Origin of the sequence: Aminipila sp. (assembly GCF_032051575.1) — a bacterium.
GTDB lineage: Bacteria > Bacillota > Clostridia > Peptostreptococcales > Anaerovoracaceae > Aminipila.
The window spans coordinates 57,672-108,451 of record NZ_DAMBYD010000014.1 but is presented as its reverse complement, the minus strand read 5'-3'; the positions used below and the strand labels follow the sequence as shown (position 1 = coordinate 108,451).

The window sequence follows — 50,780 nt, the reverse complement described above, 5'->3', positions numbered from 1 at the left end:
GGCCTTCTAAGCCGTGTGTCTGGGGTTCAAATCCCTATGGGCTCACCATTTTTTTTATTTAAGACTCGCCGTAATTCAATATTAAATTGGGTTAAGGCTTTGAGAATGGGGTATAGCCAAGTCGGTAAGGCAACGGACTTTGACTCCGTCATTCGTAGGTTCGAGTCCTGCTACCCCAGCCATGTGACCTATTAGCTCAGTTGGCAGAGCACTTGACTTTTAATCAAGGTGTCCGGAGTTCGAATCTCCGATGGGTCACCAATTTAATTTAAATAAGAAGTAGAACTCATTGATGGAGAGGTGTCCGAGTGGTTTAAGGAGCTGGTCTTGAAAACCAGTGATTCCGAAAGGGACCGTGGGTTCGAATCCCACCCTCTCCGCCACATGAAGTTAAATTTTGCTTTGTATCGGGGTGTAGCGCAGCTTGGTAGCGCAACTGGTTTGGGACCAGTGGGCCGCGGGTTCAAATCCTGCCACCCCGACCATTTTTTATAAAGCATGCCCAGATAGCTCAGTAGGTAGAGCAGAGGACTGAAAATCCTCGTGTCCTTGGTTCGATTCCGAGTCTGGGCACCAAAAAAAACCGTTTCAAACGAAACGGTTTTTTTTTACCATTTTTCATATCTAATTAATTCATTTAAGGGCCTTCTTGGACGTTGTTTAGGCAATTCATCATTATATCCTAATGTAAGGACACAACATACGTATTTATCTTCAGGAATACCTAAAATCGGTCTAAGATCCTTTTGATTGAACCAGGCTGTCCAGCAAGTTGATAAGCCTAGATGCTCTGCTTGAAGACACATATGTTCTATGGCTATTGATGTATCTCTGATGATTTGTTTTAATTCTGGCTCAGGACTGTTTTCATCTAACCATATGGTGACATTACTGTCAATTCGGCAACGAATATCAGCAACACAAACAATGAATACTGGTGCTGTCATCATCCAACTTTGACTGTGATCAGCATAGGTTATTTTTTCTTTCATAGTTTCTGACGTAATAACAATAAAGTTCCATGGCTGAGTGTTACTTCCAGAAGGGGATAAGCGAGCACTGTCTATAATTTGTAAAATCTTTTCTTTTTCAACATCTTTATTTTTATATTTTCTAATACTTCTTCGATTTTGTATTTCTGATAGCATATTAATTTTAGTCCTCCTATAATTATCATTACTAAAAATCATTTCTAATATATTATAGAATATGTACACTGTTAAAAAATAAAATGGTAACTAGATAGGATAGGCCAGCTATAATGCAGGAAAAAGCAATAACTTTAGATTTGACCTTAGATTCCTTTTCGAAAACAGCCATGGAGGTAATAAAGGATATGACAAGGGCAACCAGGGCAATAAGCGTCATAGTATTTATGAGCGCATTATAACTCTTAAAAAAGAAACATAGGGCAGCTATAATACATACGGTAAGAACATATTTAATGGCTCCTCCATGATTAAATATAACTGGTATGAGCAACGCAGCCCATATGACTCCAACCAAAACGCATTTTGCAATTAACCAAAATAATTCCATTTTTAAATTTATCCTTCCTATAAAACAATTTGTCCTTAATAATTATATTTGATTTTAGGGAAAATTTCAATTACAATGATATATGTATTCGAACAGACAAAAGGTATATATAGGAGGAAAAAGAGTGGCACAGCTATATTATAGATACAGTACAATGAATGCAGGTAAGTCTATTGAACTTATTAAAGTTGCATATAATTATGAAGAAAGAGGAAAACGAGTTTTGACTTTAGTTCCAAGTGTTGATGACCGATATGGAGCAGGGGTAGTGACTTCAAGAATAGGTATACAGAGAGAAGCTGTAATGGTTGCAGATGATACAAATATTTTAGAATTATTTTTATCGGAAAATGCAAAGGAAAAAGTGGATTGTGTGCTGGTTGATGAGTGTCAATTCTTAAAGAAACACCATGTTCAGGAATTAGTGGAAGTAGTAGATAGCTGTGATGTTCCAGTACTGGCCTATGGATTAAAGAACGATTTTAGAAATGAATTATTTGAAGGTTCATACTATATGTTAGTTTACGCTGATAAAATTGAAGAGATTAAAACTATATGCTGGTGTGGAAGAAAAGCTACCATGGTGGCTAGAGTTGTAGATGGAAAGTTTGTAAAACAGGGAGAACAAGTTGTTGTAGGTGGAAATGATATGTATGTTTCACTTTGCAGAAAACATTATAATGATGGCAGATTAGAGCCTTAGAGTATAATAAAAAAGGGGAATGGTGATTTCACACCATTCCCCTTTTACAATGGAATCATTCTAAATATTTCTTTCCCTGCCAGCTGTTTCTATTTTTTAGCTCCTTGTGTATTCCATTAAGGATTGTTCGTTTTTGATAACTCCATTCAGGGGATATCAGTATTGGCCTTGGTGCATCTGCACTCATACGATGGATAGTAATTCTAGGGGGAATTATTTCTAGTGCATCAACTACTAAATCTACGTATTGTTCAATGCTGTTAAAGGATATATAGTCAGGATAAAGTTTTTCCATCTGAGAGCCCTTGACAACATTTAACATATGCATTTTTAATCCAAATATGTTATCTTTACAAACATACTTTACTGAATCAAGCATGTTTTGCTTTGACTCTCCAGGGAGCCCGAAAATAAGATGCACTACTGTACGTATATTTAGTTGATTAAGTCTTTTTATGGCTTCATCATACGCTTCCAAAGCATAACAACGGTTAATTAATTCGGCAGTGTTTTCATGGATTGTTTGAAGGCCTAATTCTATCCACAGGAATGTTTTTTTATTAATTTCATCAAGTAACTCATATATTTCATCAGAAAGGCAATCAGGGCGTGTGGCAATAGCAATACCTGAAATATCAGAATTATTTATTACAGAATAGTATTTTTCTCTCAGTTCAGAAACTGGGGCGTAGGTATTTGTATGATTTTGAAAATAAGCCAAGTGATTACTGTTTGGCCATTTGTCTGATAGAAGTTTTATCTGTCCAGAAATATCACTGGCAAAATCACCTGAACCATCTGCAGAGCAGAATATACATCCATTTATGCCTTTACTGCCATCTCTATTTGGACAGGTAAAACCGCCGTCTAGGGATAGCTTAACTGTTTTTTTCCCAAAGTAATCTTTTAAATATGACCCGATGCTGTTTATTGGGTTTACAGCATCGCATAGAACTGCTTTCATGAAAACTCCTTCTAAATTTTATTTGAACATTTGTATGGTAATATCCGTATTCATTGAATTTTTATTATATCATAAATTTAAAGTATTATTTTATGATATAATAATTACATTATATTTTTTAAGATATGATTTGGGGGAAAAAATGAACGATAACAGACAGATTAAGCCTACTGGTGAAATTATAGAAAAATTCTTTAACGAGAAAGAAATTGTTCTATTTGATGATATAAAAGATCGGGTGAAGGAAAAGCCTAAATTATTACTTCATAGTTGTTGTGGACCTTGTAGTACTGCAGTTATAGAAAGACTAATGGGAAGCTATGATGTAACAATCTTTTTTTACAACCCAAATATTACAGAAAAAGAAGAATATGAAAAAAGGAAGGCAGCCCAGCTGGAATTTCTTGAGGCCTACAATCAAAAGGTAGAGGAAGAAGACAAGGTTACTTTTGTAGAGGGTGAATTTTTCCCTGATGAATTTTTTCGTATGGTGAAAGGACTTGAGGAGGAACCAGAAGGGGGAAAACGCTGTACAGAATGTTTTAGATTAAGGCTGGAAAGAACAGCAGCAGAGGCTAAACTAAATGGGTATGAACTGTTTGGAACGACATTAACTGTAAGCCCACATAAAAATTATTTGCTTATATCTAAAATAGGAAAAGATTTTGCTCTAAATTATGGACTTTCATTTTTGGATATGGATTTTAAGAAAAAAGCAGGATATCAGAGAAGTGTAGAATTGTCTAAAGAATATGGATTGTATAGGCAGAATTATTGTGGCTGCTGCTTTTCGAAATGGGAATAAATATTGAATTGGAGATTTATGAAATACGTAAACGTAGCTATTGATAATAATAATGATAATACAGATAATTTATATACTTATGCTTCAAGTTTAGATGAAATTATAGTAGGCAGCAAAGTTCTAGTGCCTTTTGCACGTGGGAACAAATTTAAAACAGGATATATTTTTGATGTGATGGATTCTATTGACAATGAAATAAAAGGATTAAAATATGTAGAAAGCATTGATGAAGAAATTTGTCTTTCTGCTGAGATGATAGATACTTGCAAATGGATGAGAAAAAGATATTTATGTAGATATATAGATGCAATAAGCTGTTTTACGCCAGCAGGTAGTGTCTCTAAACGGGGCAAAAAAAGAATTCCATACAAAGATATGGCTGGAGAAAAAAATTCAATTAAAGAGCTTACTGCAGAACAAGAATCGGCTATTAGCCAGATTAACCCATATATAAAAAAACAGCAGCATGAAATATTTTTGATACATGGTGTCACAGGGAGTGGGAAAACAGAAATTTATATCAGACTGATAAATGCTGTATTGGAAAGTGGCAGAAACGCCATTGTTATGGTACCGGAAATTTCCTTAACGACCCAGGTCATTGAAAGATTTATAGGCAGGTTTGGGCAGGATAAAATAGCGGTACTTCATAGTAAGCTTTCGTTAGGTGAAAGATATGATGAATGGGTTAGAATAAGAAGTGGACAAGTAAGAATTGTTATAGGTGCAAGGTCTGCGGTGTTTGCTCCTTTAGAGAATATCGGCATTATTATAATGGATGAAGAGCATGAATCAACTTACAAGTCCGATATGTCGCCTAAATATGACACCCTTGAAGTCGCCATTAAAAGGACAAAAGTTTTTGATGGACTGGTGATATTAGGTAGTGCAACACCTTCTGTGGTGTCTACATATAGGGCAGAACAAGGGATATATAACAAAATAGAATTAAAAGAGCGATATAATAAAATGTCTCTGCCAAAAGTGGAAATAGTAGATATGAGGGAAGAATTAAAACTAGGGAATAAGTCTATTTTTAGCAGATTATTATATAATGAGATGCAAGAATGCTTAGAAGAAGGACAACAAGTGATTTTATTCCTCAACAGAAGAGGCTATTCTACCTTTGTAACCTGCAGGGAATGTGGATATGTTATGAAATGCCCTGAATGTGGAATTTCTCTTACCTACCACAAGGCTAAGAATGCCGCAGTCTGCCACTATTGTGGAAAAATGGAACCATTACCTAAAACATGTCCGGAATGTGGCAGTAAATATATAAGGCACTTTGGAACTGGAACTGAGAAAGTGGAGGAACTTACTTCTAACATCTTCCCTGATTACCCTATTGCAAGACTGGACTTAGATACTATAAAGCTTAAGGGAAGCGTTGATAAAATAATAAATGATTTTAGAAAAGGGAAAACCAAGATACTAATAGGTACTCAGCTTGTAGCCAAGGGGCTTGATTTTAAAAATGTTGGACTTGTAGGTATTATTTCTGCGGATGTCATATTAAATATCCCAGATTACCGTGCTGCGGAACGAACTTTTCAGCTGATAACTCAGGCAGCTGGAAGAGCCGGAAGGGGCGAAAAAGAAGGAAAGGTTGTTATTCAGACTTACACTTCAGAGCATTACAGTATTGAGGCGGCAGCCCAGCAAAATTACAACATGTTTTACAAGACAGAAATTTTATTGAGAACAAGCATGCAATACCCACCTTTTAGTGATATTATTCAGGTTATAGTAATTGCCAAAAATGAACAGGTTTGTATAGAAGGAGCCCAAAAGACAATGGCTGCGGTTAAATCTGAATTGAGTGAAGAACTTAGAAACAATGTATTTGAACCACAACCTTTAATGCTTAATAATCAAAAGGAACATTATAGATATTATATTTTAATAAAGTGTCCTAAGGGCAAACGGGGAGAATGCTTAAATGCAGTTGAAAAGGTGAAAAGAAATGTAAATACAGGAAAAAAACAGCAGTATACTATTTCAGTAGATATAAATCCATACTAAAATAATGAAAGAAAGCAGAAAATATTGGCGAAACTGTTTATGTAGCCTAATTTTTATGGTATAATTTAATGCTATTGATTGAAATAATGGAGGTTGAAAATGGCTTTAAGAAATATTGTAGTTGAAGGTGATGAAATTTTAAGAAAAAAGTGCCGAGAGGTTACAGAAATAGATAATAGAATCCGAACAATCTTAGATGATATGCTTGAAACAATGAGAGCGCATAATGGTGTAGGTATTGCAGCCCCTCAGGTAGGTATTATGAGAAGGATGTTTATCATAGAGGTGGAAGAAGACGATGTAATAGAATTGATAAATCCTGAAATACTAGAAACAAGAGGATCTGCCTGGGCGGATGAAGGATGTTTAAGCGTTCCAGGGGTAATTGGAACCGTTGAACGACCTGAATATATTAAAATTAAGGGTTTGGATAGATTTGGAAATCAAGTAGTTCATGAGGCTGAAGGATTTAAGGCTGTTGCTTTTTGTCATGAAAATGACCACTTAGATGGTATTTTATATATTGATAAGGCTAAGGATATTAGGGATGCAGATGAAGAATAAATTAAAAACTATTTATATGGGAACACCGGAATTCGCGGTACCTGGTTTAGAAGCACTTTATAAAAGCGGCCATGAAATAGGTTATGTGGTTACCCAGCCGGATAAAGCCAGAGATAGAGGTAAAAAAATACAATTTACGGCGGTAAAAGAAAAAGCAATAGAATTTGGTATTCAAGTTTTGCAGCCAGAAAAAATTAAAGGTAATGAAGAATTCCTGGAAATATTGGAGGAATATGCTCCTGATTTAATTGTTGTTGCCGCATATGGAAAGCTATTACCTCCTGAGATTATTCATTTACCTAGGCTTGGGTGCGTTAATATTCATGCATCAATTTTACCTAGATGGAGAGGTGCAGCACCAATGCAGAGAGCCATTATGGCAGGAGATAAGGATATTGGCGTTACGCTTATGTATATGGAAGAAGGTCTTGATACTGGGGATATGATTGCTAAATTATCGACTCCAATTCTCAGAAAGACTGCGGCTGAACTTCACGATGAAGTGGCGGAGTTAGGTGGAAAATTGCTATTAGAGAAGCTTCCAGATCTGGAATCAGGTAACATTACAAGGGAAAAGCAAGAAGATAGTCTGGCAACTTATGCGGCTATGATTTTTAAAAAAGATGGTGAAATTGATTTTTCTAAAACACCTGCGGAAATAGAAAGACTTATTAGAGGTTTAGATTCATGGCCTGGTGCATATAGCTATTATAATGGCCAGCCTATAAAAATTTGGGGGGCAGAAGTTATAGAAAAGGCTTGCGATGTGCCCTATGGAACTATTGTGAATGTCTCAAATGAAGGGATAGAAGTATCGGCAGGGGGGAGTATACTTCTCATAACAGTTATTCAGGTACCAGGAAAGAAGAGAGTGTCAGTTGCAGACTATTTAAAAGGAAATCAAATTAAAATTGGGGAAGTATTTAATAAAATTGATTAGGGGTGTAAAATATGTGGTATTTTAATTCAACTATCATTTTACTTATACCAGCTATATTATTTGCAGTTTATGCACAGAGCAGGGTAAGTGCTGCTTATAGGAAATATGCAGATATTAGAAATAGAAGAGGTATAACAGGTGCACAGGCAGCACGAATGATATTAGACAATAATGGCCTTAGAGATGTAAAAATTGAGATGGTAAGCGGAACTCTTTCTGATCATTATGATCCAAGAACAAGAGTTATGAGATTATCTCCTCGGGTTTTTAATGAACCATCAATCGCTTCAGTAAGCATTGCGGCACATGAGTCTGGCCATGCTATTCAGCACGCTGAATTTTACTTACCACTTAAACTCCGCAATACAATTGTTCCTGTAGTTAATTTTGCTTCTATGTTATCATGGCCCTTGATGCTTATTGGTGTTGTCATGGCTAGAGGGGGGAATTCTGTAAGAGGCAATTTTATAATGGATATAGGTATATTGTTTTTTGCCTCCGTTGTTTTATTTCATGCGGTTACATTACCAGTGGAGTTTAATGCCAGCAACAGGGCTGTGAAACAAATGGAAAATTTAGGTATCGTATATCAAGAAGAAAAATCTAGTGCCAAGAAAGTTTTGTCTGCGGCTGCAATGACTTACGTTGCTGCACTTGCTACAGCAGTTGCAAACCTATTAAGATTACTTGTTTTAAGAGAAAGGAATCAATAAGATGGACGCAAACAGAAAAACTGCTTACTACACATTATTGGATGTGGAGTCAAAAAAATCGTATTCCAATATTGCGCTTAACCACCAGATTATCTGTGGAAAGCCAAGCTCTCCTTCCTTTGTGAGAGAACTCGTCTATGGGGTTTTAGAAAATAAGAAGTACCTTGATTACACCATAGGGCATTTTGTTGCAAGTGGCATTGATAAAATAAAGGTGAGTGATTTAGTAGTGCTCAGAATGGGGATTTATCAGCTTGGATATATGAATTCTGTTCCAGAGTATGCAGCTGTTAATGAAAGTGTATTGTTAGCTAAGAAATTTTGCAGGGGCAGAGAGGGCTTTATTAATGGAGTATTACGTTCGTATATAAGAGAAAAAGCTTCAGTCAACTTGCCTGATCGAAACCTTGATGAAGTAAAACACTTATCCATTAAATATTCTTGTGCAGAATGGATTGTTGAACTTTGGATGGAACAATATGGTGCAGAAACAACGGAAGAATTATTAAAGAATTCACAAGGCAATCCGGGATTAAGTATCAGAGTAAATACTTTAAAAACAGGTAAAGAGGATTTAACAAGAAGACTAACAGAAAAAAATTTTGAAGTTAAGGAGAGTCACATTTGTGACAGTGCCCTTCGAGTTACTAAAGGTAATGGAATATTAGAAAGCCAGTTATACAAAAATGGACTTTTTTCTGTTCAAGATGAAAGTTCAATGAAAACCGTTGAAATTCTTGATCCACAGCCTGGAGAGACGATTGTTGATGTTTGTGCAGCACCAGGAGGAAAGACTTTAGCAAGTGCAGAAAGAATGAGTAATCGTGGTCGCATTATTGCAAGAGATATATATTTAAGAAAATTAAATATTATAAATAAGGAAGCCGAAAGACTTGGTATTTCTATTGTAAACACCTCCACATGGGATGCTACAAAAGTAGACTCAGAACTTTTAGAAAAAGCAGACAGAGTTATTGTTGATGCACCATGTTCTGGGCTTGGAGTGATTCGAAGAAAACCAGAAATAAAAGATAAGAAGAAAGTTAATGGTTTTGACAGTTTACCTGCAAAGCAATTAGAAATTCTTACAGTTTCTTCTAAATATGTTAAAAAAGGCGGAGTACTTCAATATAGCACTTGCACGATTAACAAACAGGAAAATCAAAGAGTTATAAAAGAATTTTTAAGAAAGAATAAGGATTTTAGTATAGTTCATGAACGTCAGTTTATGCCGCATATTGATATGACAGATGGTTTTTATGTGTGCAAAATGGTAAGAAGTAAGAACTTAATTTAGTTAATATTGGAGAAGTCATGGTTCAAGTAGGTTTTAAAAGTGATCGAGGCCTAAAAAGAAAAAATAATGAGGATTCATGTTTTGTAATACCTGAGGATAAAATCTATATTGTTGCTGACGGTGTTGGCGGTAGTAATTCAGGTGAAGTTGCAAGTCGTAGTGCAGTAAGTTTTGTTGCTGATTATGTAAAAAAGAATCCTATTAAATTGGTAAAAGGCCGAGAAGAAATAAAAAATTATTTTGTGAATTGCATAGGAGAGGCTAATTCCCTAATTTGCGGGCTATCTAGTGAGAGTACTGACAATAAGGGAATGGCCACTACTTTAGTTTTGGCGTATGTAATAAGGCGGAAGGCTTATATAGTAAATATAGGCGATAGCAGGGCATATTTAATGCGGGATGGTAATCTAATACAGATTACCGAGGACCATACATACGTTAATACCTTAATAAAGTCTGGAGCCCTTACAGAGGACGCAGCGAGGAATCATTCCAAAAGGCATATTATTACAAGAGCCCTTGGTGGAGATGATACAGTAGAACCGGATATATTTGAAGTAAAGCTTATGAAAGACGATATTCTGCTATTATGTACTGATGGCCTACATGGAGAGGTTGAGGATAGTAAAATTTGTGAAATCCTATCATCAGGACAGCAAATGTCAGAATTATGTAATCAACTCATAACAAGAGCAAACCGCTCAGGCGGGAATGATAATATCACAGTAGTCTGTGTAAAGATGTAGAGGGGAGAATTCATATGAGCAGAGTATTAGCAGGCAGATATGAATTGCTGGAGCAAATTGGTGAAGGCGGTATGGCCGTTGTATATAAAGCAAGATGCAAACTTTTAAATAGGTATGTGGCAATTAAAATCTTAAAGCCTGAATTTACTAAGGATTTAAAGCTAGTTGAAAGTTTTAAGAAGGAATCACAGGCAGCAGCAAGTTTAGTCCATCCAAATATCGTGGGCGTTTATGATGTAGGTAAAGAAGGCAATATTAACTATATTGTAATGGAACTTGTAGAAGGAAAGATTCTAAGCGATATTATTAAGGAGCAAGGACCTTTTGACTATAAAAGAGCAATAGATATAGGACAGCAGATTGCTGCTGGTCTTTCTTGTGCTCATAAAAACCATATAATACATAAAGATGTTAAACCTCATAATGTATTAGTAACAAATGACGGAGTAGCAAAGATTACTGATTTTGGAATAGCAAAATTTGTTGATAATGCAACTATTGTAGGTAACGCAGATACAGTAATGGGGTCAGTGCACTATTTTTCCCCAGAGCAGGCAAGAGGCGGATATGTAGATGAAAAATCTGATATCTATTCACTCGGTATTGTAATGTATGAAATGATTACAGGAAAAGTACCTTTTGATGGTGAAAACCCTGTAACAGTGGCGCTTATGCATATGAATAATGAAATCGTTCCTCCTTCAAAAATAGTAAGTGGTGTACCACCTATTCTAGAACAAATTATCATGAAAGCGACCAATAAGATCCAGGTAAATCGATTTAAATCTGCTGACGAAATGATGGAAGCATTGAAGAACGTTGATTTAATATCAAGCATAGTAGGAGATGCTGTTTATTTACACGCGGGAACCGTTGGAAATGGTATGGTAGAACTGTCTTCCGAACCTATAGAAAACGATGACAATATTTCTACTGAGGGGGATATAGAAAATATGGGGAAAAAAGCAAAGAATAAGAACGGAAAAAATAAGAATGGAAAGAAGAAGGTTCGATTAAACAAGATAAAGGTTACAGCCATAGTAATAGCCCTTATATGCGCAATCCCAGTAAGCGGATTAATTTATCACTTAATTTCAACTTTGGGCGAGGGCAGCGAAATAGCAGTTCCAGATTTATCAGGAAAGACAGTGGAAGAGGCTACCCAAACACTAGAAAAACTAGGACTGACCCTTGAAGAGGGTGATAAGGTATATGACGGTGAGTATGAGGAAGGCCAGATTGTATCCCAAGACCCAACAGCGGAGTCTAAGGTCAAAAAGGGAAAAATAGTCACCGTTAGTATCAGCAAAGGTTCCAAAGAAGGTACAGTCCCTAACATAGTTGGGAGATCTTATGATGATGCAGTATATCTTATAAAAAAGTATGGATATGATGTGGGAGAGGCAACGATTGGTAAAAGCGATATGCCAAAGGATACGGTAATCAGTCAGAATCCTAAGGACGGTGAAGAAGCTAAACCAGGAAGCTCTATAGATTTTGTAGTCAGCCAGGGTACAGATGATGGAACGGTTATTATGCCAAAATTATTAGGAATGACAATTGAAAAAGCAAAAGAAGCCCTTAAAGCAGAAGGGCTTAAAATAGGAGATGTGGGAGAAGATATGAGTGATGCCTACAGCAAGGGACAGGTAATGTGGCAGCAGGTTGGTGCAGGAGAATCGGTTGATAAAGGGGCTACAGTTAATGTAAAGGTAAGTACAGGAACAGAGCCATCTGGGCCAAAGACGATTGCGCTTGATATTGATTTTAGTCAGGCTAAAAATGTAGTATTCTTCTTAACAGTTACCGTGTCAGATGAGTCAGGAACAAGAAATATTTACACAAGAGAACAGATGCTAAAAGAAGATGGTAGTGAAATGGCTTCTATAACTGGAACTGGACAGGGAACCGTTACCGTTTTATTTGATAATGAAGTTGTAATGAAGAAGGACGTAAATTTCGACACTGGAGAAATTAATTAATGGTAGGAATAGTAGTTAAGGGAATCGCTGGTTTTTATTATGTAAAAGCTGAAGATGTTGTTTATCAATGTAAGGCACGGGGTATCTTTAAAAAAGACGGAATAAAGGTTGCAGTAGGAGATATTGTAGAAATCCAATTAAATGAGGGCAGTGATGCCCTCATTACTGAAATAAAGGAAAGAAGAAATTCCTTTGTAAGACCTCCTATTGTGAATGTTGATTGTTTTGCAGTAGTTTTTGCGGCGGCAAATCCCGAACCTAATTTCGCAATAATTGACAGATTTCTAGTCATGGCAGAAAAGAGTAATACCGATATTATAATTTGTGTAAACAAAATAGATTTAGGCAAAAATGACATAATTGACAAGCTTAAGAGTATATATCAAGGCGTTTATCCAATGGTATTTCTAAGTGGCAAAACTGGAGAGGGAATTGATGACTTAAAGGAATTGCTGACTGGCAAAAAATGTGCTTTAGCAGGTCCATCTGGTGTGGGAAAGTCTACAATTCTCAATGATCTTGAGCCTATGGCTGCTGTGGAAACAGGAGAAATCAGTGAAAAGACCAAAAGAGGTAAACACACGACCAGACATGTGGAAATCTTTGATACAGCTTTTGGAGCAATGATTTTTGATACCCCAGGATTTACTTCCTTTGAAGTTCTTGAGGCAGATGAGCAAGAACTTGCTCATTTATACCCAGAAATGCAAGAATACTTAGGACAGTGCAAATATGATAACTGTAGACATATAAAAGAACCCGACTGCAGTGTACGAGAGGCGGTAGCAGAGGGCAAAATCAGTAAAAGCAGGTATCACTCATATGTTGAACAGATTAAAGAAATAAGGGAGAAAAGTAGAAAATGGTAAGATTAGCACCATCAATATTGTCAGCAGATTTTTCAAAACTAGGAGAGCAGGTAAGCCTTATTGAAAAGGCAGGAGCTCAGGTAATACATGTAGATGTTATGGATGGCCACTTTGTACCCAATATCAGCTATGGAGCAACTGTGATGAAAAGTCTTTGCGGCAAAACAAAGCTGCCATTTGATGTTCATCTTATGATTGAAAATCCAGATAAATATGTTGCAGAATTTGTGACAGATCAGACTGAGTTTATAGTGGTTCATCAGGAGGCATGTCCGCATCTTCATAGAACCATTCAAAATATAAAATCATTTGGAGTAAAAGCAGGGGTTGCTATAAACCCTGCAACTTCCTTAAGTACGTTAGATTTTATATTGGAGGAAGTGGATTTAGTGCTGATAATGTCTGTAAATCCAGGATTTGGAGGTCAAAAGTTTATACAGTCATCTTTGGCTAAAGTTGAGGCTTTGAAACAGATTAAGGAAATACATGGGCTGAATTATGAAATTGAAATAGATGGTGGAATTGGCCTGGACAATGTAAAAGAAGTAATTGATGCAGGTGTTGAACTTGTAGTAGCAGGTTCTGCTGTGTTCGGAGCGCCGGATATAGATGCTAGAGTGAAAGAGTTTTTGACTATTTTTAATAGATAATAGAGTAATAGATATAGATGATGGAGGGAAATTTTGTGGCATTAGAAAACTGTGGATTAACAGAATTTGTAGGAGCTGGAATAGGCGACACAGTAGGTCTTGTCATTGCAAATCTTGATGCTAGTATACGGGGGAAAATTAATCTGGATTCAAGATTCCGTTCTATCGGAATTGTAAGTGCCAGAATAGGCGGTGGAACACATGTTATGGCAGCTGATACAGCAGTGAAAGAAACCAATACAGAAATTGTTTCCATTGAGTTTTCCAGAGATACTAAAGGTGGCGCAGGTCATGGAATTACTGTTATTTTTGGCTCGAAGGATGTATCTGATTCAAGAAGAGCGGTAGAAATCATGCTTACTGAATTAGATGAACATTTTGGTAATGTATATGTATGTGATGCAGGACATGTACAATTGCACTATACGGCAAGAGCTAGTTATGCTCTTAATACAGCTTTTTCTGCCCCTATGGATAAGGCGTTTGGCATTACCATTGGTGCGCCTGCAGCAGTAGGAATGTTAATGGCTGATGCAGCAATGAAAGCTGGCAATGTGGAATTGAGTAAATATGCAAGTCCTTCGGTAGGTACAAGCTATACCAATGAAATCATTATCACGTTTTCTGGAGATGCAGATGCAGTAAAACAGGCACTTTTAGCGGCCAGAGAGGTAGGTCTTGCTGTTCTTAGAGGTATGGGACAGAACCCAGTCTCTATGACAGAACCTACATGGTAGCTACAAAGGATTCCACTATAAGGCGGTCATTCGGCTGTATTTTAGGAAAAATAAAAAAGCTTTCTATATATTTAACATAGAAAGCTTTTTATTTTTATACGATTTAGAATGCAGTTTCCTGACCGTTTTTAGCTGCTTCTGGAATTTCAATTTTATCTACCTTATTGAAATTAGATAGCGTCATGGAAATAAACATTTTGTCAACTTTAAAGGTTACGCCTTGAGTTTGTTGAGCCTTAGCTTCTAACATTTTAGTCATCATTTGCTGCATTATTTGAGTCATATCCATCTCATATTTTACAGGAAGTGAGCTTTCTTTGTCGATCCATACTGCTACAGGAAGCTGACCTAAATCTTTATACATTGCATCAATTTCTTCTTCAGTCATACCTAATTGAGTCAACTGTTTTCCTGCACCTGAAGCTGCCATTACATCGCCCATAGCTTCCTTAGAAATAACACCTTCGTATTTTACTGCATCGCTGCCATTTATTTTCTCAGTAGCTGTTTCTTTAAAATCTTCCATTCCTTCAAGATATAGTTTCATGGAATTTTGTGCATTGTATTGTTCTAATTCAGCAGCATCACCTAAAGTCTGCTTCATCCAGTTTGTACCATCTGGACTCATATACATGATGTATTTGTCATCCGCTTTTTCTGCATACATAGTAACTTTTGCAGAGCCCTGAGCGCCCATATTCATATTCATATCCATTTTCATAGTTAATGGATCAGAGATGCAATCAATCTTACCAGTAGTGGAAGTTTCCATTTTTTGATCACCAATGGTCATATTCATATCCATATCCATGTCATAGCTCAAGCTTTTTACATTTTCAATGGCCTTTTCTGCATTTTTCATTACGTCAGTGGAGCCGCCACAGGCAGTTAAACCTGTAATCAGTGTAAGTGACATTCCTATTGCTATTAATTTTTTTGAGATTTTCATTTTCTCGTCCTCCTTAAATTAGATAAATTCCCACCTTTTGCTTTGGTAAATTTTTACACCCTAAACCACACCATTATACTACTTTTTATCACTTATTGCAATATATTATGTTTTTATTTTTGATTTTAGCATAAAAATAGACCGGTATTTTACCGGTCATGTATATTATTTACACTATTTTTAATGTCCAATCTTCAACATTCCAGATATCGGTTACCCAATCTTCATAGAACGTTGGTTCATGGCATACCAGCAGTATGGAGCCTTTGTATTCCATCAATGCTCTTTTTAGTTCGTCTTTGGCTTCCACATCCAAATGATTAGTAGGTTCGTCTAAAATCAGCCAGTTAGCTTCTTTCTGCATAAGTTCACAAAGGCGAACTTTAGCATTTTCACCACCACTTAGTACTCTCATCTGGCTTGTGATATGTTCATTTGTCAAGCCACACTTGGCAAGTGCAGAGCGAACTTCTCCGTTTGTATAGGAAGGAAATCTCTCCCAGATATAATCCAGAGCAGTGATTTCACTGTCTCTTCCAGCTTCTTGTTCAAAATAACCTGGAGCAAGGTAATCACCAAGCTCAATCATTCCTCCTAAAGACTTAATCTTGCCCAGAATAGTTTTTAGAAGTGTGGTCTTACCTAATCCGTTGGTTCCAGTAATTGCAAGCTTCATACCACGCTCGATTTCAAAGTTTAGTGGTTTAGTTAAAGGATCGCCATATCCAATAATCAAATCATTAGCTTGCACTAAATACCTGCTAGGGGTTCGGGCTTCTTTAAATTGGAAAGATGGCTTTGGTTTTTCTCTAGGCTTCTCGATAACGTCAATTCGATCCAGCATTTTCTGTCTGCTGTTTGCCATACCTCTTGTAGCGACTCTAGCCTTGTTTCTAGCAATAAAGTCTTCCATTTTTTCGATTTCAGCCTGTTGGCGTTCGTAGGCGCGTTCTTGTTGTTTCATTTTTATTTCATGCATATTTAAGAAATTGTTATAATCTCCAGTATACCTTGAAAGTTCACCATTATTTACGTGATAAATAACATTTACTACAGAATTCAAGAATTCTACATCATGTGAAATTAGGATAAATGCATTTTCATATTCCAAAAGATATCTTTTTAGCCATTCTATATGCTCAAAATCTAAATAGTTAGTAGGCTCGTCTAGAAGAAGAATGGATGGGTCCTCTAATAGAAGTTTAGTTAAAAGTACTTTTGTTCTTTGACCACCAGATAGTTCAGAAACATCTTTATCCAGACCTATTGAAGCAAGTCCCAAACCATTGGCAACTTCATTGATTTTAGCATCAATAGTATAAAAGCCACTGTGATCTAAGATTTGCTGAATTTCACCAGCTTCCTCCATTAGTGAATCCACGTCAGCACCATCTTCTGCCATTTGGTCATACATACCCAGCATCTTTTTTTCAAGCTCAAACATATTTTTGAAAGCATCACGGAGAACGTCACGAATACTCATACCAGATTTTAGGGAAGAATGTTGGTCCAGATAACCGACTGTAACATTTTTGGACCATTCAACTTTGCCTTCGTCAGGCTGTATATTTCCTATAATAATATTTAAGAAAGTTGATTTTCCTTCTCCATTAGCACCAATTAAGCCTACATGTTCACCTTTTAGCAAGCGGAAGGAGGCATCTTCTAAAATTGTTCTGCCGCCAAAACCGTGAGATACATTTTCTACTATTAACAAACTCATAATTAACTCCATTCTATTTTTGATTCAGCTATAAAAGCTAAATTAAATTCATAGCGAACTTATATTATTTTATTGGTAAAACGGCTAAAAGTCAATGTTAATAATACTGGTTAAAATTTTTTCAATTACATTAACTCAGGCATCAAGTATTAAAATGTATAATATGTCAAAAAATGGTTGACAAAAACATAATCCGTTATATAATAGAAATACGAAAATGGTAAAAAATGTAAACATTGGGAGGGCGATTAATGAGAATGAGGATACTTAGACCACTGCTTGGAATTATATTGATAGTATTATCCGTACTAGCCTTGTTGTGGTGGGAAAATACAGGACGTGAACAGCTGCTTATGAGCAGTGTAATGGTTGCAAAGGAAAATATTCAAAGGGGAACTATAATAGGGGAGCAAAATTTCGTAGAAATAAATAATATTTCGGAGAGTACCATACCTGGGTCCATAACTCCAAAAAGCTTTTATAAAATAAAAGGTCTTGTAGCAAAGCAATATATACCTAAACTTTCTCAAGTAATTCCTAAGATGTTTATGAAAAAAGATAAAATATTGCTTGAGGGTAATTCTATTTTCCCAATTAAAGATGTTTGGATTGATAGTAGAAGTAGTTCGCTGCGAAAAGGGGATACCATTGATATATTTGATGAAAGCGGCCAGTGTTATGTAGGGACTTTCCCAATTGCGTATGTAAAGGATTCAAATGAACAAGAGGTGGTAGGAACAGAGGGGAATCATAGTGAGGAAGTTTTGCAAAGGGATTTTAGCAGTTCCATTATATCTCGCGTAGAAATAATTACCTCACTTGAAGAGTATAAAAAAATTTGGGAACTTGCTGAGAAACAGAGCATGAAACTCTTGCTTATTCAAAAGGGGGAGAACATATATGAATAATTTATTTTCATTTCATGGTATAGACCATAAGGTGGGGGTTACTATGACAGCACAATCTGTAGCTGAATTAATTGCTTCTCAAAATAGTAATATAAAGGTTCTATTTATATCTTTGAATGGAAGGAAAAACTGTGAGTTTGTAAAAGAAGAAGTAAAAACGATTGATGAATTTAAACTGCAATTGGACAGCCAGATGCTTATAAGTAAAGATTTTGTAAGGGACTGCAGGCATAAAAAAAATTTACATATTCTAGCTGGTCTGTCGAATGAATTAGAAGAAAGATATTACTTTCCAGATGCAGCTAAATATCTATTAGAATCTGTATCAGGCAGTTTTGAAATAATTATTGCAGACACAGGAAGTGATCTTAATAACGGATTGGCATTAGGAGGACTGTCAATTGCCGCAAAAAAATATTTGATATTAACCCAATTGGAATCAAATTTATTCAGGTATGAGGAGATGTTGCCATGGTTTGAAAAAGCACTAGTAAAATTTGATGGATTTATTATTAACAAATTCTGTGAGGAAGATCCTCATACCTTGAAATACATAGTGGAAAGACTATGTATTAATAAAGAGAAATCCTTTAAAATTCAGGCTGCTGGTTATGACCGTCAAGCAGAGCTGGAACATAAAACACTTATGGAATTTAAAACAGATAGTTATTTAGAAGATATTGCTACGATAGCAAATAATGTGTTAAAGGCATCGGGGTTACCTCAAATACAATTACAAAGGAAAAATAAATTATGGAGAAATTTTATTTAGACAGTTTCTTATCAAAAGAAGTAAAGAAAAACAGAAGCTTATTTAATTTTAAAACGCTCTGCACATTAATAAATTTAGAATTTCAACAAGAATGGGAAGAGGAAAACAAAGATATTCAAAGGATGCTTTCCATACAGAAAAATGCAATAATAGGCTTTGATAAAGAGGTGGGGTTTTTTAAAAATAAAATAAAATATTTTGTTAAAAAACATAATGCTGGTGAGACAGAATTTCCAGCTTGGTACAAAAGTCTTGATGAAGCCATATACCACGAAAACTGGGGATTATCAGGAATTGCTGAGTGGTTTTCAGAGGAGTATGCACAGAGCAGTTCTTGTAAAGTTATAGGCAATAGAATTTATTTTCAGGAGCATGGAAAAATGGTTTTAAAACCTCAAGAAATTTGTCAGGAAAGGAGGGAACAGTTAATTAGGGCTTTTCTACTCATGACTCCAGAAGAACGTTTAGATAAGGATTTTCATGAAATATACACTTTAGACGGAACAAGAATAACTGTATTTCGAGGAGAGTCCGTAAAGGCAGGGCAAGATGTAATTATTTTCAGACGGTATATTATTCCTAATTATACATTTGAAGAGCAGGCTAAAAGAGGCACTATTCCATGGGATAGTATTCCTTTATTAGAAGAGATGGTTAAGTTAGGTTATTCTGTGGCTACTACTGGAGCAATGAAAAGTGGAAAAACATCTTTTTTAGCTACATTACAGAGTTATGAAGATGAAAGTCTTGAAGGCGTAATGTTGGAGACAGACCCAGAGATAAGTTTACATAAGTTAATGCCAAAGGCACCTATTGTCCAAATATTAGCAAAAGAAGATAAGCTAAAAACTGTAACAAAGCACTTACTAAGAAGTGATGCTGATTACTTAATTATGGCGGAAGCAAGAGATGGAGTTGCACTAGATACAGTGCTAAGGATAGCCAGTAAAGGCACGAGACGGCTTAAAATCACTTTTCATGAAAGAAATCCCATGAATTTTCCTTATGATGTAGCCGCAGAAGTTATGCTTAGTTTAGGAGGTGACATGGAACTTATAGCGAGAAGGGCAGCAGATAGTTTTGATTACATTTTTCATTTTATTCAATTGAAGGATAAAGGAAAAAAGCGATTAAAAGGAATATATGAAATGTATTTTGATAAGATAACAAACAAAATTATTATAACTCAAATTTGTGCCTACAATTATCAGAGAGACAGTTGGGGATGGCGATATGCAATAAGCAAAGATAAAAGGATTGCAGGAATCGAAGAAGATCAAGAGAGCTTTAAGATTTTTTCAAAAATACTAGAAGAATTGGAGGTGCACAATCCGATGGAAATTGAGGGGGCAGGTAATGAAGCACATAATGGAAGTCTTAATTGAGATGTGTATATATTTACTATTTTTAATCGGAACAGCTTTTGTTTATAGTAGAGATATCGCAAATTATTATGCGAAGATAAAATCAAAACACAGACTTAGAGAAAGAAGACGGCAGCTAAAAAATTCTTCTAAGATAGAAAAACATTTTGATTGTATAACAAGGGCTACATTAAATATAAAAGGAACATATTTAATCATATTTATGGGTGGGGTGTATTTTGTTGTAATGCTTCTAGCTAATCGGAATTTACCTATTATGAGCTCACTAGTTTTAGCCACATGTATAGCATCCGCACCATATATACTTCTTCGAATTAAATTTGAAGGAATAAGGAGGAAAAGCAGTTTTGAGGGGGAAATGATAGTCAGTAATTTCTTAAACCAGTATAGAATTGTAAATTTTAATGTTTATGAGGCATTAGAAAAACTACTTGAAGAAAGTAAAAACACAAAAGCCAGCAATCCATTTGTTTTAAAAATGCTTTTAGAACTTAGAAGTACAGGAAATCCCAAAGAAATAAAAAATGCAGTTAATAAGTTTGCAAGTATAATCAATACAAATTGGAGCAGGATGTTTGCTTATAATATACAGCTTGCTGCAGAGAAAGGTATAAACATATCTCTAGCCATTGAGGATATACTCATGCAGTTACGGGATGCAAGAACTATTTTTGAAGAGAGGAAGAGGCTTAATTCAGAAGCAGTAAGAATTGTAGTTTATATGATTCCCTTCTTATATGTATTCACAGTGGTAATATCTTTAAGATATATAGGCATGAGTTTTATTAAGTTTATAGAAAATCAACTGTTCACGAAAGAAGGTTTTTTATTCTTTACAGTAAGCAGTGTGATGTTTTTAATAAATATTGCAATAATGGAGATTGTTAGCAGACAAAAGTTTGATTATTAATGGGATTTTATACTTAGGTAAGATTAGGGGAGGGCAATGTTTATTAATATATTTTATGCTATAACATTATCTTTATTTAGCATGGGAATCTACTTCATTTTATATAAAGAAAAAACTTATTTTAAGAGGGGACTAATAAGGGATTTAGAAGCTAAAGCTCAAAAATCAAAAATAAGATACAATTTGAATTGCAAGATGGGAGCATGGCAAAATAAAAGACGAAATCAAATGGCAGATAAAGAGATTTATGAGGGAATATCCTTTTTAAGAAATATCATTTCAATAGACAGGGGGAAACAAGTTAGTACGGATTTTATAATAGAGCAGCTTTCACAAAGAGAAGGGGCTTTGCAAAGCATATATATTAAGATGTTAAGTCTTCTTCGGGTGAATAAAAAGAAAGAAGCACAGCAAACCATGGCAGATAGTTTAGAAACACCTATAGGAAAAGAGTTTGCAGGATTATTACTACGATGGGATGAGATTAATCCACTTGAGCTTTCAGAAATTTTACTGTCACATCAAAAAAGTATAAAAGAAATAAGAATGACAGAGCAGAGGCGAAAAGATGAAATCATTAGTGATTTCTTATATTTTCCAGTAGTTTTTAATGTGATTTTAATTTTTATTAATTTTATTTACGTTGGATATTTTATTAATCAGAAAGAAGTACTACAACTACTTTTTTAGAAGATAGTATTCAATTTGCTAGGGAGGGTAAATAAATGAAACAGATAATAGTTTTAGCTGCTTTTATTGCATTAGGCATTTTTATTGCAGGAGTAGTTATGGGATTTAAAGAGGATGTGAATGGTATTGGTCAAAAAACCACTAAAGCAATAACTAATATATCCAATAGTATGATGAACTAGGACTTGAAGGTAAGTGGTTATGAAGCAGTATGTAGTTTTGGTAAGCATGATTATGCTGGGAATATACATTTTTAATATTATAGCGGGAAACGGTGAGGGGACTATTAATTCTTCTTTGCAACATATTTGGCAACAGGGAGTTCTCATTAGGACTTATACTCCTTAGGCAGTTTGCCAGGAAAGTGGTGTGAAATGAAACAATTTATAGTGCTGATGGGGGTATTGCCGATTTTAATAATTTTTATGTTACAAATGGGCTTAGATCAAAAGAACAGCCAAATTACTTCGATTATTCAGGCTTCTGTATACGCCGCAAAGGAGGATGCTAAACAAGAAGGCTGTTTTACAAACGAGATTAAAGAGAAATTGAAAAATGAGATAACTAGGCTTACAGGTATTACTTCAGAAAAGATAAATATTGAAACGGACAGCAAGGTGAAATATAGGTATAGCAATGGCGAAGAAAGATTAATTTATTACAAAATTACTGTAAAAATTGATGAATTAATGGCGGCTAACAATATCTATGGGATTTCCGATGAGGACAATAGGTATAACTATGTTATAGACAGTTATACGGCTAGTGAAAAAATTTAATTATCAGTACTAGCATAGAAGTTTTTTAGGTGGGCAAAATATGAAAGTGTTTATTGTTTTTATAGGAATATTTATGGTAAGCGTTTCTGCAATTGTATATCAGGGTGATTTAGGAACTTATGGACATGAGCAGTTATTAATAAAAGAAGCAGCAGAGGAATGCGCAGCAGGGTCTTCATTATTTTTAGATGATGAGGAGTTTTCAAAAGGAAACATAGTATTTGATTATGAAAAAGGGATAAATTATACAGAAAATTATCTGGCATACATAACAAGAAATTCAAAAGCTTTGTCAAATGGAGTGGTACAGTATAAAATGGAATTTGAAGATGAGAAAAGGGGATATTCCCTCTCAAATGCAGAAAAAATACCAGCAATAACTGTAAAAATATCGGTAGTGACAGATGATTTATTCCGAGTACCTTTCATAGAAGTGACAAGTTTGGAAAGAAGCGCCCGATATGAATTGCCAGAGGAAAAATCGCAATAAATTTTTTATAAGGGCGACAATTAGTGCAGTTGTCGCTTTTTCAATTCTTTGGATTGCCATAGATGAGTCAGAGCAACATCCTGTTTATAAACCAGATTACAATAGAGATTCTTTGGATTATATATTTGAAGATATAAGGACAGCTGGAGAATTTGGGAAAAAAGAAAATCAAAAATTACAATTAACGGAGGAGGAATATGAATCTATTTTTAGACAAACTGGGTTAGGAAAACCAGCAGTAGACTATATCATTGAAAACAAAAAAGACTATGAGAGAGAAATCAAAAATTTCCAGAAAATATTTTTTGACGGTTATCCATATACTTGTGCTAAAATAGGAGTGTTAACATACAACGAAAGAATGAGAGATAAAAATGGTGAAAAGGTAAAAGGATATGAAATTGTTGATTTGCGGCCTGGAGATGTACTTGTAAATCTGTCCACACATACCATGGGATATCGGCATGGCCACTGCGGAATTGTTGTTAGTAAACCTGCTAAAGGCAAGGAAGCTAAAACGATAGAAGCAATTTACCTGGGTGAACCTACTGAGTATGAGACTACAGCAAAATGGCGTTCTTGTCCAACCCTTGTGCATTTAAGAATTTCTGAAGAAGCAGCAAAATCGAAAGGGTATACACAGGCAGAATTGGGGGAATTACTGGCGGAATATGTACAAGAGAAATGCTTAGATATAAAGTATGGGATTCTTCCTGAATTATCTAACATTAAAAGTGATGACCTTCGTAGTACGAACTGCTCTCATTTGGTTTGGTATGTTTATAAACAGTTTGGTTATGACGTTGATAGTGACGGAGGTCTAATTGTCACTCCAGCAGATATAGCCTCAAGTGATTTGTTTGAAATTGTACAGATATATGGAATTAATCCAGACTTTTAGGAGGAAAGCAGATGAAAACATTAGATGAAGTTTTAAAAGGGATAAAGGGAGCAGATGAAAAAGCTGTAGATGAAGCGCAGAAACACATGGATAGTTTAATTAAGCCTCTTGGTAGTTTGGGGAAACTTGAAACAATGGCCGTTAAAATGGCTGGTATTACAGGAAAGGTTAATAATAGCGTAGAAAAAAAGTGCTCCATCGTAATGGTAGCAGATAATGGTATATGTGCCGAAGGAGTTGCAGGAACTCCACAGGATATAACTTTAATTCAGGGAATGAATATGACAAAAGGCATCTGCGGTATGGGCGTATTATCAGCACATGCAGGAGCAGATATAAAGGTTGTTGACATAGGTATTATGTCTGATTATAACAATGATAAAGTATACAACAAAAAAATCAAATATGGTACAGACAATTTTGCTAAGGGTCCTGCTATGAGTCGTGAAGAAGCTGTGAAAGCTATAGAGGTTGGTATAGAAATGGTTGAGCTGGCTGTTTCAGAAGGATACCAGCTTATCGGTACAGGGGAAATGGGGATTGGAAACACTAGTTCAACAAGTGCCGTATTTATGACGATGACAGGAGAATCATCTGAAAATGCCGTTGGTAAAGGTGGAGGACTTACAGATGAAGCTTTAATACATAAAAAACAGGTTATAAGTGATGCCATTAAACTGAATAATCCGGATCCAAAGGATCCTATTGATGTGATTGCAAAGGTGGGAGGACTTGATATAGCCGGTATGGTGGGATGTTTCTTAGGTGCAGCATATTTTAGAGTTCCAATTGTTATTGATGGTGTAATATCAGCGCTTTCCGCTTATGTAGCAGCACAGATGAATCCCTCAGTAAAGGACTTTATTTTCTCAAGCCATAAATCAAAAGAGCCAGTTTATGATTTGATTTTTAAAGAACTTGAAATGGAGCCAATTTTGGAAATGGATATGAGATTGGGTGAGGGCACAGGATGTGCGTTAGCCTTTCATATCATATCAGCATCATGTGCTGTTATGAATAACATGGCTACATTTGATGATATAAAATATGATCAATCCTATAGAATAGACATTAGAAAATAAATAAATTTAGGGGTTGAAAAAAAGTATTCAAGTGATATAATTAAGTTTAGTTTAATATTTTTAATGCGTTGATGAGAAGAGTAGAGTGGGAGATATTTACAGAGAGAAGCCGGAGGCTGGAAAGGCTTTAATAAAAACCATTTGAAAACTACCTCGGAGTGGCCCCAATCAGGTCCGGTGATTCCGTTATAATCAAGAAGAGTGGTTTTGTAAAATCTTAGAACATATATCACAAAATAAAGGATATATTGAATAGGAGATTACTAAGCAATTAGGGTGGAACCGCGAGAACAGATAACTCGTCCCTTTCTGCAGTTTATGCAGGAGGGGATTTTTTATTGCAGAATAATCTCACCTGCTGAATCAAAAAATAATTTTTAACAGGAGGAATTAGTTAAATGAAGATTACATTAAAAGATGGCTCTTTTAAAGAGTACAGTGAATCAAAAGCTGTTATAGATATAGCAGCAGATATTAGCGAAGGACTTGCTAGAATGGCATGTGCAGGTGAAGTTAATGGTAAAGTAGTAGATTTAAGAACTGTTATTGATAAGGATTGTGAGTTAAATATTTTAACAGCAAATGACCCAAAAGGACTTGCAGCATACCGTCATACTTGCTCACATGTTCTTGCTGAAGCAGTAAAGCGACTATATCCTGAAGCAAAGCTTGCAATTGGACCTTCAATTGATACTGGATACTACTATGATTTTGAGTATGCACCGTTTTCCAGAGAAGATTTAGATAAAATTGAAGCAGAAATGAAGAAAATCATAAAAGAAGGTAATAAACTTGAAATGTTTACCATGCCAAGGACAGAAGCTATCAAATTTATGGAAGAAAAGGGAGAGCCTTACAAGGTTGAATTGATTCAGGATTTACCTGAAGATGCTGTTATTTCTTTCTATAGTCAGGGTGAATTTGTAGATTTATGTGCAGGTCCTCATCTGATGACAACAAAGCCAATTAAGGCATTTAAGCTTATTTCATCTTCTGGTGCTTACTGGAGAGGCAGCGAAAAAAACAAGATGCTTACTAGAATTTATGGTACAGCATTTACAAAGAAGGAAGAACTAAACGAATACTTGGTTTATCTTGAAGACATCAAAAAGCGTGATCACAATAAGTTAGGCCGCGAAATGGAACTATTTGCAACTGTTGACGTTATTGGACAGGGACTTCCTCTATTAATGCCAAAGGGTGCAAAGATGATTCAGACATTACAGAGATGGATTGAAGATGAAGAAGAAAGAAGAGGGTATGTTAGAACAAAGACTCCTCTTATGGCTAAGAGAGAATTATATATCATTTCGGATCACTGGGCACATTACAAAGAAGGTATGTTTGTATTAGGTGATGATGAAGATGAAAATGCAGAAGTGTTTGCACTAAGGCCTATGACATGTCCATTCCAGTACTATGTATATAAGCAGAGTCAAAAATCTTATAGAGATCTGCCTTTACGTTACGGCGAAACTTCAACTTTATTTAGAAATGAAGATTCGGGTGAAATGCACGGACTAACTCGTGTTCGTCAATTTACTATTTCAGAGGGTCATTTAATCGTTAGACCTGATCAGATAGAAGAGGAATTTAAAGCATGTGTAGACCTTGCTAAATACTGCCTGACTACTTTAGGTTTGGAAGGCGATGTAACCTACCAGATGTCAAAGTGGGATCCTAAGAATACTGAAAAGTATATGGGCACACCAGAGATGTGGGATGAAGTTCAGGATATGATGAGAAATATATTAAATCATATTGGTATAGAATTTACTGAAGCAGAAGGCGAAGCAGCCTTTTATGGTCCTAAGCTTGACATTCAGGCTAAGAATGTTTATGGCAAGGAAGATACTATGATTACTATTCAGCTTGACATGTTTCTTGCAGAACGTTTTGATATGTCTTATGTGGATAAGGATGGAGAAAAGAAAAGACCTTACATCATTCATAGAACTTCTATGGGATGTTATGAAAGAACCCTTGCATGGCTTATTGAAAAATATGCAGGTAAATTCCCAACTTGGCTTTGCCCTGAACAGGTTCGTATTCTTCCTATTTCAGAAAAATATCATGATTATGCAAAGCAGGTTAAGGAAGAACTTCAGAAGAGTGGTGTACTTGTAACTATTGATGAAAGAAGTGAAAAAATAGGTTACAAGATCCGTGAAACTAGACTTGCGAGAGTACCTTATATGCTGGTTGTAGGTCAGAAAGAGGCGGAAGAGGGCGTTGTTTCTGTAAGAAGCCGCTTCAATGGAGATGAAGGTCAGAAGCCGCTTCAACAGTTTATTAGTGAGATTTGTGAAGAAATCAGAACAAAAGAAATCAAGAAGATTAATGTAGAAGAAGAAGAAAAATAGACTTTTTATAACGCAGTATTCTAAAGGTAATTTAAAACCGTTGGTATTCAATAATTTGGATTCCAACGGTTTATTTTTTTTGATAGCGTGTCTAGAATGGATCTTATATTTTTTTCATCAACCTGAATAGTATGTATAGGCTCACTGATATCTTGAAGGTAATGTGCGTCTGAAGAAGTAATAATGCTGCAAGATGATAGAATGGGGTTAGATTCTGTTAACTCTTTTAATTTTTTTGTATCTTTAAATTCAGCACATTTAAATTTACTATCTAAGGGAATAAAACCCAGATTAGAAATAATACTGGTGGAATCCTTATCTAAATGTGCAGGAATGATAATACCATTATATTCAGTGACTAATTCCCACAGAGAGTCCAGAGAAATATCTGTACTGTTAATAAGTAGATTTTCTACATTTCCAATTACCTTATCCTGAGAATTACAAAGAAGCTGCTCACCAAATATTTTCGCATTGTTTTTTATGGGAAGTAAATGTTTATATACATAATCATCAAAATTTAATGCTGAAGTTAAATCGTAAAATAAGCATAGTACATGAACTTCTTCAGAAGTTGTAAGTTCCATTCCAGGAATCACGAGCAAATCATAGACTTGTGCAGCGTCTATAACAGAGGCACAATTTTTACAGGAATTATGGTCTGTTATAGCAATAACATCCAATCGTTTAAGTGCTGACATAGCAGCTATGTTTTGAGGTGTCATATCATTATCTCCACAAGGAGAAAGACAGGAATGAATATGGAAGTCATAAGACAAATTTATCATATTACATACTCCTGAATTAATTGATGTACTTTAAGAGCTGCATCAAAAATTGGCAACTCCGTATACATGACAGTTATGTTATGCTCTTTTGCTTTATTTAAAGCAGCATCATCTAATGTAATACCTTCAGCAAATATGATGCAGGCAGCTTCAGCCAGAGAAGCTACAGCCAAAGTGTTAGAATTTCCCATAACCGTCACCCATACACAGCCTGCGGGAGCTTTACCCATGGCTATGCTTAAAAGGTCACAGCAGAAAGGTTTTGCTATGGAAAAATTACCATTCCCACCATCGTTCGCTAATGTAAATATGTTCTTGGAAATTAATTGATTTATGTTCATATCATCACAACCTTTTTTCTTATTTTTCACGATTAAGGTCATTATCCAGTGTTGCAATTTGATTTATATACTTCTTTAATTTTGTTACATAGTCAGGGGTATTGGCAGCATTTAAAGTGGTATCATTTGCAAAGGCAGTAGCATCTTTGGAAATTTCATGGATTTGCTGCTTTAAAATATGAATGCATTGATTTTCAGTTGCATTACCCTTAACAATGTCTTCTGCAAGGGCTTTACAAGTGGGAGCCCCACAAATGCCGCAATCTAATTTAGGAAATTTTTCATAGATAGTGTTCACTTGATTCATAAGTGCCACACTTTCAATAAAGTTGCCGCTTAATTGAAATACGGGTTCGTAAACTACATCCACATTCCAGAATAATTCTTCATAAGACATATGTTTATGTTCTTCGGTATGTCTCTCCGGTAATGATTCTTTTATTTTCTTTAATTTGGTTTTAGCAATAAAAGGATTTTCTACGGTTAAAATTCCACCTACACATCCTCCATTGCATGCATCAAGTTCTATAAATCTTAGGCCACTCAATTTTTCATCCTCTAGGTCTTCCAGAACCTGCAGGACATTTTCAATTCCATCAGCAGACAAATATTCATCTGTCTCAAGAGCAAGAGCTTCACCACTACTTCGGCCCCAGCCAATTCCGATTCTGCCAGCAGTGGCAAGATTTAAAGGAGATTGGGAGGCTTCTTGCAAGTGAGCTAGGATTAATGGATAAATATCAGTTATTCCAATGGCTCTGTCTATAGAACTCTTTTCCATACCAAGAGGTTCTTTAATGTAAGCTACCTTTGATGAACAAGGTGAGATAAAGATAATACCTATTTTTTCGGATGGCAGACCAGTTTTTTCGATGGCTTTTTTTCTGGCTGCTGCTGCTGCTATTTCTACAGGAGGGTGCAATGGAAGTAAGTGATCAATTAAGTTGGGAAAACGTACCCGAATGAGCCGGACCACAGAAGGGCATGCAGTACTTACTAAAGGCCACTGCTCTCTATGGGTATTGACATAATCTTTAGTAGCCTCTGTAACTACTTCAGCACTGGCTGCCACCTCATATACGTCATCAAAACCTAACATTAAAATGGCCGTTAATATAGCATTTATATCGGTAATATTATTAAATTGACTGTATAATGAAGGTGCAGGCAGAGCTACCGTATATTCAAAATCATTTAAGCATTTAATAAAATCACGGTTAATCACTTTTGCGTGATTTTGACAAGTTCGAACACATTCTCCACAGTCAATACAAAATTCTTTTGTTATGCAGGCTTTGCCGTGCCTGACACGAATAGCCTGAGTTGGGCAACGTTTAATACAGTTTATACATCCGCTACATAATTCTTCTATTAGAGATACGGAATGAAAAAATTTGTCCATTTTTCCCCCTTCCTTTCAATACTATTTTCTTATGACGTTATAGGGATAATATATAAGTTAAGCTAAATTAACAAATATTGTTAAAGTTGTACCAATTCCAATTGTAGTATCTATTTTCATTTGGTCAGAATATTTTTTAATATTGGGAAGACCCATACCAGCGCCAAAACCTAAGGCTCTAGCACTTTCAGAAGCAGTAGAATATCCTGCCTCCATTGCTTTTTCAATATCAGTTATACCGGGACCAGAATCAGTAAGAACCATAATAATTTGTGTTGGTGTTACTTTTATATCAATGGTTCCTCCATTAGCATGAATAACCATATTGATTTCACCTTCATATAAGGCTATAGATACTTTTCGGATTATATCAGGTGAAACTCCTAGTTGTTTAAGCGTATTTTTTACATCACTGCTAGCTTCCCCCGCACGCGAAAAATCATTAGGTACAACAGTGTAGCGCAGAGAAAGGATAGTGTTATCGTTCATTAATGTTTCCTCCATGAAGCCCATTTGAATAAAGAAGGCCGCAAGATTTAAACATAGTTTCCTTTGTAGCCAGTAAACATATATTTTTTTCTGCCGCCATTTTAATAAATTCTTCAGTAGGGACTTTGCCTCTAACTAAGATGACACAGTTCATATCAAGCATTTCAGCGGTTCGAAGAACCTGAGTGTTACAAAGACCAGTAAGAAGAATATTCTGCTCTTTTACTAAAGCTAAAACATCACTCATTAAATCAGATGCAAAAGCACCCTGTGCAAAAGTATCCTGCAGATTTTCACCACTGAATATGGTTGCATCTAACAGCAAGATAATATCTTTAATTTGCATATTTACCTCCAATAAATAATCAAATAAAATTAGAAGCCGTTAAAAGTTAGACAATATTATACAAGTCTTAACTTTATATTTTTTTGTAGATTTTTGTGCAATAAAGTGATATAACTAATTTTGTACTATTATCGCATGTTGTATTATATTTGTAAATAGTAAGGAGGAATTAAATTTGGCTTGCATTAAAAATGAGATCCCTTTCCAAGGGACAAAAGAGCAAGAAGAACAATTACTAAAAGTAATTAATCAGTTTAGAGATGATAAAGGCTGCTTAATGCCAATTATGCAGGAGGCCCAAAATATTTATGGCTATTTACCCATTGAAGTTCAGACAATGATATCCGATGCTTTAGGGGTGCCACTTGAAAAGGTTTATGGTGTAAGTACATTTTACTCACAATTTTCATTAACTCCAAAGGGGAAACATACAGTATCTGTCTGCCTAGGCACAGCATGCTATGTGAAGGGCTCGGGAGATATTTATAATAAACTTATGGAAGTGCTAGGAATTGTAGGCGGCGAATGTACACCCGATGGGATGTTTTCTTTAGAAGCATGCCGCTGTGTAGGAGCTTGCGGATTAGCGCCAGTCATGATTGTTGATGATGATGTTCATGGACGTGTAACAGTAGATGATGTTGAGAAAATTATAGATAACTATAGAGAAGTGTAAAAATATATGATGACGGAAATTTCATTGAATATTTTAGATATTGCAGAAAATTCCATAAGAGCTGAAGCTTCGCTGATTTCGATAGAGGTAATCATTGATAATCATAAGGATGCTTTGACAGCAATAATCAAGGACAATGGAAAAGGAATGAGTGAAGAGCAGCTTCATAAAGCGGTTGATCCATTTTTCACAACTAGAACCACTAGGAAAGTTGGGATGGGAATACCATTTTTTAAATTGGCAGCTGAAAGTTCCGGTGGGGATTTTACTATAGGTTCGGAAATTGGTAAAGGCACTGAAATAAAAGCTTCTTTTAGGCTTTCTCATATAGACAGAATGCCGCTAGGAGACATAAGCAACACAATTTATACATTAATAGCATTTAACATAAATATTGATTTTGTGTTTATATATTCATACGATTGTAATAAATTTAGGCTTGATACTCGTGAGTTTAAAGAAATTTTAAATGGAGTTCCTTTAAATACACCAGAAATACTAACATATCTACAAGAATATTTAGATGAAAATAAAAAAGAAGTTGATGGCGGGTTACCGCTGTGACATATAGTGGAAAGGCAAGGTGAAGTATGAAGTCACTTGAGGAATTAAAAGCGATAAGAGATAGAGTGCAGAACCAAATGGGAGTAAGAAATGAAACTGGTTCTCAAATGCGTGTAGTAGTTGGAATGGCAACTTGTGGTATTGCAAGTGGTGCTAGGCCTGTTTTAAATACCTTGGCAGATGCAGTAAATGAAAAAGGATTAAAAGATATAGTTGTTACGCAGACTGGTTGTATTGGATTGTGTCAATATGAACCTATAGTAGAGATTTATGAGCCAGGTCGCGAAAAGGTTACTTATATAAAAATGGATCCGGAAAAGGCTAGAGAAGTATTTGAACAGCATATTGTAAGAGGCCTTATTGTAAGTAAATATACATTAGATTCAACAGAATTGTAAGGAGGGAATTATAATGGTTCGTTCACATGTATTGGTTTGTGGTGGTACAGGATGTACTTCCTCCGGAAGCATGAAAATAATAGAGGCTCTTGAAGATAACATCAAAAAGGTAGGTCTTGAAAGTGAAGTTGCGGTAGTAAAGACTGGATGTTTTGGCCTTTGCGCTTTGGGTCCGGTAGTACTTATATATCCTGATCAGGTGTTTTACTCAATGGTCAAAACTGAGGATGTAGAAGAGATTGTAAAAGAACACCTTGTGAAGGGGCGGATAGTAAAACGTTTAGTATATGATGAAACGTTAACTTCAGAAGGAGTAAAAGGATTAAATGACACTAATTTTTATAAAAAACAAAAACGTATTGCACTAAGGAATTGTGGATATATTAATCCTGAAAGTATTGATGAATACATTGGTACAAGGGGTTATGAAGCTTTAGGTAAAGTTCTTACTGAAATGACTCCAGATGAAGTAGTACAAACAATTTTAGACAGTGGACTTAGAGGCAGAGGTGGTGCTGGATTTCCAACAGGAATGAAATGGAAGTTTGCTTCAGGAAATAGAGGCCAAGTTCAAAAATATGTTTGCTGTAATGCAGATGAAGGCGATCCGGGAGCATTTATGGATCGATCTGTATTAGAGGGTGATCCTCATGTTGTGCTTGAGGCGATGGCAATAGCTGGTTATGCTATTGGTGCAGATCAGGGGTATATTTATGTTCGTGCTGAATACCCAATTGCAGTTGAAAGATTAAAGATTGCTATAAATCAGGCAAGGGAATATGGGCTATTAGGTAGAAATATTTTTGGGACAGATTTCAACTTTGATATTGAATTACGACTTGGGGCAGGAGCATTTGTATGTGGCGAAGAAACTGCGTTAATGACTTCGATTGAAGGCAACCGTGGAGAACCAAGACCAAGACCGCCATTTCCAGCAGTAAAGGGTTTATTTGATAGCCCTACTATCCTTAACAATGTTGAAACTTCAGCAAATATTCCTCAGATTATTCTAAATGGACCGGAATGGTTTGCTTCAATGGGTACTGAAAAATCAAAGGGAACAAAAGTATTTGCGTTAGGAGGAAAAGTTAAGAACACAGGACTTGTGGAAGTACCTATGGGAACAACTTTAAGAACTGTCATTGAAGAAATTGGCGGTGGAATTCCTAATGGAAAGAAGTTTAAGGCAGCTCAGACAGGCGGCCCTTCAGGTGGATGTATTCCTGCGGAGCATTATGACATTGCAATTGATTATGATAATCTGATTTCCATAGGCTCCATGATGGGTTCTGGTGGACTTATTGTTATGGATGAAGACAATTGTATGGTTGATATTGCTAAATTTTTCTTAGATTTCACTGTAGATGAGTCTTGTGGAAAATGTACACCATGCAGAGTTGGAACAAAAAGAATGCATGAAATCCTAGAAAATATTACAGAAGGTAAAGGTACTCTTGAGGATTTAGATAAATTAGAGGAATTGGCATATTATATTAAAGATAACGCATTATGCGGGCTTGGTCAGACTGCTCCAAATCCAGTATTATCAACACTTAGATTCTTTAAAGATGAGTATATTGCTCATGTTACAGATAAGGTCTGTCCAGCAAAAGTATGTAAAGCATTGCTAACTTTCAAAATTGATCCAGATAAGTGCAAAGGGTGCACGTTATGTTTAAAGATTTGTTCAGAAGGTGCAATTAGCGGAGAAACAAAAAAGGCTCATGTTATTGATACGAAGAAGTGTATTAAGTGTGGAGCTTGTTTAAATAATTGTCATTTTGGTGCAATAACTAAAGAGTAGGAGGGAAGGTCAGAATGGAGAATATCGCGGTTAAAATAAATGGGATGGAAATTTCTGCTCCGGCTGGATCCACTATACTTGAGGCGGCCCAGCTGGCACATATTGAAATACCAACATTATGCTATTTAAAAGATATAAATGAAATTGGTGCATGCCGTATGTGCGTAGTTGAAGTTAAAGGAGCGAGGACTCTGGTTGCTGCTTGTGTACATCCTATTACACCTAATATGGAGATTATAACCAACAGTAAAAGAGTTTTAGATTCCAGAAAGAAAACATTACAATTGCTTATGTCTAACCATACTATTGATTGCTTTTCATGTGGAAGTTCAGGTAACTGTGAGCTAATCAAGCTTTGTCATAAGCTACATGTAGACGATTCGGCAAAATATGCAGGCTCTATGCCGGAAAGAATGTTCGACGATACTGCTATACATATGGTTAGAGACAGCCATAAATGTATTCTATGCAGAAGATGTGTTGCTATGTGTGAAAAAGTACAGGGAATCGGTATCTTAGGAGCTAATGGAAGAGGCTTTGATACTATTATTGATACTGCATTCTTTTTGGATTTAGGTGTTACTAGTTGTGTTAACTGTGGACAGTGTCTAATGGCTTGCCCAACTGGTGCTATATCAGAGAAGGATCAGACCGATGAGGTGTTTGAGGCGATTAATGATCCTGATAAATATGTAATCGTGCAAACAGCGCCATCAGTGAGAGCAGCACTTGGTGAAGTGTATAAACTTCATATTGGTAGTGAAGTAGAGGGTAAAATGGTAACAGCTCTTCGTATGCTTGGATTTGATAAAGTATTTGATACTGATTTTGCTGCCGACTTAACGATTATGGAAGAAGCAAATGAGTTTTTAAATAGAGTTAAAAATGGAGGTACATTACCGCTTATAACTTCGTGTTCCCCTGGATGGGTTAAGTTTTGTGAGCATTTCTATCCGGATATGATTGAACATTTGTCTTCTTGTAAATCACCTCAACAAATGTTTGGAGCAATTACCAAGACTTACTTTGCTGAAAAAATGGGAATTGATCCTGCTAAAATCGTGAGTGTCAGTGTGATGCCTTGTACAGCTAAGAAGTTTGAGCGAACAAGAGAAAATCAGGATGCATCTGGATATCCTGATGTTGATATTGCCATTACAACAAGAGAACTTGCAAGAATGATTGACCAAGTAGGTCTTGATTTCACTAACCTTCCAAACGGTGAGTTTGATAATCCTCTGGGAGAATCAACTGGTGCAGGAGTAATCTTTGGAGCTACTGGAGGTGTAATGGAAGCTGCACTTAGAACTGCAGTAGAAACATTAACAGGCGACGAACTTAAGAAACTAGATTTCTCAGAAGTAAGAGGTACAGAGGGAATCAAAGAAGCTACTTATAATGTGGCTGGTATGGACATTCATGTTGCCGTTGCTTCAGGTCTTGCGAATGCAAGGAAAGTAATGGACCAAATTAAATCTGGTGAAGCAAATTATCATTTTGTAGAAATGATGGCTTGCCCTGGAGGATGCGTAAATGGCGGGGGGCAGCCTAGACATAGTGCAAGAACTAAAAATAAATTTGATATTAAGGCAATGCGTGCAAGTGCACTTTATGGAATTGATGCTTCAAAACCAATAAGAAAATCCCATGAAAATCCTGCAATCAAGAAACTTTATGCAGAATATCTGGGAGAACCAGGAAGCCACAAGGCACATGAAATTCTTCATACGACTTATGTGAAGAGAAAGATTAATAAATAGCACTTTAAGACTGGTATCAGATTTCTGATACCAGTCTGTATTTTTGCAATACTGATTTTTTACATAGTCTGAAGCTGTTCTAATTGCTCACGGAGGATTTTTTGATTTTCTTCAGAGGTTTTAGTTGGGTCGCTACGATTATAGCGTTGGCAAGGCAGGCTTTTACATTGGCCACAGTGAGAAAAGAATTTTTTATTGATGCAGCAATCATAAATGTCACATATGGAATCATCAGTGTATTCTATCCAGTAGGGTTTACCTTTGATTGAAGGACAGCCTGTACATTCATCGGGATAATAGTTACAATTCGAGCATTCCACACCACAGCAACTAATAATTCTTTCCATCTTTATAGCCTCCTGATTTAAATAACGAATGGTCTTATTTTGTTTAATCATATCATAAGTATAACATTAAAGCTTCATAGTTTGTATACAGTGATTTTTTTTCTATGTTATGATATACTTTTTATAAACTATTTCAATTTCCTAAATAAAATTGAAGGAAAGAGGAATTCTAAGAAAATAAATTGTATAGTAAGGAGCGGGGGGAGATATATGTTTGGTAAGAAAGAAAAAGAGAAATGGCGCAGTGGAGTTTATTTATGTACTGCAAAAGATAGTTTTGAAGCAGATTTGCTAGAATCAAAATTACGAAGTGAAAATATTCCTTGTGAGAAACGTTATCAGGGAGCCAGCAACTTTCTGGAAATAGCCATGGGCGCCAATAGCGCGTTTCCTATAGATATATATGTACCGGAAGAAACAATTGAAGATGCAAAGAATGTTATAGTGGCTGTGCCGCTGGAGGAAGACATATAGAAGGTATTGATTTTAAGTAATATTTGGTATATGATATAAGTGTATAAAAAAGTAAGTTCATATTGGTTAGTTTGATATATGTAGAAGGGACGTGAGAGCATGGATGGAATTTTATCTTCATATATGGGAATGCAGGCACTAGAACTTCAACAATCCGTATCAATGTCGGTGCTTAACATGGCTATGAGTTCTCAAACACAGGTTATGGAAGAGATGATAACCGATATGCCAGATGTGGCACAGAGTATGCCGGTTGCTGAAGGTGAACTTGGTTTTAATTTAGACGTTTATGCATAGGTTAGAGTTAAATTTGTAATGCAGCGGCTACATATAAAGAATTTTGGATTCTGATATGTGGTCGTTTTTTGATTATATAGGAAATATTGATTACCATATTAGTGTAATTTGAAAGGAAGACTCATGAAAGCAATTATTCCTGAATTTGATGAGAAATCAACTAGGCCCCTTTATTTACAATTATATGATTATATAAAAAAAGAAATATTATCAAATGAAATGAACCCAAATGAAAAACTTCCTTCGCTAAGAAGTTTGGCAGAAAGGCTGAATCTTAGCATAACTACAGTAAATTTAGCATACAGCCAGTTGAATGTGGAGGGCTATATATATAGTAAACCACAATCTGGATATTACGTAAGTAATATCTTACACAGAGTTGAAGAGGCTTCTTTTAATGAAAAGGATGAAGTTGAGAAAAATAGAGAAACTGAATATTCACTATTCCCTGTAGATGTGGAAAAAAGAGATGAATCTTCAGTCTTTCAGTATGATTTGTCATGCTTTGACTTTAATAAATGGAAAAAATGCATGAACAAAGTATTTACTGAATATCCACATCTGCTTATGTTTGAAAGTGATCCACAAGGTGAATTAGCTTTGAGATATGAGATTTCGAAATATATATATAGATCCAGAGGTGTAATTTGTAATCCTGAACAAATTGTAATTGGTGCAGGAACACAACAGATTACTAGTCATTTATGTTTAATACTGTCAAAGCTTGGGATTAATCATGTAGCGGTGGAGGAACCAGGATATTTACCTGTTAAAAACATGTTTAGGGATAGGGGGTTTGTTATCACTCCCGTTGATGTGGACAAGGAAGGCATTGAAATTGACAGGCTTCCGTCAAACATAAGATCTGCAGTGTATGTAAGTCCTTCAAACCAATTTCCTACGGGTGCAGTGATGCCTATAGGAAAAAGATACCAATTGTTAGATTGGGCAAACCACAACAATAGTATAATAATTGAAGATGATTATGATAGTGAGCTTCGATACTTTGGAAAGCCAGTACCCGCATTGCAGGGTTTGGACAACCGCCAGAGGGTGGTATATTTAGGCTCTTTTTCATCAACTTTATTTTCCTCCATAAAAATCAGCTATATGGTGCTGCCAGAGAGAATGGCTGATATTTTTAAAGATATAAGTCATGGTTATACTCAAACTTGTTCTAAGACAGAACAACTTACATTAGCTTTATTTATGGAACACGGACTTTACCAGACAAATATTAAGAAGTTAAGAAATTTATATTCCCAGAAGTTACAAAAGGTTTTAGGCTCTATTAATAAATATGGAAGGGGAATAATAAAACCTACCAATACTTCATCAGGAATTAACATGATAATAAATGTAGATAGTAAAAAGAGTGTAGAGCAGCTATGCAATGAGGCTAAAGTATTAGGTGTATCAGCTACACCGGTTTCTATATATGCAGATGACCCTACGGGCCAGCAATTGGCAGCCTTAGTATTTTATTATAATCAAATTCCTATTAACGAAATTCAAGACACAATAAAGTCATTAATAGAAAAATGGACATCCGTTTAATCATGAAAAGAAGGAAAGGATTTTAATTTGGAAGACACGAATATTTATGATGTGATAATAATTGGCGGAGGGGCTTCTGGCCTTTTTTGTGCAGCTGCCTATGGAAAAAAAATAAAAGGTTTAATTTTAGAAAAATCAAATTTTACAGGTAAAAAACTGCTTATGTCAGGTGGCGGACAGTGCAATATTACTCACAGCGGTGACATTAAGGAATTTGTAAAACATTATGGGCAAAGTGGCAAAAAAATTCGTAGTTGTTTATATAAATTTAATAATCAAGCTGTGGTTGATTTTTTTGAGGCCAAGGGAGTGCCTATGCTTGAAAGGGAAGATGGTAAGATTTTTCCTAAATCTTTAGATGCACGAGACGTTTTAGATGTACTTAGATCCTGTGGCGGTGCCAATGGATTTACTGTAAAGTATAAACACTCTGCTTGTAAATTGCACTACTTAAATGATAAATATGTAATTATTTGTGATGATTTAGAAGAAAATGAGCAAGTAAAATTTGAAGCTTACAAAGTGGTTTTTGCTTCAGGTGGATGTTCTTATCCTTCAACGGGCTCAGATGGCAGTGCGTTTAGAGTTTTAGAGGATTTAGGTATTGAAATTATGAAGCCAAAGCCTTCGCTTGTTCCTATTTTTGTGCAGGAGTATCCTTATAGTGAGTTGTCTGGAATTTCTTTCTCTCCCGCATTAATTAAAGTGAGGGGCATAGAAAACTGTGATGATTTATTACTTACTCATACAAACTTTTCAGGTCCTGCTGCAATTAATATTTCCCGTTATGTAAACACGGGAGATCAGTTAATTATTAATTATTTCCCGGGAAAAAGTTTTGAGGAAATATTTACCGATTTTAAGCAGAAAGTTCCAAAAAATAGTAAACAGACGATTAATTTTCTGTTAGAATATTTAGGTACGGCAATACCGAAGCGTTTTGTTGAAAAAATTTGTGAACGTATAGGGATTGAAAGCAGCCAGAAAGCCTCCAGCTTAACTGGCAAACAACTTAAAAGGCTGGCAGAACTATTTACTAAGGATACCTTTTCTGTCAGTGGTACAGGTGGCTTTAATATGGCAATGGCAACAGCAGGCGGAGTCTCATTAGCAGAAGTTAATTTAAAGACGATGGAATGCAAAAAATATCCTGGACTTTTTATAATTGGAGAGGTTTTAGATGTAGATGGAGATACGGGTGGATATAATTTGCAGTTTGCATGTTCCAGTGGATATTTAGCGGGAAATATAACTTAATTAAATTTTTTATATCATATTTTGGGGGGAGAAAAAATGAAACGCATTTTAGAAAGATTTATTGATTACGTACAGATTGACACAGAATCTGCTGAAGATGCAGGTGTTGTGCCTAGCACAAAGGGCCAGTTTGACTTAGCTCATAAACTGGCAGAAGAATTAAAAGGTTTGGGTGCAGTTAATATTAAAGTTGACGAACACGCTTGTGTTACAGCTAAGGTTACAAGTAACCTAGGGAGTGGTAAAAAAGCACCAAGTATTGGATTTATTGCTCATTTAGATACAGCACCTGACTGTTCAGGTAAAAATGTAAAGCCGCAAGTCTTTGAAAATTATGACGGCGGTGAAATTATTATTAATAAAGAAAAGGATATCGTTTTAAATCCTAAAAATACACCAGAACTTTTGGATTATGTTGGAAACACTATTGTTACCTCAGATGGTACAACACTTTTAGGCGCTGATAATAAGGCTGGAATCGCAATAATTATAGATGCTCTAGAGAATATCAAAAATAACCCAGATATAAAACATGGAGATATTTGTATAGCATTTACTCCAGACGAGGAAGTACAGGGTGGAGCAGAATTGTTTGACATTGAAGGCTTTGGAGCTGATTTTGCATTTACAATTGATGGAGATGGCATTGGTGAATTTAATCATGAAACTTTTAATGCTGCTGATGCACATGTTGAATGTAAAGGAGTATGCATACACCCAGGAGCAGCTAAAAACAAAATGATTAATCCAATCGTCCTTGCCAACGAGTTTTTATCTGCATTACCAAGAACGGAAGCTCCAGAAACTACAGAAGGAAGAGAAGGCTTTTATTATGTATATGAAATCTCTGGCGACACAGATGTTGCGAAGATAGATCTTCTTTTAAGAGATTTTGACAGAGATAGCATGGAAAATAGAATGACTTTCCTTAGAGCAATTGTGGCAAAGATTAATGAAAAGTGGGGAAAGGATTATGTAACTATTGATATAAAGACACAATATTACAATATGAATGATTTCCTGGAAGGTCAGGAGCATATTATTGAGACAGCTATAGAGGCATATAGACAATGTAATCTTGAACCGAGAATAGTGGCAGTCAGAGGAGGTACAGATGGTTCGACATTATCCAGAAGAGGTCTTCCTACTCCAAACTTATTTGTAGGTGGCCATAATTATCATAGCGTATCTGAATTTGCATCAGTGGAGGCTATGGAAAAAGCTAAAGATGTTGTAATTAAAATATTAGAATTATATGCGGAAAAAGCTTAACTTAAGTGATTTAATATATAGGGGGCATATTTGATGCGCAGCATGAATCAAAATGGTATAACCAGTTATTTACTTCAGCATAATGAATGTAACCCTATATCTTTTCATATGCCAGGCCATAAAGGCTCTGATTTATATAAAAGGTATGGGTATGAGTATTTTCTTAATCATATCATGGATTGTGACATTACAGAGATTGATGGAGCAGATAATTTATTTCAGGCAGAAAGTATTATCATGAATACTATGAATATGTATAAAGAACTTTATCAAGTTAAGAAGTCCTATTTACTTGTAAATGGAACCAGCTGCGGCTTGATAGCTGCTATTATGTCCTCTGTGAAGTCAGAAGGTAAGTTAATTATGGCGAGAAACTGCCATAAATCTGTATTTAACGCTCTCACACTGGGAAATATTTCTCCTGTATATGCCTATCCAGAGCTTATTGGAGAATTTGAAATTAGTGGAGAAATATTACCTACAGAAATAGAAAAGTTACTGGAAGAAAATCCTGACGCTGAAGCAGTAATCATTCCAAGCCCTAATTACTATGGAATCTGCAGTGATATAGAAGGAATTGCAGAGATTGTTCATAAAGCAGGGAAGCTATTGATCGTGGATCAGGCTCATGGTGCTCATTTAAAGTTCTTTAGCAGATTTATGGAGTGTGAAACTGGTTTGGATAAAGAGTGGCATTCATTGCCCAGACCGGCTGAAGAGTGTGGTGCGGATATTGTTGTGAACAGCATTCATAAAACATTAGCCTCTTTTACGCAAAGTGCAGTTATGAATGTAGTTACAGATAAAGTTGATTTAGGTGTACTTGAGGATAAACTACAGACAGTTGAAAGTACAAGTCCTTCCTATTTGCTCATGGGATCGTTAGATATTAATGCTGATTTGATTAAAACGAATGGCGACCATTTAATAAAAAAGTGGAGAGAGAATCTAATGGATTTTTATAGGGAAGCAGACAAGATTAAAGGCTTAAGGATTATTAATACAGGAGCCAATATGGACTGGACGAAAATAAACCTGAATATGAGCCAGTGTGGTATATCAGGGCATGAATTAGAAAAGCTGTTGATGGAAAAGAACATTTTTGTAGAACTTGTAACTGGGAGTATTGTCATGTGTATGACGGGCATTGGCAATGTTAAATCGGATTATGAAAATTTACTCGAAGCTTTAAGACATATAAGCAGTGTAAATTTAAAATCTCAGAAACTAGAATACAAAAACGAGAAAGATAACTTTTCTGAGTTAATAAAAGCTATACCAAAGCAGGAAATATTGCATAAATTACCAAATGAAAAACAGTATGTAGCTTTAGAGAACGCACAGGGATATGTTTGTGCCAGTTCCATTATTCCATATCCACCAGGAATTCCTCTGATTTGCCCAGGGGAAATAATTAGTAAAGAAGCAATAGAATATGTAAAGGCACTTAGAACTGCTGGTGAAAAAGTGATGGGAATTAATGAAAATAACCAAGTAGTTGTCGGAAAGTAAAGAAGCTTGTAAAAAAGGCAGCTGGATAGAGAATATCCAGCTGCCCTTTTTTATGAAAGATGTTATTTAAAATATTTTGAGATAAAGCCTGGTGCATTGTCAAAATCATAGAAAATACTATCAGAATGAGTTTCTGTAACTCCATTCATTTGTTTGAAAACAATATAGCCCTCATAATATTTATCAAAATTGTTTTGCGAACTATAATACGTATTTAAAACTTCTTGAATTTGTTTTTTATCCGTAATTATAAGTTGCTTCGTATTTTCTTCCCCTATTTTTTGAGATTCTTCTGTATAGTACTCCTTGTCATCTATAGAGTTGCTTTCTTTAGCTTTATCAACATTTATTTCAGAAAATACAATTTTTTGTATCATATCTGCATTATATTCTAAGTATTTAGAATAACCATTGTCTTTTAACCATTTTACTGTATTAACATCCGTTAATAAAACATTTAGATCTAAAGTGCTTTTCTGAATTTTATCTTTTTCATCTAAGGACTTATAATCAAGATACATATTGCAATAAGAATGTTTTTTACTTAAGTAGTCCTCATATGTTCTATGTTGGAAGTCCTTCTCCATTGCATTTAGTAAACCAGAAATTTTAGTAGTATCGGTTATTATAAGGTTAGCAGCAGCAGTATCATCATAAAAATAAATATTACTTAAAGTCATTCGGGTCATTTCTTCATTGTTTAAATTATTAAATGAAAAATAATTTTTAAATTCTGTTGATTCATAAAGCTGTTTAAGTTGTTTATTATTAATCATTTCTTTATAGGATAAAGTATATAATCTTTGTAAACCTAAAGGATTAGATATATCATAATATAAGCTAATGGGATAGGTTTGTATGTTTAAGCTTTGTTCCTTTTCTATTTTACTTTTTTTATTAACGATATCCTGATGCAATGCTATTAATGCTTTAACATTTTTAGGGTCACTGTAATAAAAACCACTAGTATTGGATTCAGAACGTAGAGGCCTAAATGAATTTATGGTGTATCGCCCGCCATTATTTATAAAATCGAAACTTGTTGATACTATGCCGCTAACCTTGCTTATATTTGGAACTCTGTTTTCAAAACCCATTAAATCTAAGGTTATTGAGCAAATAAAAAGGGAGGCAATCAAGGCAAATAATCCAAAACTTTTTATAGATTGTTTATTAAATACACGAGGAGTTTTAAGTACAATCATTCGGCCAATAATAAAGGCTATTATTGCACCGGCTATAAGTCCTGCATAAAAGTATGCATCACCTGTCTGTGTGTCATTATTACTATTGCTTAAAGACTTAAAGTAATAACCCATCAAAGACATACCGAAATATGCAATTAAGTAACATATAATGGGTATCATGAAATTAAATATAATTGAGTCACCAGATTTCTCCATTTGACGTTTTTGGTATAAGAAACCTGAAACGATTAAAATAAAAAGAGTTAATACTATGTAATATATCTGAAACGGGAGGGTAAAGCTTTTGTCACTGGCAAATACTTGTGTAAAAGGGGATAAACCAATAAGTATTTTTTCATGTATACCCGTTGAAGTAAATCCAAATAGGTAATTTGAACAATAGGTTATAAATGTTAAGTATAATGCTGGAGCAAGGAAGTTAAATCCAAAGGCTAACACCAGGTGCATAACAGTATTACCTGTTATCATACCAGCAAATACGGATATAGCATAAATAACTAATACGATTAAGAGCGATTGCCAAAACCACTGAAGTACATTGCTTCTAGTGAAAATATTTATAGCACTGTCTGTTAAGGCTGATGTTTTTTCATAATCAACATACATATAATAATCATAAGTAGGCTTTGCTATAGCTTGAAGTATAAGTTCATTTGCTATAAGTGGAAGCAAAATTAGGATTAAACCAGAAATCAGACTGCTATTAAAAAGCTGAGCTCTTGTAAACGGCATAGAATGCATTGTTGTTACTGAACTTGAGCTTTGAAGATATCTGAATACTATTACCGCAGCAATAATAGGCAGAGTTAAATGTATAGCCATAAAAAAAGGCTGCTTGTTTGTCAGGCACATTTCAATATAACTGTACATATTAGTTATATCCCCATAACTCATTAAAATAGGAAATACACTTGACAAAAAATATGCTAAAAAAGCTATAGCAGGTATTGCCCAAAATCTTCTAAGATTCTCTTTTATTAAAGGCATAGAAACGCTAAAATATAATGCTCTGGATTTCATTGTCAGCACCTCCTAATTCATATATAAATATTTCTTCAAGAGTAAGAGGGAGTATGTCAAAAACAACAGGTTTACTTTCAAGGATAATTTCTTCTACAAGCTCTTTTTTATCTCGTATAATAAGTAAATCTACGGTTCCTCTTATTTCATGGTGAAGAACGTTCAAATTTTTATAAGGGTTTTCGGGCTTATCTTTATAGGCTACTTGAATTTTGTGTATGTCAGATTTTAACTCATCTAAATCACGTTCCATAACCATGTGGCCTTTTGAGATAATACCTATTGAATCACATATTCCCTCTAGTTCTTTTAAATTGTGCGAAGATACAAAAACAGTCATTTCTCTTTCAGCCACATCTTCTACAATATATTTCCAGACAATCTTTCTTACTATTGGGTCAAGACCATCGATAGGCTCATCTAAAATTAGATAATCAGGCATTGTTGACATAGTTAATATAAATGCCGCCTGCTTTTGCATTCCCTTAGAGAATCTTGCCAGCTTATTTCTCTCATTTAGATTAAACTGAGTTACCATATGATTATATCTTTCCTGACTCCAGCAAGGGTAAAGTGACTTGTAAAATTTAGACATTTCCTTTAGGTTGTAAGTAGAAAAGAAAAATAAGTCATCCGGGATAAATCCCATTTTTTGTTTCACATCTTTATTGTCAAAAACCTCCTCACCATCAATAAATATTTGACCTGAGTCGGGTTTTATTATACCAGTAATATGTTTTATAATAGTAGTTTTTCCCGCACCATTGGTGCCTATCAGACCATAAATAGATCCTTTGTTTACGTTAATGTTTAAATCAACTAAGGCTTTAAACTGGTCAAAGTTTTTATTTACATCTATCACTTTAATCATTTATTGTCACCTCTTTCTTCAAGTAATTGAAGAACCATCTCTTTTATTTCTCCAAAGTTTAAACCAAGGAAATATAATTCTCTAAGATCATTTTTTATTCGATTCCTAATTTCCTCTAGTTGGGCGGGACTTATGGTTGTTTTTTTAGGAACAGCAACAAAAGTACCTAGACCAGTAACTGTATAGACATAACCTTGAGATTCAAGCTCACGGTATGCCTTCTGAATTGTATTTGGGTTTACTGTAAGAGTTTTAGATAATTCTCTGACAGAAGGCAATTTATCTTCAGGCTTTAAAATTTCTGCTATAATTAATTCTTTGAGGTTATCAACAACTTGTTCGTATATCGTTTTTCTGCTCTTTAAATCTAGCTGGAACATACAAAGCACCTCCTTTTATAATATTACAAGTGTACTACGTGAAATAGTACAGTGTCAATTGTAATTACAAATAGTAAGCTTAAATGCTTGATTTTATTTGCATAACGTAATACAATATATAGTGAGTTTTTGTTCAGAAGAGCAAATAAAATATAAAATTATTGTATTAAAAAATATATTTCACATAAAAGGAGAAGAAGTTTATGTCAAAGTTGATAATTCCTGAGGGTTATACCCCAGTTATTGATTACATGGAGAGCCAGAGAGCTATTAAAAAAATTAAGGATTTTTTTCAGCAGGAGCTAGCTTATGGATTGAGTCTGCGAAGAGTTTCCGCACCACTTTTTGTTTCACCTGAAAGTGGGCTTAATGATAACCTGAATGGTGTTGAAAGAACTGTAAGTTTTACCCTTATGGATATGGATGAAGCAAAAGTCGAAGTGGTCCAATCTTTAGCTAAGTGGAAGAGGATGGCCCTTGGGAAATATAACATTGCACCAGGTCAGGGTATCTATACAGATATGAATGCTATCAGAAGAGATGAAGAACTAGATAATTTACATTCCATATATGTGGATCAGTGGGATTGGGAAAAAACAATTACTAAAGAGCAGAGAACTGAGGAATATCTGGAAGAAACAGTAGTAATTATCTACAATGCTTTGAAGAACCTTGGGGACTATGTAAACAGACTATATAGGGGACTTCAGACCGAATTACCAAATGAAATAACATTTATTACTACTCAGGAACTAGAAGACAGATGGCCAGATAAAACTCCGAAGGAAAGAGAAAACCTAATCGCAGAAGAAAAGCGAGCAGTTTTTATTAAAAAAATCGGTGATAAGCTTAAATCAGGAGAAAAACATGATGGAAGAGCTCCTGACTATGATGATTGGCAGTTAAATGGAGACATTATTCTTTGGGATGAAGTTCTTAATATGGCGTTTGAAATTTCCTCCATGGGTATCAGAGTAGATGAAGAGGCTATGGAAAGACAGTTAAAATTGGCAAATGCTGAAGATAGAAAAAATTTGGATTTTCATAAGGCTATATTAAATAAGAAAATGCCTTATTCAATCGGAGGAGGCATTGGTCAGAGTAGATTATGTATGTTCTTTTTAAGAAAAGCTCATATCGGAGAGGTACAAGTATCAGTATGGCCTGAAGATATGATTAAGGAATGTCAGGAAAACAATATATTTTTATTATAATATCTTATAACATTAATAATAAAAATTAAAATGATAATTCTGCAACTGTGATTTTAAGGGCTATGGCAGCTTTTTGAGTCACAGTTGTATATTTTTGCAGCAAAATTAGTATATTAGGAGGAGCAGCAGGCTAGTGGATGGTTAAATCAGAAATCGTGTTGAGTTTTATTTAAACGTATGATATAGTATATTATATTGCCCAAAATTTGCTAAAAATAAGTTAAGATAGGGAATAGAAATTGAAAGGGGAATTTAGTTAATGGATGAAGAGAAAAATGGAACAATGTTTAGCGAACAAAATCAGAGTGGTGTAAGGTTTTATTCAATGGACGCAAAAAAAACGCCTAGTAAAAAATCAAGAATTAGAAAGAGCCTAATAATTTTTGCAATTATTCTGGCAGTGTTTGCTATAATAGGGGTTGCAGCTAGTAGATTTGATATAAATGATACGAGTAGTAGTAGCAGTGGAAATGCCTACCCTGATGATGCATATATTGCAAAATTAAGTGTTGAAGGAACTATTTCATCGGCCAATGGCAGTGATTATTTTGGAACACCTACAGGATATCAGCATCAGTGGACTTTAGATACGATTGATGATTTAATGAATGATAATAATAATAAAGGTATTATTTTATTTGTAAATAGCCCAGGTGGTGGAGTTTATGAAAGTGATGAGCTATATTTTAAGATAAAAGAATATCAGAAAAACACTGGAAGACCAGTTTATTCGGCTATGGGAACTATGGCTGCATCAGGTGGTTACTATATATCAGTTCCATGTGATAAAATAATTGCTAATAGAAATTGCTGGACTGGTTCAATTGGTGTTACTATTGGTACTATTTTTGATTTTTCAGGGCTTCTTGAAAAGTATGGAGTAAAAACGAATACCATTACATCAGGAGCAAATAAAGCCATGGGAAGTTCCGTACAGCCAATGACAGAGGAACAAAAGCAAATTTTTCAATCTCTTGTTGATGAAGCCTATGATCAGTTTGTTGGTTTAGTTGCTGATGGACGTCATATGGATATAGAAAAAGTAAGAAAAATAGCGGATGGAAGAATTTATACTGCAAAGCAGGCCTTATCATTAGGTTTGATTGATGAAATTGGAACCTTTGATGAAGCAGTAGCGGATATGGAGAAAACTTACAAGCTGGGTGATTGTGAAGTAACAGAACTAAATAATAATGATACTTCACTATTGGGAACATTATTTGGAAAAATAAACATTCCAGCAATGAACTCTAAAGGTGATGTGTCAGCTATTGTGGAATTAGTGAAAGATGAAAATGAATTCCCGGTAAGTTACATGTGTGAAGCGTTAAAAAATAAAAAATAAAAAATCTAAAATAAAAGAGCAGTGTCAAGAAAAAATACTTGACACTGCTCTTTACTTATGTTAAATTTGAAAAGGTGTCAAGTAAGATAACTTGGCAGGGTAAAAAGGAAAGAGGAATTTGTAATGTTTGATAAAATTGCAGAAGTAAGCTTATTATATGATTTTTATGGTCAGTTGCTTACCGCAAGACAAAGAGATGCTATGCAGCTTTATCATGAAGAAAATCTTTCACTTTCGGAAATTGCACATGAGTTTTCTATTAGCAGACAGGGTGTTCACGATGCCTTGAAAAATGCAGAAAAAGCATTATTTGAATATGAACAAAAGCTTGGACTGGTTGGCAAATTTGCAAAAACCCGATCGGCGGTATTACAGATTGATAACAAGCTAAACGTGCTCATAAAAGAAAATAACGAGAACCAAGATTTAATAAATAAATTAGAGGACATCAAAGGAATCATTGACAGGCTTGAGGAATAATGAAATTGGAGGTCCAGATGGCATTTGAAAGTTTATCAGATAAGCTGCAGGGCGTATTTAAAAAATTAAAAGGAAAAGGTGTACTTACAGAAGCAGATATAAATGAGGCTATGCGTGAAGTAAAACTAGCACTTCTAGAAGCCGATGTGAATTTTAAGGTGGTTAAGGATTTTGTATCAGCAGTAAAAGAAAAGTCACTGGGAAGTGATGTACTTGAAAGTTTGACCCCTGGACAGCAGGTAATAAAAATTGTAAATGATGAATTAGTTACACTTATGGGTGGGGCTAACAGCAAACTGACTTATTCACCCAGAGGCTTCACAGTACTTTTGATGGTAGGGCTGCAGGGTACTGGTAAAACTACTACCTGCGGAAAGCTTGCTAATTATCTTAAGAAAAATGGCAAAAAGCCTATGCTTTGTGCATGCGATATATATAGACCAGCAGCTATTGATCAGTTGGAAGTAGTTGGAAGGAACGTTGACGTTCCTGTATTTACAATGCGAGAGTGCAGAGAACCGGAAGTTATAGCGGAAAAGGCGATGAAAGAAGCTGAACTGAAGGGGTATGATGTATTAATTGTGGATACAGCCGGAAGACTTCAGATTGATGAAGCTCTTATGGAAGAACTGGTTAGAGTAAAAAAAGCTATAAAGCCACATGAAATACTATTGGTAGTAGATGCGATGACAGGTCAGGATGCTGTAAATGCAGCAACTGGTTTTGATGAAAAGCTTGGAATTGACGGAGTTATTATGACTAAGCTTGATGGTGATGCCAGAGGTGGTGCTGCACTATCAGTTAAGCAGGTAACAGGAAAGCCAATAAAGTTTATTGGTATGGGAGAAAAGTTTGATGCATTAGAACCTTTCCATCCAGAGAGAATGGCTAGCAGAATTTTAGGCATGGGTGATATGCTCAGCTTAATTGAAAAGGCTCAGGAAACTTTTGATGAATCGAAAGCAGAAGAACTGGAAAGAAAGATTAAGAAAAATGAATTTACTTTAGATGACTTTTTGGAACAGATGGCACAAATTAAGAAAATGGGTGGAATTGGAAAGATTTTAGACATGATCCCAGGAGTCAGTTCAAAGGCAATGAAGGACGTTAATCTTGATGAAAGTCAAAAAGAGTTTGCACAAATGGAGGCAATCATCTTGTCTATGACAAGGTCAGAGAGAAAAGATCCATCTATTTTAAATGCAAGCAGAAGGAAGAGAATTGCAGCAGGTTGTGGACAGCCTGTTAGTAAAATAAATAATCTTATAAAGAAATATGACGAAGCAAGAAAAATGATGAAACAGTTTGTTAATGCTTCGGGAAATAAAAAGAAAAGAATGTTTAGAGGTTTTTAAATTCAGCAAATCGAACTGGGTTTAGATATATATTTTTTAACTGATAATTTAGGAGGAATAATAAAATGGTAAAGATTAGATTAAAGAGAATGGGAGCTAATAAAAAGCCTTTCTACAGAGTAATAGTTGCAGATTCA

The 50,780-nt window shown here is 35.3% G+C and carries 53 protein-coding genes, 5 tRNA genes and 1 other annotated feature (1 of these 59 only partly in view); of the genes, 44 read left to right on the top strand and 14 right to left on the bottom strand.

Features of this window, described 5'->3' with window-relative positions:
* The first annotated feature begins 106 nt into the window (after positions 1–106).
* From RTW14_RS17080 to RTW14_RS17060, 5 genes are all read left to right on the top strand, one after another.
* A tRNA-Gln gene (locus RTW14_RS17080) sits at positions 107–182 on the top strand.
* Between the two features lie 3 nt (positions 183–185).
* Positions 186–261: transfer RNA gene (locus RTW14_RS17075), tRNA-Lys, on the top strand.
* Positions 262–294: 33 nt separating this feature from the next.
* A tRNA-Ser gene (locus RTW14_RS17070) sits at positions 295–383 on the top strand.
* A gap of 25 nt (positions 384–408) precedes the next feature.
* A tRNA-Pro gene (locus RTW14_RS17065) sits at positions 409–485 on the top strand.
* A 15-nt stretch (positions 486–500) separates the two neighbouring features.
* Positions 501–576: transfer RNA gene (locus tag RTW14_RS17060), tRNA-Phe, on the top strand.
* 32 nt (positions 577–608) lie between these two features.
* On the opposite strand, the gene RTW14_RS17055 is transcribed toward RTW14_RS17060, so the two are convergent.
* Complete coding sequence (locus RTW14_RS17055) at positions 609–1,148, bottom strand: nitroreductase family protein (RefSeq protein WP_312653697.1); 540 nt, start codon at positions 1,146–1,148, stop codon at positions 609–611.
* 52 nt (positions 1,149–1,200) lie between these two features.
* Positions 1,201–1,539 carry a hypothetical protein gene (locus RTW14_RS17050; protein ID WP_312653695.1) on the bottom strand — a complete coding sequence of 113 codons (339 nt, stop codon included), beginning with the start codon at positions 1,537–1,539 and terminating at the stop codon, positions 1,201–1,203.
* A 124-nt stretch (positions 1,540–1,663) separates the two neighbouring features.
* Between RTW14_RS17050 and RTW14_RS17045 the strand changes: the two genes are divergently transcribed.
* On the top strand, positions 1,664–2,242 hold the full coding sequence (locus RTW14_RS17045; protein WP_312653693.1) for a thymidine kinase: 579 nt from the start codon (positions 1,664–1,666) through the stop codon (positions 2,240–2,242).
* Between the two features lie 55 nt (positions 2,243–2,297).
* Here the strand turns inward: RTW14_RS17045 and RTW14_RS17040 are convergent, their stop codons facing one another.
* Positions 2,298–3,206, bottom strand: a complete 909-nt coding sequence (locus RTW14_RS17040; RefSeq protein WP_312653691.1) for a TIGR01212 family radical SAM protein — start codon at positions 3,204–3,206, stop codon at positions 2,298–2,300.
* 142 nt (positions 3,207–3,348) lie between these two features.
* On the opposite strand from RTW14_RS17040, the gene RTW14_RS17035 reads away from it, so the two are divergent.
* The 11 genes from RTW14_RS17035 (at position 3,349) to pduB (ending at position 14,534) form a co-directional block, all read left to right on the top strand.
* Positions 3,349–4,011, top strand: a complete 663-nt coding sequence (locus RTW14_RS17035) for an epoxyqueuosine reductase QueH (RefSeq protein ID WP_312653689.1) — start codon at positions 3,349–3,351, stop codon at positions 4,009–4,011.
* 18 nt (positions 4,012–4,029) lie between these two features.
* Positions 4,030–6,036, top strand: coding sequence for a replication restart helicase PriA (priA, locus tag RTW14_RS17030; protein ID WP_312653687.1), 2,007 nt, complete (start codon positions 4,030–4,032; stop codon positions 6,034–6,036).
* 99 nt (positions 6,037–6,135) lie between these two features.
* Entirely contained in the window at positions 6,136–6,600 is a 465-nt protein-coding gene (def, locus tag RTW14_RS17025; protein WP_312653685.1) for a peptide deformylase, read from the top strand.
* Positions 6,590–7,540: a methionyl-tRNA formyltransferase gene (gene fmt, locus RTW14_RS17020; RefSeq protein ID WP_312653683.1), complete on the top strand. Its 951-nt coding sequence runs from the start codon at positions 6,590–6,592 to the stop codon at positions 7,538–7,540. Before def ends, fmt begins: the two co-directional genes overlap by 11 nt.
* Positions 7,541–7,551: 11 nt before the next feature.
* Positions 7,552–8,253 carry a zinc metallopeptidase gene (locus tag RTW14_RS17015; protein ID WP_312653681.1) on the top strand — a complete coding sequence of 234 codons (702 nt, stop codon included), beginning with the start codon at positions 7,552–7,554 and terminating at the stop codon, positions 8,251–8,253.
* 1 nt (position 8,254) lies between these two features.
* Positions 8,255–9,550, top strand: coding sequence for a 16S rRNA (cytosine(967)-C(5))-methyltransferase RsmB (gene rsmB, locus RTW14_RS17010; protein ID WP_312653679.1), 1,296 nt, complete (start codon positions 8,255–8,257; stop codon positions 9,548–9,550).
* Between the two features lie 17 nt (positions 9,551–9,567).
* Entirely contained in the window at positions 9,568–10,296 is a 729-nt protein-coding gene (locus RTW14_RS17005) for a Stp1/IreP family PP2C-type Ser/Thr phosphatase (protein WP_312653677.1), read from the top strand.
* Positions 10,297–10,310: 14 nt separating this feature from the next.
* Positions 10,311–12,278 (top strand): Stk1 family PASTA domain-containing Ser/Thr kinase, encoded by a 1,968-nt coding sequence (gene pknB, locus RTW14_RS17000; protein WP_312653675.1) that lies wholly within the window; start codon positions 10,311–10,313, stop codon positions 12,276–12,278.
* Complete coding sequence (gene rsgA, locus RTW14_RS16995) at positions 12,278–13,147, top strand: ribosome small subunit-dependent GTPase A (RefSeq protein WP_312653673.1); 870 nt, start codon at positions 12,278–12,280, stop codon at positions 13,145–13,147. The genes pknB and rsgA overlap by 1 nt, the downstream gene beginning before the upstream one ends.
* Complete coding sequence (gene rpe / locus RTW14_RS16990; RefSeq protein ID WP_312653671.1) at positions 13,141–13,797, top strand: ribulose-phosphate 3-epimerase; 657 nt, start codon at positions 13,141–13,143, stop codon at positions 13,795–13,797. Before rsgA ends, rpe begins: the two co-directional genes overlap by 7 nt.
* A gap of 35 nt (positions 13,798–13,832) precedes the next feature.
* A complete protein-coding gene (gene pduB / locus RTW14_RS16985; protein ID WP_312653668.1) occupies positions 13,833–14,534 on the top strand; it encodes a propanediol utilization microcompartment protein PduB in 702 nt (233 codons plus the stop codon).
* A gap of 103 nt (positions 14,535–14,637) precedes the next feature.
* On the opposite strand, the gene RTW14_RS16980 is transcribed toward pduB, so the two are convergent.
* Positions 14,638–15,483, bottom strand: a complete 846-nt coding sequence (locus RTW14_RS16980; RefSeq protein WP_312653666.1) for a DUF6612 family protein — start codon at positions 15,481–15,483, stop codon at positions 14,638–14,640.
* 169 nt (positions 15,484–15,652) lie between these two features.
* On the bottom strand, positions 15,653–17,206 hold the full coding sequence (locus RTW14_RS16975) for an ABC-F family ATP-binding cassette domain-containing protein (RefSeq protein WP_312653664.1): 1,554 nt from the start codon (positions 17,204–17,206) through the stop codon (positions 15,653–15,655).
* 251 nt (positions 17,207–17,457) lie between these two features.
* Here RTW14_RS16975 and RTW14_RS16970 point away from each other — a divergent pair, with 251 nt between their 5' ends.
* The 11 genes from RTW14_RS16970 to thrS all read left to right on the top strand — a co-directional run bounded on the left by RTW14_RS16970 (position 17,458) and on the right by thrS (position 27,486).
* Positions 17,458–18,114, top strand: a complete 657-nt coding sequence (locus RTW14_RS16970) for a hypothetical protein (RefSeq protein WP_312653662.1) — start codon at positions 17,458–17,460, stop codon at positions 18,112–18,114.
* Complete coding sequence (locus RTW14_RS16965) at positions 18,107–18,886, top strand: hypothetical protein (protein ID WP_312653660.1); 780 nt, start codon at positions 18,107–18,109, stop codon at positions 18,884–18,886. Before RTW14_RS16970 ends, RTW14_RS16965 begins: the two co-directional genes overlap by 8 nt.
* Positions 18,868–20,271 (top strand): ATPase, encoded by a 1,404-nt coding sequence (locus RTW14_RS16960; protein ID WP_312653658.1) that lies wholly within the window; start codon positions 18,868–18,870, stop codon positions 20,269–20,271. Before RTW14_RS16965 ends, RTW14_RS16960 begins: the two co-directional genes overlap by 19 nt.
* Entirely contained in the window at positions 20,243–21,181 is a 939-nt protein-coding gene (locus RTW14_RS16955) for a hypothetical protein (RefSeq protein WP_312653656.1), read from the top strand. The genes RTW14_RS16960 and RTW14_RS16955 overlap by 29 nt, the downstream gene beginning before the upstream one ends.
* Before the next feature lie 36 nt (positions 21,182–21,217).
* Complete coding sequence (locus RTW14_RS16950; protein ID WP_312653654.1) at positions 21,218–21,871, top strand: hypothetical protein; 654 nt, start codon at positions 21,218–21,220, stop codon at positions 21,869–21,871.
* A gap of 35 nt (positions 21,872–21,906) precedes the next feature.
* On the top strand, positions 21,907–22,053 hold the full coding sequence (locus RTW14_RS16945) for a hypothetical protein (RefSeq protein WP_312653650.1): 147 nt from the start codon (positions 21,907–21,909) through the stop codon (positions 22,051–22,053).
* 192 nt (positions 22,054–22,245) lie between these two features.
* Positions 22,246–22,650, top strand: a complete 405-nt coding sequence (locus RTW14_RS16940; RefSeq protein ID WP_312653647.1) for a hypothetical protein — start codon at positions 22,246–22,248, stop codon at positions 22,648–22,650.
* 40 nt (positions 22,651–22,690) lie between these two features.
* Entirely contained in the window at positions 22,691–23,140 is a 450-nt protein-coding gene (locus RTW14_RS16935; RefSeq protein ID WP_312653645.1) for a hypothetical protein, read from the top strand.
* Positions 23,112–24,041, top strand: a complete 930-nt coding sequence (locus RTW14_RS16930) for a hypothetical protein (protein WP_312653643.1) — start codon at positions 23,112–23,114, stop codon at positions 24,039–24,041. Before RTW14_RS16935 ends, RTW14_RS16930 begins: the two co-directional genes overlap by 29 nt.
* An 11-nt stretch (positions 24,042–24,052) precedes the next feature.
* Entirely contained in the window at positions 24,053–25,123 is a 1,071-nt protein-coding gene (cobT, locus tag RTW14_RS16925; RefSeq protein ID WP_312653641.1) for a nicotinate-nucleotide--dimethylbenzimidazole phosphoribosyltransferase, read from the top strand.
* 59 nt (positions 25,124–25,182) lie between these two features.
* Positions 25,183–25,433 (top strand) — a binding site (T-box leader).
* Positions 25,434–25,521: 88 nt separating this feature from the next.
* Complete coding sequence (gene thrS / locus RTW14_RS16920) at positions 25,522–27,486, top strand: threonine--tRNA ligase (RefSeq protein ID WP_312653639.1); 1,965 nt, start codon at positions 25,522–25,524, stop codon at positions 27,484–27,486.
* A gap of 47 nt (positions 27,487–27,533) precedes the next feature.
* On the opposite strand, the gene RTW14_RS16915 is transcribed toward thrS, so the two are convergent.
* Genes RTW14_RS16915 through RTW14_RS16895 form a run of 5 tightly spaced genes read right to left on the bottom strand, consistent with a single transcriptional unit; the run spans position 27,534 to position 30,852 of the window.
* The gene (locus RTW14_RS16915) at positions 27,534–28,274 is read right to left on the bottom strand and encodes a PHP domain-containing protein (protein ID WP_312653637.1); all 741 of its coding nucleotides are present in this window, start codon (positions 28,272–28,274) and stop codon (positions 27,534–27,536) included.
* On the bottom strand, positions 28,271–28,615 hold the full coding sequence (locus RTW14_RS16910; RefSeq protein ID WP_312653634.1) for a hypothetical protein: 345 nt from the start codon (positions 28,613–28,615) through the stop codon (positions 28,271–28,273). Before RTW14_RS16910 ends, RTW14_RS16915 begins: the two co-directional genes overlap by 4 nt.
* Positions 28,616–28,634: 19 nt before the next feature.
* Positions 28,635–30,017, bottom strand: coding sequence for a [Fe-Fe] hydrogenase large subunit C-terminal domain-containing protein (locus tag RTW14_RS16905; RefSeq protein WP_312653632.1), 1,383 nt, complete (start codon positions 30,015–30,017; stop codon positions 28,635–28,637).
* 57 nt (positions 30,018–30,074) lie between these two features.
* Entirely contained in the window at positions 30,075–30,506 is a 432-nt protein-coding gene (locus tag RTW14_RS16900) for an ATP-binding protein (protein WP_312653630.1), read from the bottom strand.
* Complete coding sequence (locus tag RTW14_RS16895; RefSeq protein WP_312653628.1) at positions 30,496–30,852, bottom strand: DRTGG domain-containing protein; 357 nt, start codon at positions 30,850–30,852, stop codon at positions 30,496–30,498. Before RTW14_RS16895 ends, RTW14_RS16900 begins: the two co-directional genes overlap by 11 nt.
* Before the next feature lie 175 nt (positions 30,853–31,027).
* Here RTW14_RS16895 and RTW14_RS16890 point away from each other — a divergent pair, with 175 nt between their 5' ends.
* Genes RTW14_RS16890 through RTW14_RS16870 form a run of 5 tightly spaced genes read left to right on the top strand, consistent with a single transcriptional unit; the run spans position 31,028 to position 36,054 of the window.
* The gene (locus RTW14_RS16890; protein WP_312653626.1) at positions 31,028–31,528 is read left to right on the top strand and encodes an NADH-quinone oxidoreductase subunit NuoE family protein; all 501 of its coding nucleotides are present in this window, start codon (positions 31,028–31,030) and stop codon (positions 31,526–31,528) included.
* Between the two features lie 6 nt (positions 31,529–31,534).
* Positions 31,535–32,092 (top strand): ATP-binding protein, encoded by a 558-nt coding sequence (locus tag RTW14_RS16885; RefSeq protein ID WP_312653624.1) that lies wholly within the window; start codon positions 31,535–31,537, stop codon positions 32,090–32,092.
* A gap of 26 nt (positions 32,093–32,118) precedes the next feature.
* On the top strand, positions 32,119–32,490 hold the full coding sequence (locus RTW14_RS16880; protein ID WP_312653622.1) for a (2Fe-2S) ferredoxin domain-containing protein: 372 nt from the start codon (positions 32,119–32,121) through the stop codon (positions 32,488–32,490).
* 13 nt (positions 32,491–32,503) lie between these two features.
* On the top strand, positions 32,504–34,294 hold the full coding sequence (locus RTW14_RS16875; RefSeq protein WP_312653620.1) for an NADH-quinone oxidoreductase subunit NuoF: 1,791 nt from the start codon (positions 32,504–32,506) through the stop codon (positions 34,292–34,294).
* A 14-nt stretch (positions 34,295–34,308) separates the two neighbouring features.
* A complete protein-coding gene (locus RTW14_RS16870) occupies positions 34,309–36,054 on the top strand; it encodes an NADH-dependent [FeFe] hydrogenase, group A6 (protein WP_312653618.1) in 1,746 nt (581 codons plus the stop codon).
* A 59-nt stretch (positions 36,055–36,113) separates the two neighbouring features.
* Here the strand turns inward: RTW14_RS16870 and RTW14_RS16865 are convergent, their stop codons facing one another.
* The gene (locus RTW14_RS16865; RefSeq protein ID WP_312653616.1) at positions 36,114–36,401 is read right to left on the bottom strand and encodes a DUF3795 domain-containing protein; all 288 of its coding nucleotides are present in this window, start codon (positions 36,399–36,401) and stop codon (positions 36,114–36,116) included.
* Positions 36,402–36,611: 210 nt separating this feature from the next.
* Between RTW14_RS16865 and RTW14_RS16860 the strand changes: the two genes are divergently transcribed.
* From RTW14_RS16860 to RTW14_RS16835, 6 genes are all read left to right on the top strand, one after another.
* Entirely contained in the window at positions 36,612–36,875 is a 264-nt protein-coding gene (locus tag RTW14_RS16860; protein ID WP_312653614.1) for a putative signal transducing protein, read from the top strand.
* Between the two features lie 99 nt (positions 36,876–36,974).
* Positions 36,975–37,172: a putative motility protein gene (locus RTW14_RS16855; protein ID WP_312653612.1), complete on the top strand. Its 198-nt coding sequence runs from the start codon at positions 36,975–36,977 to the stop codon at positions 37,170–37,172.
* Between the two features lie 123 nt (positions 37,173–37,295).
* Positions 37,296–38,729, top strand: coding sequence for a MocR-like pyridoxine biosynthesis transcription factor PdxR (pdxR, locus tag RTW14_RS16850; protein WP_312653610.1), 1,434 nt, complete (start codon positions 37,296–37,298; stop codon positions 38,727–38,729).
* A 27-nt stretch (positions 38,730–38,756) separates the two neighbouring features.
* Positions 38,757–39,986, top strand: coding sequence for an NAD(P)/FAD-dependent oxidoreductase (locus tag RTW14_RS16845; RefSeq protein ID WP_312653608.1), 1,230 nt, complete (start codon positions 38,757–38,759; stop codon positions 39,984–39,986).
* Between the two features lie 36 nt (positions 39,987–40,022).
* A complete protein-coding gene (gene pepT, locus RTW14_RS16840) occupies positions 40,023–41,258 on the top strand; it encodes a peptidase T (protein ID WP_312653606.1) in 1,236 nt (411 codons plus the stop codon).
* 33 nt (positions 41,259–41,291) lie between these two features.
* The gene (locus tag RTW14_RS16835; RefSeq protein WP_312653604.1) at positions 41,292–42,770 is read left to right on the top strand and encodes an aminotransferase class I/II-fold pyridoxal phosphate-dependent enzyme; all 1,479 of its coding nucleotides are present in this window, start codon (positions 41,292–41,294) and stop codon (positions 42,768–42,770) included.
* A gap of 62 nt (positions 42,771–42,832) precedes the next feature.
* Here the strand turns inward: RTW14_RS16835 and RTW14_RS16830 are convergent, their stop codons facing one another.
* Genes RTW14_RS16830 through RTW14_RS16820 form a run of 3 tightly spaced genes read right to left on the bottom strand, consistent with a single transcriptional unit; the run spans position 42,833 to position 46,249 of the window.
* Positions 42,833–44,998, bottom strand: a complete 2,166-nt coding sequence (locus RTW14_RS16830; RefSeq protein ID WP_312653602.1) for a hypothetical protein — start codon at positions 44,996–44,998, stop codon at positions 42,833–42,835.
* Positions 44,973–45,869, bottom strand: a complete 897-nt coding sequence (locus RTW14_RS16825; protein WP_312653600.1) for an ABC transporter ATP-binding protein — start codon at positions 45,867–45,869, stop codon at positions 44,973–44,975. The genes RTW14_RS16830 and RTW14_RS16825 overlap by 26 nt, the downstream gene beginning before the upstream one ends.
* Positions 45,866–46,249, bottom strand: a complete 384-nt coding sequence (locus tag RTW14_RS16820; RefSeq protein WP_312653598.1) for a GntR family transcriptional regulator — start codon at positions 46,247–46,249, stop codon at positions 45,866–45,868. The genes RTW14_RS16825 and RTW14_RS16820 overlap by 4 nt, the downstream gene beginning before the upstream one ends.
* 203 nt (positions 46,250–46,452) lie before the next feature.
* Between RTW14_RS16820 and asnA the strand changes: the two genes are divergently transcribed.
* The 5 genes from asnA to rpsP form a co-directional block, all read left to right on the top strand.
* Complete coding sequence (asnA, locus tag RTW14_RS16815; RefSeq protein ID WP_312653596.1) at positions 46,453–47,463, top strand: aspartate--ammonia ligase; 1,011 nt, start codon at positions 46,453–46,455, stop codon at positions 47,461–47,463.
* Positions 47,464–47,722: 259 nt separating this feature from the next.
* Complete coding sequence (sppA, locus tag RTW14_RS16810; RefSeq protein WP_312653594.1) at positions 47,723–48,808, top strand: signal peptide peptidase SppA; 1,086 nt, start codon at positions 47,723–47,725, stop codon at positions 48,806–48,808.
* A 123-nt stretch (positions 48,809–48,931) separates the two neighbouring features.
* Positions 48,932–49,288 (top strand): YlxM family DNA-binding protein, encoded by a 357-nt coding sequence (ylxM, locus tag RTW14_RS16805; RefSeq protein ID WP_312653592.1) that lies wholly within the window; start codon positions 48,932–48,934, stop codon positions 49,286–49,288.
* 17 nt (positions 49,289–49,305) lie between these two features.
* Positions 49,306–50,643: a signal recognition particle protein gene (gene ffh / locus RTW14_RS16800; protein ID WP_312653590.1), complete on the top strand. Its 1,338-nt coding sequence runs from the start codon at positions 49,306–49,308 to the stop codon at positions 50,641–50,643.
* A 65-nt stretch (positions 50,644–50,708) separates the two neighbouring features.
* Positions 50,709–50,780, top strand: the 5' end (the start) of a protein-coding gene (gene rpsP / locus RTW14_RS16795; RefSeq protein ID WP_312653588.1) for a 30S ribosomal protein S16. It continues 171 nt past the right edge of the window; only the first 72 of its 243 coding nucleotides appear in the window; it begins with the start codon at positions 50,709–50,711; its stop codon lies beyond the right edge, outside the window.

Bases quoted from the DNA above. Each gene is read 5' to 3' on its own strand.
- RTW14_RS17055 (WP_312653697.1), bottom strand. From the start codon at position 1,148: ATGCTATCAGAAATACAAAATCGAAGAAGTATTAGAAAATATAAAAAT.
- RTW14_RS17050 (WP_312653695.1), bottom strand. From the start codon at position 1,539: ATGGAATTATTTTGGTTAATTGCAAAATGCGTTTTGGTTGGAGTCATA.
- RTW14_RS17040 (WP_312653691.1), bottom strand. From the start codon at position 3,206: ATGAAAGCAGTTCTATGCGATGCTGTAAACCCAATAAACAGCATCGGG.
- RTW14_RS17035 (WP_312653689.1), top strand. From the start codon at position 3,349: ATGAACGATAACAGACAGATTAAGCCTACTGGTGAAATTATAGAAAAA.
- priA (WP_312653687.1), top strand. From the start codon at position 4,030: ATGAAATACGTAAACGTAGCTATTGATAATAATAATGATAATACAGAT.
- def (WP_312653685.1), top strand. From the start codon at position 6,136: ATGGCTTTAAGAAATATTGTAGTTGAAGGTGATGAAATTTTAAGAAAA.
- fmt (WP_312653683.1), top strand. From the start codon at position 6,590: ATGAAGAATAAATTAAAAACTATTTATATGGGAACACCGGAATTCGCG.
- RTW14_RS17015 (WP_312653681.1), top strand. From the start codon at position 7,552: ATGTGGTATTTTAATTCAACTATCATTTTACTTATACCAGCTATATTA.
- rsmB (WP_312653679.1), top strand. From the start codon at position 8,255: ATGGACGCAAACAGAAAAACTGCTTACTACACATTATTGGATGTGGAG.
- RTW14_RS17005 (WP_312653677.1), top strand. From the start codon at position 9,568: ATGGTTCAAGTAGGTTTTAAAAGTGATCGAGGCCTAAAAAGAAAAAAT.
- pknB (WP_312653675.1), top strand. From the start codon at position 10,311: ATGAGCAGAGTATTAGCAGGCAGATATGAATTGCTGGAGCAAATTGGT.
- rsgA (WP_312653673.1), top strand. From the start codon at position 12,278: ATGGTAGGAATAGTAGTTAAGGGAATCGCTGGTTTTTATTATGTAAAA.
- rpe (WP_312653671.1), top strand. From the start codon at position 13,141: ATGGTAAGATTAGCACCATCAATATTGTCAGCAGATTTTTCAAAACTA.
- RTW14_RS16980 (WP_312653666.1), bottom strand. From the start codon at position 15,483: ATGAAAATCTCAAAAAAATTAATAGCAATAGGAATGTCACTTACACTG.
- RTW14_RS16975 (WP_312653664.1), bottom strand. From the start codon at position 17,206: ATGAGTTTGTTAATAGTAGAAAATGTATCTCACGGTTTTGGCGGCAGA.
- RTW14_RS16970 (WP_312653662.1), top strand. From the start codon at position 17,458: ATGAGAATGAGGATACTTAGACCACTGCTTGGAATTATATTGATAGTA.
- RTW14_RS16965 (WP_312653660.1), top strand. From the start codon at position 18,107: ATGAATAATTTATTTTCATTTCATGGTATAGACCATAAGGTGGGGGTT.
- RTW14_RS16960 (WP_312653658.1), top strand. From the start codon at position 18,868: ATGGAGAAATTTTATTTAGACAGTTTCTTATCAAAAGAAGTAAAGAAA.
- RTW14_RS16955 (WP_312653656.1), top strand. From the start codon at position 20,243: ATGAAGCACATAATGGAAGTCTTAATTGAGATGTGTATATATTTACTA.
- RTW14_RS16950 (WP_312653654.1), top strand. From the start codon at position 21,218: ATGTTTATTAATATATTTTATGCTATAACATTATCTTTATTTAGCATG.
- RTW14_RS16945 (WP_312653650.1), top strand. From the start codon at position 21,907: ATGAAACAGATAATAGTTTTAGCTGCTTTTATTGCATTAGGCATTTTT.
- RTW14_RS16940 (WP_312653647.1), top strand. From the start codon at position 22,246: ATGAAACAATTTATAGTGCTGATGGGGGTATTGCCGATTTTAATAATT.
- RTW14_RS16935 (WP_312653645.1), top strand. From the start codon at position 22,691: ATGAAAGTGTTTATTGTTTTTATAGGAATATTTATGGTAAGCGTTTCT.
- RTW14_RS16930 (WP_312653643.1), top strand. From the start codon at position 23,112: ATGAATTGCCAGAGGAAAAATCGCAATAAATTTTTTATAAGGGCGACA.
- cobT (WP_312653641.1), top strand. From the start codon at position 24,053: ATGAAAACATTAGATGAAGTTTTAAAAGGGATAAAGGGAGCAGATGAA.
- thrS (WP_312653639.1), top strand. From the start codon at position 25,522: ATGAAGATTACATTAAAAGATGGCTCTTTTAAAGAGTACAGTGAATCA.
- RTW14_RS16915 (WP_312653637.1), bottom strand. From the start codon at position 28,274: ATGATAAATTTGTCTTATGACTTCCATATTCATTCCTGTCTTTCTCCT.
- RTW14_RS16910 (WP_312653634.1), bottom strand. From the start codon at position 28,615: ATGAACATAAATCAATTAATTTCCAAGAACATATTTACATTAGCGAAC.
- RTW14_RS16905 (WP_312653632.1), bottom strand. From the start codon at position 30,017: ATGGACAAATTTTTTCATTCCGTATCTCTAATAGAAGAATTATGTAGC.
- RTW14_RS16900 (WP_312653630.1), bottom strand. From the start codon at position 30,506: ATGAACGATAACACTATCCTTTCTCTGCGCTACACTGTTGTACCTAAT.
- RTW14_RS16895 (WP_312653628.1), bottom strand. From the start codon at position 30,852: ATGCAAATTAAAGATATTATCTTGCTGTTAGATGCAACCATATTCAGT.
- RTW14_RS16885 (WP_312653624.1), top strand. From the start codon at position 31,535: ATGATGACGGAAATTTCATTGAATATTTTAGATATTGCAGAAAATTCC.
- RTW14_RS16880 (WP_312653622.1), top strand. From the start codon at position 32,119: ATGAAGTCACTTGAGGAATTAAAAGCGATAAGAGATAGAGTGCAGAAC.
- RTW14_RS16875 (WP_312653620.1), top strand. From the start codon at position 32,504: ATGGTTCGTTCACATGTATTGGTTTGTGGTGGTACAGGATGTACTTCC.
- RTW14_RS16870 (WP_312653618.1), top strand. From the start codon at position 34,309: ATGGAGAATATCGCGGTTAAAATAAATGGGATGGAAATTTCTGCTCCG.
- RTW14_RS16865 (WP_312653616.1), bottom strand. From the start codon at position 36,401: ATGGAAAGAATTATTAGTTGCTGTGGTGTGGAATGCTCGAATTGTAAC.
- RTW14_RS16860 (WP_312653614.1), top strand. From the start codon at position 36,612: ATGTTTGGTAAGAAAGAAAAAGAGAAATGGCGCAGTGGAGTTTATTTA.
- RTW14_RS16855 (WP_312653612.1), top strand. From the start codon at position 36,975: ATGGATGGAATTTTATCTTCATATATGGGAATGCAGGCACTAGAACTT.
- pdxR (WP_312653610.1), top strand. From the start codon at position 37,296: ATGAAAGCAATTATTCCTGAATTTGATGAGAAATCAACTAGGCCCCTT.
- pepT (WP_312653606.1), top strand. From the start codon at position 40,023: ATGAAACGCATTTTAGAAAGATTTATTGATTACGTACAGATTGACACA.
- RTW14_RS16835 (WP_312653604.1), top strand. From the start codon at position 41,292: ATGCGCAGCATGAATCAAAATGGTATAACCAGTTATTTACTTCAGCAT.
- RTW14_RS16830 (WP_312653602.1), bottom strand. From the start codon at position 44,998: ATGAAATCCAGAGCATTATATTTTAGCGTTTCTATGCCTTTAATAAAA.
- RTW14_RS16825 (WP_312653600.1), bottom strand. From the start codon at position 45,869: ATGATTAAAGTGATAGATGTAAATAAAAACTTTGACCAGTTTAAAGCC.
- RTW14_RS16820 (WP_312653598.1), bottom strand. From the start codon at position 46,249: ATGTTCCAGCTAGATTTAAAGAGCAGAAAAACGATATACGAACAAGTT.
- asnA (WP_312653596.1), top strand. From the start codon at position 46,453: ATGTCAAAGTTGATAATTCCTGAGGGTTATACCCCAGTTATTGATTAC.
- sppA (WP_312653594.1), top strand. From the start codon at position 47,723: ATGGATGAAGAGAAAAATGGAACAATGTTTAGCGAACAAAATCAGAGT.
- ylxM (WP_312653592.1), top strand. From the start codon at position 48,932: ATGTTTGATAAAATTGCAGAAGTAAGCTTATTATATGATTTTTATGGT.
- ffh (WP_312653590.1), top strand. From the start codon at position 49,306: ATGGCATTTGAAAGTTTATCAGATAAGCTGCAGGGCGTATTTAAAAAA.